Source organism: Chryseobacterium sp. JM1, assembly GCF_000737715.1.
Taxonomy (GTDB): Bacteria; Bacteroidota; Bacteroidia; order Flavobacteriales; family Weeksellaceae; genus Chryseobacterium.
The window spans coordinates 1-57671 of record NZ_JPRN01000020.1; the positions used below are offsets into that span (position 1 = coordinate 1).

A 57671-nucleotide genomic window follows, 5' to 3' on the forward strand; every position below is an offset into this window, starting at 1 on the left:
TCTTAGAGAATATTATTTAAGAAAGGTAGCTGAGGGAAAAAATAAAATGCTGGTACTGAATAATGTGAGAAATAAAATTATCCATAGGGCTTTTGCCGTTATCAATAAACAAAAGCCCTATGAAAAAAATTATATAAATAATTTGGTAACGTCATAGAAATCAGCCACCAATTGGAATACCAGTTATTCCTTGAAATATTCATTTGAAATACAGCATAATGGTGGCTGAGGAACTTGAAGCCACCATTTCCTTATATTCTATATCCTTTCAATAAAATTCAAAGCATTTTTATAGCTGATCTTTTCCATCAATTCTGTGGAGAAGTCTCTTTCAATTCTCGCGTTGATTGAATTCAAAACTGAAGCATCATCATATCCTTCAAAGAAAATCGGGAAACGGGACTTATCAGGATGGTTTTTACAAAAGAAAAAATCGGCACCGTAGGCAATGGCATCTTCTCCTCCCAGATCCAGTCCGTACTGAACGTGTTCATACAATACCTCAGGATTGGTTTCATCTACACAGTTTCGGATGAAATTCAGGCCAATCAGTCCTTTTCTTTTGATCACTTCTTTCGCCAGTTCATCAGGAAGGTTTCTGTTTTTGTCATGAACCACACGGTAATTGGAATGACTGGCCAGAATAGGAATATTGTAATTTTTCTGGTCTATATAATTAAGAATGCCATAAGCCAACTGATCACTTGTATGTGCAAGATCAATAGGAATTCTCTTGTCTGAAATATAATCGATCAGGACTTTTCCATCTTCTTTTAATCCGGCATCCGAATTGTTGCCGCCTCCAAAACGGTTTTCGGTGTGATGGGTAATTCCAAGATAAACAATTTTCTGTGTTTTTTCAATCATCGCATCCAGATTTTTAAACCCGAAATCCAGGGAATCATCTTCTCCACAAAACCCCGAAGCATTTTCAATAGAAGCGATCACTCCCACCCTGTTTTCATTCTCAGGATTTTTATAGTTTTCGCCTTCAAACAGGAAGAAATTTTCATTTTTCAACAGATCAGAAAAGAGTTCAGCCTGCCTCGCTCCAAAAGCCGTACTACCGGCTCCGGTTGCTGAATAAATAGCCATCACCTGGAGTTTTACATGGCCTTCTTTCAAATAAGGAAGCGAACATCCCAGCTCTTTATCATCAATTGTAGCGCCCGGGCTTAATAAATGGCATAACAGATCGCAGTGCAGATCAATATTAAAGTTTCTCATATCATCGTACATTTTATCATTTCTTTCTCTCAAATTCATATAGGATTTTAAATCGAATCAATCTCATTTCCAAAGCCTTATTGTTGCAAAATATTAAAAATTGCAGGGGTCTTTTTTTATGAAAAATTTAAATTGGGAAGGAATACATTTAAAATCATGAATCGAAATTTGGAGATTCAACCGTAATTCTTATTTCAAATATACTTTAAAAATAGCATATTATTTAAAAAATGCGTATTTTTGCAACTTAAAATTTCTTAGTAAACAATGATAAAAATTACACTTCCAGACAATAGTGTCAAAGAATTCGAAGGAGAAGTTACTCCTTTAGATGTGGCAAAATCTATCAGTGAGGGATTGGCTAGAAATACCATTTCCGCAGTTGTAAACGGCAAACAAGTAGAAACGACCACACCTATAACCACGGATTCAACGGTACAATTGTTAACATGGAATGATGATCTTGGAAAGAAAGCCTTCTGGCACTCTTCTGCCCACTTGCTGGCGCAGGCTATCCTTGAATTTTATCCTAATGCTAAGCTGACGATCGGACCTGCTATTGATAGTGGATTCTATTATGATGTAGATTTCGGGGACGAGAATTTATCGGAAAAGGATTTCGAGAAGATTGAAAAGAAAGTTCTGGAAAATGCCAAGAAAGGTTCAACATTCGCTCTATACCCTGTTTCTAAAGAAGAAGCATTAAAAACATATGCAGATAACCCTTACAAAGTAGAGCTTATCTCAAATCTTAATGATGGAGAAATCACTTTCGTAACTCACGATAACTTCACCGATTTATGTCGTGGAGGTCATATTCCTAACACAGGAATCGTGAAAGCGGTTAAGATTCTAAATGCAGCCGGAGCTTACTGGAGAGGAAATGAAAAAAATCCTCAGCTGACAAGAGTTTACGGTATTTCTTTCCCTAAACAGAAAGAACTTACTGAATATCTTGAAAGACTGGAAGAAGCTAAAAGAAGAGACCACAGAAAACTGGGTAAAGAACTTGGAATTTTTGCTTTCTCTGAAAAGGTAGGTGCTGGTCTTCCCTTATGGTTGCCAAAAGGGACTGCTTTAAGAAGAAAATTAGAGAATTTCCTTTCTGATGCTCAGAAAAAAGGAGGTTACGAATTTGTAATGTCTCCGCATATCGGGTCAAAAGAACTGTATGTAACTTCAGGACACTGGGATAAATACGGTGCAGACAGCTTCCAGCCGATTAAAACTCCAAATGAAGGAGAAGAATTCATGCTGAAGCCAATGAACTGCCCTCACCACTGTGAGATCTACAAAACTTCACAATGGAGCTACAGAGATCTTCCGAAGAGATATGCAGAATTCGGTACGGTTTACAGATATGAGCAAAGTGGAGAGCTTCACGGATTGACAAGAGTTCGTGGATTTACTCAGGATGATGCTCACCTTTTCTGTACTCCGGATCAGCTTTCAGAGGAATTTGAAAAAGTAATTGATTTAACGCTTTATGTGTTCAAATCATTAGGTTTTGAAGATTTTGTGACTCAGGTTTCATTGAGAGATCCTGATAACAGAGAAAAATATATCGGTTCTGATGAAAATTGGGAGAAAGCCGAAAACGCCATCATCAATGCGGCAGAGAAAAAAGGATTGAAGACTATCGTGGAATATGGCGAAGCTGCATTCTACGGTCCGAAACTGGATTTCATGGTAAAAGATGCTTTGGGAAGAAAATGGCAGCTGGGAACAATCCAGGTAGATTACAACTTACCGGAAAGATTTGATCTTCACTATATCGGAAGCGATAATGAGAAGCACAGACCGGTGATGATCCACAGAGCGCCATTCGGTTCTATGGAGCGTTTTATCGCGATCCTGCTTGAGAATACGGCCGGTGATTTCCCGTTATGGCTAAGCCCGGATCAGTTCACTATTCTACCAATCAGTGAAAAGTACGTAGATTATGCAAAAAAAGTTTCACAATTTTTGGAAAATCACGATATTAGCGGTCTGATTGACGACAGAAATGAGAAAACAGGAAAAAAAATCCGTGATGCGGAATTGAAGAAGATCCCATTCATGCTGGTTGTAGGTGAAAATGAAGAAAAGGAAGGCACAATTTCTGTAAGAAGACGTGGCGAAGGTGACCTTGGAACCATGAATATGGAAGATTTTGTAGCTTACTTTAAAAAAGAAGCAGCGATATAAAATTTAAATTATTAAAAGATTTAAGAATTTAAAAAATTTAAAGATTATTGAGTTTAGATTAATCTTTAAATGATTTGAATTTTTTAATCTTTAAATTTAGAAAGATAGATAAGTAATTAACCAATAAAATTATAATACAATAGCACAAAGATTTAACAACAGGGGCCCACAGAGACGTCCTGTACAGGAGGACTTACACTTGATCAACGATAAAATTCGTGTGAGAGAGCTTCGTTTAGTGGGCGATAACGTAGAGCCGGGAATTTTTCCAATCGACAAAGCAAGACAACTTGCTACGGAACAAGAATTGGATTTAGTAGTAATTTCGGATAAGGCTGAACCTTTCATTGCAAGGATATTAGACTATAAAAAGTTTTTATACGAGCAAAAGAAAAAGCAGAAGGAACTAAAAGCTAAGCAAATAAAAGTGGTTGTCAAGGAGATCCGTTTCGGACCTCAGACAGATGATCATGATTATGAATTTAAGAAGAAACATGCTGAGAAATTCCTTGAAGAAGGGTCAAAATTGAAAACCTACGTATTTTTTAAGGGACGTTCAATTATCTTTAAAGACCAGGGAGAAATTTTGCTTCTAAAACTTGCTCAGGAACTGGAGCACGTTGGAAAAGTAGATCAGCTGCCTAAGCTTGAAGGAAAGAGAATGATCATGATGATGAGTCCTAAAAAACCAGCTAAATAGTTTTAACAGATGTACTATCTGTTTCCTATATATAAAACCTCAAAGAGATTTGAGGTTTTTTATTTTTTATAGATTCCCACTTTCCTTTAATGATAAAAGAGCGGGCTTATTTAATGCAAAGTCTTATCTTGACAGTGAATATTTTGAAGGATGCAAAGAGTAGATCAATTGTATCAATTTATTCAGGTCCTTAACCGTGTGTCAAGGTTTTGAACCTTGACACACGGTTAAAAAATCGCAAAATTTGGGCCTTTGATGTAAACTATTTTTAGAAGTTCACGCATAGATCATTTGCATTGATTTAACTAAGCAACATTTCATTCACCAATAAAAATCAGCAACAAATTCTTTTTGGAATAAAAAATGATACATAAAGAATACAGCCTGCTGAATACCTGATTCTCATTTGCGAAGGTTTGATAAAAAACCAAAGCATTTTGAAAGCGTTCAGCTTCCCGTAAAAACTAAGTTCAGAATTTTAAATTATCATTAAATATTATCCTATATCAATATCCAGTGAAGGATATAAGTATACATTTGCATAGTAATTAACGAACAACATTATTTATTATACTATTAATAACTTAAACAGGAAAACAATGAGCACACTTACATTAAAAGACGGAACGGAAATCTATTACAAAGACTGGGGAAAAGGACAACCTGTATTTTTCCACCACGGATGGCCATTATCCAGTGATGACTGGGACACGCAGATGTTATTCTTTTTAGAAAAAGGATACAGAGTGATTGCCCATGACAGAAGAGGTCACGGAAGATCTGAACAGACTCCTGAAGGACACAATATGGATACTTATGCATCGGATGTTGACGAAATTGTAACCGCATTAAACCTTACCGATGTGATCCACGTAGGACATTCTACAGGAGGTGGTGAAGTGATCCGATATGTAGCACAACACGGAAAAGGAAGAGTGGCAAAAGCTGTTTTAATAAGTGCCGTAACTCCAATTATGGTTCAAAACGAAAACAACCCAAATGGTGTCCCTATTGCAGTTTTTGACGATATCCGTAACAATACTGCTAATCACAGACAACAATTCTATATCGATATCACCTTCCCTTTTTACGGATACAACAGAGAAGGCGCTAAAGTTTCCGAAGGCATCCAGAGAAACTGGTGGAGACAGGGAATGATGGGATCTATCAAAGCTCATTATGACTGTGTTAAAGCCTTTTCTGAAACCGATTTTACAGAAGATCTTAAAAATACCGAAGTTCCTGTTTTGGTATTGCACGGTGAAGATGACCAAATCGTTCCTTTTGAAACTACCGGCAAAGTGGCCGTTACCCTTCTTAAAAACGGTAAATTAATTTCTTATCCCGGATTTCCACACGGAATGCCAACGACAGAAGCAGAAACAATCAATAAAGATTTATTATCATTTTTTCAATCATAATAAATTTGTACTATAAAATTTTGAAACCGCCATTTAAAACAATGGCGGCTTTTTATTTAATTACACTTAAAAGTGTCTTAAATAAAATCTACAACTACCATTAATAAATAGTTTAATACAATTTATTTAATCTCATATTTGTGATTTAACATTCCATTTTCTATATTTGTAGTGTTAAATTATACTAATGAAAATTAAATTACTGACTTTATTAAGTCTTCCGGTGCTTCTTGCATCTTGTGCTCAGGATGATGTTCTTGATAGCACGAATATGAACGCACAAGCTGAAAAGCATACTACTCTTGATAAAAGCAATACATCCCGTGGTATTCTGGATCTCAACCGTTATAAGCTTTTAAAGGAAAGCACCAATCATCCTCAGGTATTAGAAGCGGGACAATCCATCAGCATGGAATATAACGGCAGTACTTACCGATTCATTATGCAGACGGATAATAATCTGGTATTATACAGAGAAAGACCAGGGCTTAATACTGTCATCTGGCATTCAAATACATACAGAAGCTCAGGTACTCCAAGGCTTATTGTACAAAACGATGGAAATATGGTTATTTACAGGGACGGAAATCCTCTTTGGAGCTCCAATACGGCAGTTAATTATCATGTTGCTAATCCGCATGTGAAGCTTCAGCTCTATTCAAGAACAGGAGCAGCAATTGAATCAGGATTCAGAATTAAAGTTATTTTAGGTGGAAATAATGAAGAAAGAAACGACATCATCGTTGAAGACTTCTTATAAAACCTAATTTTTCACTCACAGCCGTTTCTTACCAGAGGCGGCTTTTTCATATCTATGATAAAATCACAGATAATGAAAGTTTGGATTAATTTTTTTTGTATCTTTGCCAACTGTAATTCCTGAGTATTACAAAGGAATCAAGGACAAGATATTGATAACAAAACAATAAAAAAGCAGAACAATGCCAAAATTAAAAACGAAATCAGGTGCTAAAAAGCGTTTTAAACTTACCGGAACTGGGAAGATTAAAAGAAAAAATGCTTTCAAAAGCCACATCTTAACTAAGAAAGAAACTAAGCAGAAGAGAAATCTTACGCAGACTTCTTATGTTTCCGCTGTGGATACAAAAAGCGTTCTACGTCAATTAGCAATTAAGTAGTTTTTATAAATCTATATTCGGTTTATAAGAATTCAAAACAAATTCAACAATTTAACCCTGAAATGGAGCCACTAAGAGTAATGAAACAATTGCCGCACATTTCAAAAAAACAATTTAAATTATGCCAAGATCAGTAAATGCAGTAGCTTCAAGAGCTCGCAGAAAGAAAATTATTAAGCAAGCTAAAGGTTTTTTCGGTAGAAGAAAGAACGTTTGGACTGTAGCTAAAAACGCGGTAGAAAAAGCAATGCAATATGCTTACCGTGGAAGAAAAGAGAAAAAGAGAAACTTCAGATCACTTTGGATTACTCGTATCAACGCGGGTGCCAGAGAACATGGAATGTCTTACTCTCAATTTATGGGAGCTCTTAAAAAGAACAACGTTGAGCTTAACAGAAAAGTTTTAGCTGATTTAGCAATGAATCACCCTGAAGCTTTCAAAGCAGTTGTAGATCAAGTAAAATAATGTAGAATTTTTTGTTATCAATATAATCCCGGGCTTTGCTCGGGATTTTTTTTGTTTTCAGTAATGCTAATTATTATTTTTCACTAAAAATCATATATAATAGATTAAATTTCATTACTTTAAATCAATCGAAAAAAATAAAGTCATATAAGTGAATTTTCCTTTTTGCATAAAATAAAATTGGTTTTTATTATCTACATTTGTTGAATTATTAAATCTTTAAAACTTTAGTGAAAAGTGAAAAAAATAACGACTGTTTTACTCCTTTCTTTATCAGCTTATAGCCTTCAGGGCCAGAATTTTATACAGGCTTATCAAACCAGGGTTGATAAAGTATCTCAAGCCAATATTACATCCAACCTTCAGGGATTTGGAGATCTGGGTATCAAAACTACAGGTTCCACTCAGAACACCAATGCACTGAACTGGCTTAAAGCAAAATATCAAACCTATGGATACAGCGCGAGCCAGATCACCGAAGACAGTTTCACCTATAACGGTAATACTTCCAAAAATTTAATCATCACCAAAACAGGAACTGTCTACCCAAATACCTATGTGATTATTTGTGGTCATTACGATACGGTAAATGGTCCCGGAGTAAGTGACAATGGCAGCGGAACCTCTATTTTGCTGGAAGCGGCAAGGATTCTAAAAGATGTACCTACTGAATATTCCATCAAGTTTATTCACTTTTCCGGAGAGGAACAGGGCTACCTGGGAAGTTCTCACTATGTAAACAATGTTGTTTTTCAGAATAATGCACGCCAGCTCACTCTTAAAGTTGTTTTCAACATCGATCAGGTAGGCGGAAAAATAGGGAATGCAAATACGAATATCAACTGTGAAAGCGATCAGAACGGCCAGTCAGCAAACAATGCAGCTTCATTAGCCATGACCCAGCAGCTGGCTAACTGCACCACTCTATACTCCCCGCTTCAGCCTACGATGTCCTATGCATACAATTCAGATTATATGCCATTTGAAAATAAGGGAGACATTATTACCGGCTTTTATGAAACGACAAGAAGTAATAACGAGCACACTCCCAACGATACTTTTGCCAATGTAGATCCCGTATATGTTTTCAATGCAGGGAAAGCTGCTCTGGGAGCATTGCAACACTTTGCAGTGGCTTCTGCTACAACTTTGAATACAGATGATGTTCAGATTGAAAATTCATTGGAATCTGTCAAAATCTACCCTAATCCGGCACACGATGTACTTCACATTGAACTTCCCAAGAATCACAAAGACTTTAAGGTAGAAATCAGCGATATGAACGGACGATTGATTTTAAATACAGAAAACGAAAAGAAACTGAATACCTCCGGGCTCACCAACGGAACGTATATCGTGACTGTAAAATCTGATCAGAGCAGCGTATCCAGAAAGATCATTATTGAAAAATAAAGAAAACCACACCAAATCCAAAATATAATTTAATATGAAAAAACTAACACCATTTTTATGTACTGCATTAGCGGTGGGGAGCCTCGGTGCCCAAACCCTGATTCAGACTTACAAAAACAGGGCTGATCAGGTTTCCCAAACCAATATCACCACCAATCTTCAGGAATTCTCCAATTTAGGGATCAAAACCACAGGATCTGTGAATAATGCCAATACCCTGATCTGGATCAAAAACAAGTATACGTCTTTCGGATATTCTGCCAGCCAGATTGTGGAAAACCCTTTTACATTTGGAAGCACAAGCTCGAAGAATCTGGTCATTACCAAGACGGGAACACTTTATCCGGATAAATATGTCATTATTTGTGGGCATTATGATACCATCACAGGTCCGGGAACCAGTGACAACGGCAGCGGAACTTCGGTTATCCTGGAGGTGGCGAGAATTCTAAAAGATGTACCTACGGAATATTCTATCAAGTTTATTCATTTCTCCGGAGAAGAACAGGGCTTATATGGAAGTTCCCATTACGCCAATAACATCGCGTACCAAAACGGCGTGAAAAAGCTAGATATCAAGGTGGTATTCAATCTTGATCAGGTAGGTGGCAAGATTGGCAACGTGAATAATAAAATCATCTGTGAAAAAGATACCGGAGGACAGTCAGGAAACAACGCGGCTTCCAATACGATCACGCAGCAACTGGCAACGTGTACTACCCTATACTCTCCTCTTCAAACCAGTATTTCCAATGCCTATTCCTCAGATTATATGCCTTTTGAACAGAAAGGATATGTGATCACAGGTTTTTATGAATACACCAGAAGTTATAATGAACACACGGTCAATGATACATTTGCCAACGTAGATCCGGTATATGTATTTAAAGTTGGAAAAGCGGCTGTGGGCGCTATGCAGCATTTTGCAACGGCATCTACTGCTGCACCAGCTCCGATAGCTAAAGAAAAACTGGTAAAGTCATTAGAAGCTGTAAAAATTTATCCCAATCCAGCTAAAGATATTTTAACGGTTGAGCTGCCTGATTCAAACACAAAAAACTTCACGGTTGAAATTAGTGATCTGTCGGGACAGTCTTTTCTGAAAGAAGAAAACCAGGCTCAGCTTAATATTTCACGTTTAGCGAAAGGAATTTATTTGTGTACAGTGAATGCAGAAGGTTCCAGCGTTACCAGAAAAATTATTATTGAAAAATAACTACAACTTATAAGTCCTGGTTTTTTATCGGGACTTTTTAGTATGCACATTCATCACCAATCACCACACCATAAATTATTTGATATGAAAAAAACAATTACTATCCTGTCGGTTTGTTTAGCAACATTCGGCGGCAAGGCTCAGAGCTTTATTCAGGCTTATCAGGACAGGGCCAATCTGGTTTCACAGACGAATATTACTACGAACTTACAACAGTTTGCGAACTTAGGGATCAAAACCACGGGTTCCACTAATAATGCCAACGCATTAACCTGGCTGAAAAACAAATACACTGCTTTCGGATATTCTGCCAGCCAACTCGTGGAAGATCCTTTTACTTTCGGAAGTACGAGTTCAAAGAATCTTGTGATTACCAAAACGGGAACGCTTTACCCAAACAAATACGTCATTATTTGCGGGCATTTTGACAGTATCAACGGTCCTGGCGTCAATGACAACGGCAGCGGAACTTCTATTATCTTAGAAGCGGCAAGGATCTTAAGAAATATTCCAACTGAATATTCTATCAAATTCATCCATTTCTCCGGAGAGGAACAGGGATTGAGAGGCAGTACCCATTACGTGAACAATGTAGCGTACCAGAACGGTGTACGTGTATTGGATATCAAACTGGTATTCAATCTTGACCAGGTAGGCGGTGTTATGGGCAACAATAACAATACAGTATATTGCGACCAGGATCAGGCCGGACCTACCAGTAATAATGCAGCGGCGGCGGCAGTAACCCAGCAGCTTAGAAACTGTACCACGCTATACTCTCCTCTTCAAACGGCTGTAGACCCTGCAGAAGACACGGATTACATTCCTTTTGAAAGAAAGGGCGAAATCATTACCGGCTTTTTTGAAAGAATAAGAAGTACTTATCCTCATACCTCCAATGATACATTTGCTAATACAGATCCTGTTTATATTTTCAAAATAGGAAAAGCAACCGTTGGAGCGCTGCAGCATTTTGCCGTTGCCACATCCTCGAGCTCGCTTGTTATGAGCACCAAAGAGACCGCTTCCAACAATTCTCTTGAAGAGGTTTCCATTTATCCTAATCCTTCTAAAGACATCATTAATATTGAACTTCCCCGTACAATCAGTAAAGATTTCAGCTTTGAAATTACTGAACTGTCTGGAAAAGTCCTTTTAAAAAAGAACAATGAAACAACAGTCAATATTTCAGGACTGACTGCCGGAGCATACATCGGTGTGATAAAAGCTGATGGTCAGACAGCTGTGAGAAAAATTTTGATTGAAAGATAAAAAAGGAAGGAAGCTGGGAGCCGGAAGAAGGAAGTTATTGAAGCATGAAGGCATAAGACTTTATCATTAATTTAATACGGCTCAGCCTAATTATATAGCAGGAAGGATTTCTTCCTGCTTTTTTCATATAATCTTCTCAATTTATTTATCCCTACTCTGAAGAATCTCCTCAATATCCTCCATAGAAAACCCTTTTGCTTTAAGGAGAATCAGAAAGTGATACATCAAATCTGCGGCTTCGTTTTTAAAAAGATCATCATTATTGTCTTTAGCTTCAATAACGAGTTCTACCGCCTCTTCTCCTACTTTCTGAGCCATCTTGTTGATTCCTCTTTGAAACAGCGAATACGTGTACGAATCTTCAGCCTTACGGTCTATTCTGTCACTTATTTTAGCTTCAAGTTCATACAGAAACCCTTTCGATTCTTTTTCTCCGAAACAACTGAAGCTTCCGGTGTGACAAACCGTATTCTTCGGAACCGCCTGAATGAGTATCGTATCCTGATCACAATCTATACTTATACTTTTTACCGTAAGGAAATTTCCAGATTCTTCACCCTTTGTCCAAAGTCGATTTTTGGAGCGGCTAAAAAAAGTAACAATGCCTTCCTTTTCTGTTTTTTCAAAAGCCTCTTCATTCATATAGCCCAGCATCAATACCTGTTGGGTTCTGCTGTCCTGAATGATCACCGGAACCAGGCCGTTATCTTTATTAAAATCTATTTTCATCGTACAGGAATTTTTTGAATTTTTAATTGTTTTTTTAATTCTTGAACAGGTACTTCATTAAAGTGGAAAATACTGGCTGCCAATGCACCTGTAGCTTTTGTTTCATTAAATACTTTAACAAAGTCATCTGCATTTCCAGCTCCTCCGGAAGCAATTACAGGAATACTGACCGCCTCGGAAACCAGCTTTGTGATGCGAATATCGAAACCATTTTTTGTTCCATCGCCATCCATTGAGGTCAAAAGAATTTCACCGGCTCCTAAAGATACCGCTTCTTTCGCCCACTCTACAGTGTTTAAACTTGTGGCCAGTTTTCCTCCTCTGACATACACCAGATCTGATCCATTGGTAAGTCTCGTGTCAATAGCTACAACGATACACTGGCTTCCAAATTCTTTAGATAATTCTTCAATGAGTTTTGGGTTTTTAACCGCAGAAGAATTGATGCTGATCTTGTCTGCACCAGCTTCCAGAAGCGTTCTGACATCTTCAATAGAAGAAATCCCTCCTCCTACTGTAAACGGAATGCTCAGCTGTGCTGCAATATCTTTCACCAGTCCGGCAAATGTTTTCCGGTCTTCCACCGTTGCCGTAATATCCAGAAAAACCAATTCATCAGCACCTTCCTGCTCATATTTCACTGCGAGCTCAATAGGATCTCCTGCATTGCGTAAGCCTTCAAAATTGACCCCTTTTACCGTTGTTCCGTCTTTAATGTCGAGACATGGAATAATTCTTTTTTTAAGCATTTTCAATAAAATCCTGAAGTTGTTGTAATGTTATTTTTCCCTCGTAAATCGCTTTTCCGATAATCGTTCCCGAGCATCCGATTTCTTTCATTTTGTAGACGTCTTCGATGCACGAAATACCGCCGCTGGCTGTAAGTTTAATCGCTGTTTTCTCCAGAATTTCCTGATATAGATCTGTGGAAGGACCTTCCATCATTCCATCTTTTGAAATATCTGTACAAATGGTCTGAACCACTCCTTTTTCTTTGTAATCCAACAGAAAATCAATGATATCCAAATTACTTTCCTCTTCCCATCCGGACGTTTTTATCTTTCGGTTTTCACAGTCTGCGCCTAAAATAATCTTTTCACTGCCGTATTTTTGGATCATTTCAAAACAGAATTCACGATCCTGTACCGCAATACTTCCAAGGGTGATCTGTTTCGCTCCCGAATTAAAAGCTGTTTCTATATCATTCCAAGTTTTTAATCCGCCGCCAAAATCAATGCGAAGCGATGTTTCCCGGGCAATATTTTCCAATACCTTCTGATTGACAATGTGTTTGGACCTGGCTCCGTCAAGATCTACAAGATGCAGAAACTGAATTCCATAGCTTTCAAATTCTTTGGCCGTTTCTACCGGATCTTCGCTGTATATTTTTTTGGTCGAATAATCTCCTTTTGAAAGACGTACACATTTTCCGTCGATAATATCAATAGCTGGAATAATTTTCATCATTTACAGTTTTATAAAGTTATTTAATATGCTGCTGCCTGCCATTCCTGATTTCTCCGGATGAAACTGTACCGCAAAAAAATTATCCTTCTGCAGCGCTGCACTGAACGGGAGAATATAATCGCATACTGCAACGGTAGAGTCTCCAAGTCCACAATAATAGCTGTGTACAAAATAGACATCATTAGTTTCTTCAATTCCCGAAAACAAAGGGCTTTTAAGATCTGAAAGCGTGTTCCAGCCCATGTGGGGAACCAGATCTTCCGGTGGAAATCTTTTAACATCAACATCAAATATTCCCATTCCTCTTACATTGCCTTCTTCATTATTGCCACACATCAACTGCATCCCCAGACAGATCCCGAGAACAGGCTGTTTCAAAGAAGGAATAAGCGTATCAAGGCCTTTTTCTTTCAATACCTTCATGGTGGAAGAAGCTTCTCCTACGCCCGGAAAAATGACTTTATCTGCCTTCAGGATCAATTCAGGATCATCGGTCACTATCGATTCAATGTTCAGCCGGGACAGTGCGTTCTGGACTGAACTGACATTTCCTCCGTTGTATTTTATTAATGCTATCATCTATAAACTTCCTTTGGTTGATGGTAAATTATAACTGCTATCAGACTGATTCACCGCCATTTTAACAGCTTTTGCAAATGCTTTGAATATCGCTTCTATTTTGTGGTGCTCATTGCCGCCTTCTGCCTTGATATTCAGGTTGGACCGGGAAGAATCTGTAAATGATTTGAAAAAGTGAACAAACATTTCTGTAGGCACATCCCCAATTTTCTCTCTTTTGAAATCAACGTCCCAAACCAGCCAAGGTCTGCCTCCGAAATCTATAGCGGCCTGAGCCAGACAATCGTCCATCGGAAGCAGAAAACCATACCTCTCGATTCCTTTCTTGTTTCCCAGCGCTTTTAAAAAGGCTTCTCCCAAAGCAATTCCTGTATCTTCAATCGTGTGGTGCTCATCGACCTGAAGATCTCCGTTCACTTTAATTTTAATATCTAAATTTCCGTGTCTGGCTATTTGGTCCAGCATATGATCAAAAAAATGAAGCCCGGTTGAAATTTCAGAAACTCCTTTTCCATTGAGATCGATTTCAATATCAATCTCCGTCTCATTGGTTTTTCTGTAGACTTTTGCCTTTCTGGATTCCTGTTTTAAAAAAGAATAAATCCCGTTCCAGCTGTCTGTACTGAGCGTTGCTTCTTCATTAAAGTTTTCATTCAGATAAATAGATTTAGATCCCAAATTTACAGCAAGTTGTACGTCCGTACTTCGATCACCAATTACATATGAATTTTCAAGATCATAATTCCCGTAAATGTATTTTGAAAGCATACCGATTCCGGGTTTTCTGGTAGGTAGATTTTCATGTTCAAAACTTTTGTCAATCAGAATATCGCTGAAAATAATTCCTTCATTTTCGAAAGCTTTCAACATTTTTTCGTGAGGTTTTATAAAATCTTCAAAAGGAAAACTCTCAGTTCCCAAGCCATCCTGATTAGTCACCATCACCAGTTCGTAATCCATTTCTCTCACAATTCTGGCAAGGTTCTGAAAAACTCCCGGATAAAATTCCAGCTTCTCCAGAGCATCTACCTGAAAATCTTCCGGCGGCTCTACGATCAGGGTTCCGTCACGGTCTATGAACAGTACTTTTTTCATGATGCTATTTCTTTTAAAACGTTAATCAATTTTTCATTTTCTTCCCGGTTTCCTACGTTGATTCTGATACAATCCGGAATCGCAGGTGCTCTCTGGCTGGTCAAAACTTCTTCTTCAAGCATTTTCTCATATACTGTTTTCCCGTCTCTCATTTTGATCAGAAAGAAATTGGCGTCTGTCGGAAATACTTTTTCAATGCACGAAACGGTTTTAAACTGTTCTTCCAGCCATACTCTTTCCTGTAAGACATTTTCCACGTTTTCTTTAAGCTTATTTTCATCATCCAGAATACTCAAAATAAGCTCCTGACTCAAAGAATTGACGTTATAAGGCGCTTTTACCGTATTGATAAAACGGATGATCTCTTCGGAAGCGTAAGCTGTTCCTACCCTTGCTCCGGCCGTTCCCCATGCTTTTGAAAAAGTCTGAAGCACAATGACATTAGGATATTGATCCAGCAACTCAATCCCAGATCTGTTACCCGAAAATTCGATATACGCTTCATCAATGACCACGATACCATTAAAATTTTGGATGAAAAACTCGATGTCTTCTACGCTGTTTCCGGTTGGGTTATTCGGAGAACACAGGAAGAAAATTTTAATCTCCCTTTCCTGAGTAATCTTTAGAAAATCATCTTTTACAATTTCAAAATTTTCATCAAGATCAAGCTTAACCACTTCATTTTCATTCACCGTTGCATAGAAACCGTACATCGCAAAAGAAGGATTCATCATCAGAATGGCATCTTTTTTAGGCTCGCAGAAGATTTTAATGATCAGATCAATCAGTTCATCACTTCCGTTTCCTATGGCGATCTGCGTCGGTGAAAGACCTTTAAGATCTGCTAATTTAGCTTTAAGCTTTTTCTGAGACGAATCCGGGTATCTGTTGAACTCCCCAAACGGACATTCATTGGCATCCAGCAACACCGGAGCATTGAACTCATTGTGATCTCGGAAGCTGATATAAGGCTGTAATTTTAATATATTTTCTCTTACTAAACTGTTGGTATTGAATTCTTTCATTGTATTATTTTAATCTGATAGATACTGCATTTTTGTGGGCGATAAGACCTTCTGCCTCTGCCATAAGTTCGATGGTTTTTCCTATATTTTTAAGACCTTCTTTGGAAAGGTGCTGGAATGTAATTTTCTTAACAAAACTGTCCAAAGAAACTCCGCTGTAGTTCTTGGCATAAGCATTCGTAGGAAGCGTGTGATTGGTTCCGCTGGCATAATCACCAGCACTTTCACATGAATAATTTCCAAGGAAAACAGATCCTGCATTGCTGATCATCGGAGTATATTGTTCAAAATCCTCCAAAGCCAGAATAAGGTGTTCCGGAGCATACAGATTACTGAATTCCAAAGCTTCTTCAATAGACTGAGCCAGCATAAAAAGGCTGTGATCCAGTGCCTGTTGGGCCATTTCATTTCTAGGAAGCTTTTTGATCTGCTTTTCTACGGCCTCAATAGTTTTTTCAAAAATTTTGAAATCAGTCGTGATAAAAACGACCTGGCTGTCGCTTCCGTGTTCCGCCTGGGAAAGGAGATCTGCGGCACAGAACTCAGGAATCGCTTTGCTGTCTGCAATGACAAGAACTTCGCTGGGACCTGCCGGCATATCGATGGCCACACCAAAATGCTGTGCATATTCTTTAGCAGCAACCACAAACTGATTTCCCGGTCCGAAAATTTTATACACCTTCGGAATACTTTCTGTTCCTAATGTCATGGCAGCAATAGCCTGTGCGCCACCTGTTTTGAATATTTTAGTAATTCCACAGAGTTTCGCCGTGAAAAGAATAGCCGGATTAATATTCCCGTTGCTGTCAGGAGGAGTACAAAGAATAATCTCCTTACATCCCGCCAGGTTCGCAGGCACGGCAAGCATAAGTACGGTGGAAAATAAAGGGGCTGTTCCACCGGGAATATAAATCCCAACCTTTTCTACAGCACGGTTTTCTCTCCAGCAGGTTACGCCTTTTACCGTTTCTATTTTCTCTGTTTCCGTTATCTGAGCCGCGTGGAATTTGGAAATATTTTCCTTGGCCTGTCTGATGGCTTTCTTTAATTCTTCAGAAACTTCGTTTTCAGCATTCACAACTTCTGCTTCCGAAACCAGAATTTCCGGAGTCACTGCCTTATCAAATTTTTTATTAAACTCAATAAGTGCTTTATCACCGTCTTTTTCTACTGTTTCAAATATTTGCGCGATCAATTCTGAGATTTCTTCACGCTTCAATACCGGCCGTTTTACAAGGTCTGGCCAGATTTCTCTTTCCGGATATCTGTATATTTTCATCATTAAATAACCATTTTATCGATTGGAATAATAAGAATGTCCTGAGCTCCGTTTTCTTTCAGCTCATCAATGACGTCCCAGAATCTTTCTTCATCAATCACCGAATGAATACTGCTCCAGCCTTCTTCCGCCAAAGGAATAACCGTAGGACTCTTCAGAACGGGAAGGACGGAGGCGATATCACTGATCTTGTCATTGGGAACATTCATCAGGATGTATTTTGAATTTTTTGCTCTTAAAACGGATTGTATACGGAACAGAAATTTATTAAGAATCATCTCTTTCTCAGAATTGAGTACGGATGTTTTTGCTAAAACCGCTTCCGATTTCAGAAGGGTCACTGTTTCTCTCAAACCGTTTTTAAATAAGGTACTTCCGGAGCTTACGATATCACAAATTCCATCTGCCAAACCGATATTCGGGGCTATTTCAACGGAGCCGGAAATGATGTGAATGTCGGAAGTAATACCTTCTTGGTCAAGGAAATTTTTAAGGGTGTTGGGGTAAGAAGTAGCAATTTTTTTACCCTGGAAGAAGGAAAGATCATCCGTTTCCACTTCTTTGGGAACAGCCAGCGAAACCCTGCATTTTGAGAACCCTAGTTTCTCCACGATCTGGATGTTCTTTTGTTTTTCAGCTAAAAGATTTTCACCCACAATGGCAATATCTACCACTCCGTCTTCGAGGTATTGGGGAATGTCTGAATTTCTGAGATACATGATCTCCATGGGAAAGTTGTCTACAGAGACTTTCAGCTGGTCTTTTCCGTTGTTGACGAAGATCCCGCAGTCTTTCAGGAGCTGTAAAGATTCTTCGTAGAGCCGGCCGCTTTTCTGGATCGCAATTTTTAATTTACTCATTGTATTGTTTTGGGGTCTGAGTAAATGAAAACTGATCTGTTGGATATTTCCGGGAGAATCCGGGAAACAAAAAAACCGTCTGTTTACTCAGACGGTTTTAATTATTTTTGATTTTAACACATGTTTATATCAACCAATTCCGTCTTAGCAGAGATGATGATAATAATGATGAAGTGTTAAAAAATTCGGTTTCATTGTTTTGAATTGTGGTACAAATGTAGGACTTATTTTTAAACTGCAAAGTTTTTTTACAGAATTTTTTTGTAGAGATCCATCAACTGAGCTGCAATGGGTTCGTCATTAAATTTCTGAACAAACGTGAAACTCTTTTCTGCACGGCGTTTCCTCTCGGATTCATTTTCCCATAAAAATTTTATTTTGGCTCCGATATCTTCAAAACTTTTCGGATCTACGTAAACGGAGTCTTCCCCTCCCGCTTCCGGAAGACAGCTGACATTGCTGGTAATAACTGCCGTTTTTGAGAAAAGTGCTTCTATTACAGGAATTCCAAAGCCTTCAAAAAAGCTCGGATAGACAAAAATATCGGCCAGTTTATAGATCACAGCCAGTTCATCCATGGAAACTCCTTCCAGAAAAAGCACCTGCTTTTCCATTTTATTTTTTCTGATGAATGCCTGTACTTTTTTATAGTAATTCGTCTTTCTTCCAACGACAACCAACGGGATTTCCGTTCCATTGATTCCTTTGACAATGTTTAACAGATTCTTACGGTCTTCAATGGTTCCAACGTTTAAAATGAAGCGTTCAGGAAGATTGAATTTCTCTTTGGTCAACTGAATAAAAGCATCCGACTGCTGTTCTTTAAAAGCTTTGTGACAACCCTGATAAATGACTTCAATTTTGGTTTCGGGAACTTTTAAATAGGTGATGATATCTCTTTTGGTCTGTTCTGAAATGGCAATGATCTTATCTGCAGAAACAGCCGCTTTTTTAAATTTCCACAGGTGTATTTTCCTGTCAAAAAAGGAATAATACTGAGGATATCTCATAAAAATCAGATCATGAATCGTCACTATTTTTTTGATAGGTTCTTTGCCCCACTTCAAAGGCAGCTCACCGGACAAGCCATGAAATATCTGTGCGCCTTCCTTTTGGGCATCTTTACCCATTTTAAACTGTCGGGAAAGGTTTCCTTTTGAGGTTTCCACAAAACGGACATCAGGTCTTTCGAGCATGTCTTTTCCTCTTTCTGAACGGTTTTTGTTCAGCAGCAGGTATTCGTTTTCAGGATAGTACTGAGAAAGAATCCTGACCAGATCTCTTGAATAATTGCCCAATCCGGACGTATTATGAAAAAAACGTTTTGCGTCGAAGGCAATCTTCATATCCATGTTTTTAGTAAGATTTTTTAAGCGGTTTAAAGGTATAAATAAAATAAACCCTAAATGACTATTCAGGGTTTATTGTATAAATTTTAAAATCAATCTTTAAAATTTAGAGAAAACACAGCTTATACAGCTACATTGTTCTCTCTTAAAGCATCATTAAGAGATGTTTTTTTATCTGTTGATTCTTTTCTCTGACCGATGATCAATGCACAAGGAACCTGGTATTCTCCAGCAGGATACTGTTTGGTATAACTTCCCGGGATTACTACTGAACGTGCAGGAACTCTTCCTTTGATTTCAATAGGCTGGTCACCTGTAACATCAATGATTTTTGTAGAAGCTGTCAATACGACATTCGCACCCAATACGGCTTCTTTTTCTACGTGCACACCTTCTACCACGATACATCTTGAACCGATGAAACAGTCGTCCTCAATGATCACTGGAGCTGCCTGTAACGGTTCCAATACACCACCGATACCTACACCACCACTCAGGTGAACGTTTTTACCGATCTGTGCACAGCTTCCAACGGTAGCCCAGGTGTCTACCATTGTTCCTGAATCTACATACGCTCCGATATTCACGTAAGAAGGCATCAAAATAACGCCTGAAGCTACGAAAGATCCTTCTCTGGCGATCGCATGCGGTACAACTCTCACTCCTTTTTCAGCATAATTTCTCTTCAAAGGAATTTTGTCATGAAATTCAAACGGACCTACTTCAATAGTTTCCATCTTCTGGATCGGGAAATACATTACTACGGCTTTCTTCACCCACTCATTCACCTGCCATCCGTTTTCCGTAGGCTCAGCAACACGAAGTTCTCCGGAATCCAATAAAGAAATAACCTCTCTTATCGCCTTCTGGCTGTCTTCATTCTGTAATAAATCTCTATGATCCCAAATGTTTTCAATTGTTTGTTGTAACGACATGTTTCTTATTTGATTTTAGTATAAATTATCCCTGCAGCTTCCCGCAGTTCCGAAGGTCAAAAGTACAAAAGATTGTTCTAGTATACAAGTTTGGAAATAAGTCTTCAACGGGAATTATTTACGGTTATCTGCAGCTACATTACTCGCAAATAATGAACTCCATCGTCTTCTCAACGTGTTTTTGTTCAATAATACCTTTTGAATATCTGAGATTAGGGACTGTATTATATTTTGTTAAATAAGCCCTATTAATTTCAGATGTAAGTTCTTTGAGATCATCAGGAACAAGGGCCTTAATATTAAAAGTCTCTTCTCCACATCTGATCTGCCCTTCCGGATCTTCCAAAAAAGTATGGTACCAGCTTTTTTCTGCGAGACCCCATGATCTGGCGAAAATTCTGTCATTAACGGTTACCATCCAGATTTCAAGGAAAGTGGTTCTGTAGTTTCCTGCTTTTATTTCGGTAAGATTGTGACTGTTGATGTAGTCAAGTGCTCTGTCTTTATTCATTGTTATTTTTTAACGAATGTAAAATGAATGCGGCAGTTTAACCAATTTATTATTTGGTTTGAACGAAATATTATTCAGAATGGTGATTTTCTGATGTTTTCTGTTTTTCGAAGTCGTTAAATTCTAATCCTCGAACCATGTCAAGGTTCAAAACCTTGACATGGTTTTTAACGACAAATGATTTAAAATAGTAGTTTTTTACACTTATTTTTCAAAGCATCATTTTATTAAGTGCTGTAGTCAGACAGTCTTTATAGGTTTTCGCCACAGCAATTTTCTGATCCTGACACACAAGCTGGTTGTCTTCAAAATAGTCGATATTCGTTAAATTGACAATATAAGAATTGTGAACCCTCATGAATTCATCCGGAAGACTTTCAATTAAATCTTTAAGGGCTTTGTAGTAAATGTATTTTTTATTGGAAGTGGTATTGATTTCCACATAGTTTCCCAAACCTTTGATAATGGTAATGTCTTTAAAGAACAGTTTTACCAGTTTTTTATCTGTTTTAATAAAAGCAAAGGTCCGGTTCTCCATATTAATCATCAGTTTAGATAATACTCTATAAAACCCTCTGAGCGTGCAGATAAGCTTTGTTCCAGTATTTTTCGTTCAATGAAGAAATCATCACTCCTTTTGAGGTAGAAGCATGGATGAACTTAACCTCTCCATCAGCCCCGATATCATGAACGATTCCCACGTGAGAGACTCTGCTTCCTCCGGCTGTCGCAAAAAACAAAAGATCACCGGGCTTCACTTCTTTGATATCAATTTTTTGTCCGGCATCGGCTTGGTCTGTAGATCTTCGTGGCAAAGAGAAATCATTTTCCTCAAACACTTTTACGGTAAATCCAGAGCAGTCAAAACCTGAAGACGTATTTCCTCCAAATTTGTAAGGTGTTCCGATGTATTTTTCAGCATCTTTCAGAATATCGCTGACGGATCTGGAAATCTTTCCATCAAATCTGGAATCCAGTTTTCTTAGATTTTCGGCTTTCGCAACGGTTTTGGTTCCTGTATTTTTTTTGGAAGATACATTTTTGGAAGATCCGCAGGAAACGATCATCGCCGAGGCAATCAGCAGAACAGAAATCTGCTTTATTCTTAAGTTTTTTTCAAATAATCCCGGTTTCATATTCATCTGATTTTAAATGAAGTAACTAATTATGCACAAATATACATTTTATATTTAAATTATAAAATAAGTATACTACAACTATATGATAAATATATGTTAAAATTTTAATTTCTCTTATTTATTAGTATATTTGAATTCAATTTTGTGATATGGCGACGTACGAAAGTTTAATAAAAATCAACGGAAGCGTAGGCGATCTGGTTTTTTACAGCCTGAACGGGAAAAATGTGGTGCGGAAAAAAAGCGGATTCAATAAAACGGCGTTCAAAAAAAGTCCTTCTTATGAGAAAGTAAGGCAGAACAGCTCTGAATTCGGACACTGTTCCAAAACCGGGAAAATGATACGGAGCTGTATTGAAATTTACACTAAAGAAGCGGGTGATCCTGTACTCTATCAGAAGTTTGCTAAGTTGATGACCGTGATTAAAGATCTTGATACGGTTTCAGGACGGGGAAAAAGAACGGTACAGAATGGACTTTTGCACCCGGAAGGTTTAAAATTGCTGAAAGAATTCCGATTTGGAGAAAAAGAAAATATTCATCCGGAAGCTTATGTTTCGGCGGAAAAAGAGTACAGAATTTTAAATTTTGGAAATCAAATTTCAGGAGATGAAGTGATCATTATAACCATACAGCCTGATTTTGATGCTTATGCTGCGGAATATATTGAAGAGAAACTTCAGGTGGAAGCAGGTAAAGAGATTCGTTTTAAAAAACATTTTTCAGAGGCCACGCTCCTACTCTACTTTTTAGTGATAAGGAATAAAGAGGGAATTACCCAGATGGGATTTGTTGGGATGTAGAGGCTAAGACTGAGGTTAAGGTTAAGGCTAAGGAAGTTCATAATTTTAATTTAATTATCCCGAATTAATACAAATAAAAAAGCCTGCAGAGTGATCTGCAGGCTTTCTGTTTTATTTTTTGTCTCCTGTCCAGGTGCCGGATCTTGCCGGTGTAGGAACAGCGTTTGACCAACTTCCGTTTCCTTTTTTCTCTCTTGAAAGGGTTCCTTTGAATTCTCCATCAGAAGGAAGCCCGATTACAGCGGTAAGATCGCCGGTTTCAGTTAAGTGTCCGGAAATATTATAATTTTCATCATTTACTGTAGAATGCATGGTTCCGGTTACTTTTCCGTCGCTGGCTACCACAAGGTTCCAGGTTCCGTCATCGCTTCCTGTATACTTTCCTGCCCACGTTCCTATATAATCATAAATAGTATCGTCATCAGAACTGCATCCGACAAATAAAAAAGCTGTAAAAAGAAGTAAAAAAAGTTTCTTCATAGTTTCTAATAGTTTTATAACCTAATCAAATTTATTATTATCTGTTTATATTCTGCTCCTATACAAGAGAACTGAATACATATTCATTATTTTTTCCGCCTTGTTCCGTGCAAATCTACTAATTTTTTCATTCAGATTATCTGAATTTTAATCAGCTGTTTATATTTTTATGAATTCAGCCTATATTTTGGCTAAAATACAATTATTTCCCAAATGGAAACAATCAAACACACAGCGTTCTTTCAAAAAAATAAGACAATTAAGAGATTAGCAATATTTGAAAATAATACGTTTATTTTACTCTATTTTTTTAATATAAATTATTTTTATTCTAATATTTATAATTTAAATGAAATTTGTTTTCATAATAATAATTATTTCTTAATTTAGTGAAAAAATCTAAGAACTCATTAAAACCTAATAAATAACATGAAAACAAGAATTATCTTTTTTGTTGCAGTCGTTTTTTTCAGCAGTTTGAAGTCCCAGGTAGGGATTAATACCACCACCCCTTCCCATACTTTGGATGTCAACGGATTGGTTAGAGTAAGAGGCCTGGCTAATGCTGAGAACAAAATTGTGGCTGCCAATGCACAGGGTGTTTTAAACCTCCTGTCTCCGGATGAAATTTTTTCTCCAAAAGCATTACTGAACACCTCAACCTCAGCTACGGAACAAAGGCTGACGATCTATGAAGGACAATGCTTCCAACCTGCAGACAATGCTTCTTCCTGTACGGTAAGAGTGAATCACTTCAGTTCATGTGCAGGTTTTACCCGGGCGGTAGACACTCAGATTGTAGTAGGACAAAACATTAATACAGCTAACGGACAATTTCAGGGAATATGGGCTTCGCGGTTCATAGACAATAAAGGATATGTGGGCGGGGCAACTGCTGCTGAACAAGTCGCACCGGATTATCCAAGAATCTCCTATCCTACGGCTAATTCTGCCAATTATTTAGGAACCGGAAGTTTTTCCGGACAGTGTAACGCAGATATTGTAACGACGATTAACCAAACCACTGGGGATGTCAAGATAGAATCTGTGAAGAGAAGTATGTTCGCGCATCTGGTATATCTTTTATCTATATCGCGCTCAAGAAGTAACTAGAAACAAATCTTTTTCAAATATAAGAATAGCTGCATTGTCATGATGCGGCTATTTTTTATCAATAAACGAGCTTTCGATCATTTAAACACAAAATCCATCGTCTTTTTTTATATTTGGATAATGATTATCTGTCATTTTAAAAAAGTAATACCATGAAAACACTAAAGGCGGCTGAAGCATTTGACAAGTCAGCAAAAATCTATCAGGATAAATTCATGGATGTAAGTTTGTTTGCAGAAACCTTTAATCTTTTCTGCAACCATATAGAAGCGGATAATGCCGAGATTCTGGATATAGCTTGCGGTCCGGGAAACATCACGAAATATATACTGGACAGAAAACCAGATTATCAAGTTTTGGGTATTGATCTGTCGCCAAAGATGCTGGATCTCGCTCAGGCAAATAATCCTACTGCCATATTTCAACTTATGGGCTGCCGGGACATCGGACAGATTGAAAAACCGTTTGACGGAATCATTTGCGGCTTTTGTCTGCCCTATCTGGTGCGTGAAGAAGCTGTTGATCTGATCGCTCAGGCATCCCAACTGTTAAAACCAGGAGGTGTATTTTATCTGAGTACTATGGAAGATGATTATGCAAAGTCCAGATTTCAAAAATCCAGTACCGGTGATCAGGTGTATGTGAATTATCACCAGGAGGATTATTTAACAGAAGCTTTTAAGGCGAACAATTTTGAGATCATCCATATAGAACGCTTTACTTCTTATGATAAAGATAATGTTGTGATTACAGATCTTGTATTAACCGGAAAATTGATTTAAACTTAACGTATTGGAGTCAGTTCATTGCTTCCCGCTTTTTTGTGCAGCAGGAAAGAAACCTGAATATCTTCATCTGGAGTCCGGGCATGAATGGCAGAGAGATAGTCTTTATACATTTCATCCGTTGGCTGCAAGGCTACTATTTTTCCTCCGGCATAAAGAACCATTTTAAAACCTTTCAATGGGAGAATCTCCCTTTTTTCGAGAATAATACTGCTCATTTCGTTCCATCGTTCCTCAGAATCTGCAGCCATGTTCCAGTAAAAAGCTTTGGCAAGTTCTACTTCTTTGTCATACATCAGTGATGCATAGGCTTTCGTATCTTTCTTGATCAGGACATTTCTAAAACTGTTGTAAGCGGCTACTGCTTCTTTCAATAACTGATCCTGGTTTTCTTTGCTAAGATCTTTGGAATGACGCCAGCCTTCCAGCTGATAAGGAACCTTTGCATTAAAAACACCTTTAAATTCAAAAAACTTTTGTCCGCTAGCCTGAAACTTTTCTGTTCGCGTTTGATTGGAAGTATTGAATTCAAAAACTGATTGATCGTCTTCCAGTGGTCCATTATTTTGACGATGAATCACTTTAATTTTAAACCTGGATGCATCCACCAAAACCGGAGACCAGCTTCCATCCGAAAGCATCGGTGGAAACAAACGTATGGTAATTTCCTGTTTTCCACTGAGCAGAATATGATCATTAACCGGAATGCGCTGCTCATTCACAGAACCGGACAGCAGATAACGATGCACCGGTACATCATTGATCAAAATTTCATAACCACAGGCATCCTGACTGAATTCTATTTCATATCGCGGATGATCATCAGCTATTTTTACCTGCTGATAGATATCCAGCATTTTCCTGTTTACCTCTTTATCCTGATTTTTAATAACATCCACAACAGGCAACTTCTCCTGACCGACACTTAAGCCCGACAGGAGCAGTAAACCTGATAGTATTAGTTTTTTCATTATTCATTTTAATGATGATCAGGACATCGGCCGGATTCAGTTACTTGATCAGAAATCTGAACTTATTGATATTTTTAAGCGCAATCCCGGTTCCACGTACAACAGCTCTCAACGGATCTTCTGCTACGCAAACCGGTAATCCTGTTTTCAGGTGAATTCTGTCTGCCAGACCATTCAGCAATGCGCCTCCTCCCGCAAGGAAAATACCTGTTTTATAGATATCTGATGCCAGTTCGGGCGGTGTAATGGCAAGCGTTTCCATGATGGCATCTTCAATTCTCATGATAGATTTATCAATCGCTTTAAAGACTTCTTTGTAGCTGACCATAATTTCTTTTGGTTTTCCAGTGATCAGGTCTCTACCCTGTACCGGAATATCTTCAAGAGGAAAATCAAGTTCCTCCAGTGCTGAACCTATTTCAATTTTTATTCTTTCTGCCGTTCTCTCTCCAATATCCAGATTATACTGAGATCTGATAAAGTAGGCAATATCATTGGTGAAAACATCTCCAGCGATCTTCAACGATCTGTCGCAGACAATTCCGCCCAGTGCAATGACCGCAATCTCGGTAGTTCCTCCGCCTATATCAACGATCATGTTTCCTTCAGGGTTTTCAACATCAATACCTGCTCCGATAGCGGCTGCCATTGGTTCATAGATCAGTTTTACTTCTTTTGCATTGACTTTTAATGCTGAATCCTTCACCGCTCTTTTTTCTACTTCAGTAATTCCCGAAGGAATACAGATCACGATTCTAAGAGCCGGCTGCATAAACTTTCCTCCAATATCAGGAATCTGCTTAATAAATTCCTTAATCATATGCTCAGATGCATGAAAATCTGCAATCACTCCGTCTTTTAAGGGACGAACCGTTTTAATATTTTCGTGGGTTTTTCCCTGCATAAGCTTCGCCTGTGCCCCTACCGCAATAGGTTTTCCCGTAGTCCGATCAATAGCAACAATAGAGGGCTCGTCTATGACAATCTTATTGTTGTATATGATCAGGGTATTAGCTGTTCCAAGATCAATAGCAATCTCCCGTGTAAACATATCAAACAATCCCATATTCCATTATTTTATTCACCGCAAAAGTACGGTATTACTGAGGATATCGGTGGCCGCTGAAAATATAATTAGAGTTAAACTTAAGTTAAAGTATGTGCAAAGGGTGATGACTGCTGAATTTTTCTATCATAAGGGATACTGATTTTTTTTTTTACGTTTAATCAATTTTTAGGTTAAAAAACTACCTATATGAAGCTCATGTATTGTCTTACGAAAATCTTTAAATTAATTCTCCAAAAAATAAATAAGCCACTGCTTTTAGCAGTGGCTTATGATTGATGAATTAAAGCTTTACTTAAGCAACTCCAGCAGGTCTTTTTTCCGAACCACTTTGGTCTTTTCAACTTTAATTGTATGTAAACCGCAAAAGCCATTAGTATTATACATCATGTATTCGCTTTTGCTATCCCAGATTAAAATTTCATCCTGATACATGACTGCTTTAGGATCTTCCCACCAAATAGCATCTTTTCGAATGTTCATTTTTTTTCCGGCAATTATACTGTCTTTCGTTTTAAAGTACTCGCACTGATTTTTGGTCGAAATAAAAAAACCCTTTTTATCATTTTCCTTAAAATAAATCTTATAAAAAGAAGGGTATGTTTCAATTTTATCGATATAAATACTCCTTGCAGAACAAGATGTGACAATAAAGATAATGACAAAAATTTTTATAAACTTCTCCATGTTTTTCTATATATATAGTTGAATTGGATTGATTTTTCGTTGTTCCAATACTTGAATTGCAATTTATTTCCATCTACCGATTTTGTATCTCCACTTATTTTGCTTTTAAAATTGACATTATTCTTCCAAAGTTCAAGACTTCTGCTGTCTCCACCATCCGAATCCTTTTGGGCCTTATTGTGGATTTTAACATATGAAGTCTCATCATTTCTGGCAGCTTTTAGTGTACCTTTTTCTTCAGTAGCAAAATATCCTTCCAGTATTTCATGTAAGAAGGCAACACCTTCATATTTTTTACCATTGGCATCTTCATACATTGAAATAATATCAAAGTTAACAATATTCAGGGATTGTCTCTTTCCATCACTATTAAAAGTTCCGTAAAACCCGGCACCTGTTCCATGGAATAATTGCAGTGTTTCCTGTAAGACATCACTATCGGTTTTAATATTGATCACTTTTTTGTCATTTGTAATAGCATCGTATAGGGTTTTGTCATAACCTTTAAGTTTCTTTACATTGACAGCTCCCTCAATTCCTAATTTTTTAGATTCTTTATCGTAGGTTAGCTTTAAGGATGTCGCATTTTTTAATCTTTCGAATAGCTGTTGTGCTTCTTCCCCGTAAAGTATGACATCCATTCCGTTTGGATCTACGTAAATGATAGGGTTATTAGCTGCATAGGCATACGGTGATATATTAAAATATTTCTCTGCCAGCGGGTCTGTTACTCCCCATCTTCCCAATTCCGGCATATACATTCTTGCTCCGTAATCGTACATTTTAGTCTCGCTCTGAAACTCCTTGCCATTGTAACCATACGTATAATTCGGTGATAAAGATCCGTAGCTGTTTAATCCGTTATCTCCAAAAGTTAATCCAAATGGATAATAATCAGTCGTTCTGTCTATCGTTGCCGCATTGTTACTGTCTTTATAGAATGATAGTCTGATATTCCCTAAATGATCTTTGTACTGGTAAATATATTTATTTTGAACAAAGTCGTAATAACCTTCAGAAGTCGGAACAAACTGAAGCTGCATATTAGCCCCTACTGTTCCCCATGGATCCAGAATACCTCCGGAAATTTCTCCCGTATACTGAAAGCCATCCAGATAATCAACTGATGAAGTTACAGGATTATTATTTCTTCCTGTATAATAATTATAATCTTTATGCAGTTTGGCTCCATCGGCTCTGTAAATATACCTGGTACTTTCTTGCAGATTGCTACCAAAACCTCCGCTTATTAAAGTTTCTTTCTGAATTCTGTTAGGTAGATTAAGATGATTATAAACAATTCCAGAAATTCTTTTGTCTTTATGATCCGTCATATTACCATTGTCATCATAATGAATTAATGCCCCTGAAGTATCCGGATAGCCAAAATGGTTCTGACTGGAATCCGTAACGGTATCAAGTCTGTTTCCTGTGTATACATAGGTCAGATTATCTATGAGTTCCGCACCTATATTCGCTGCATTTCTGTTCCTTTGAAGCTCCGTGATATTGCCATTGAGATCATATCCTACACTTTCATTGAAGTAATTATTCTGAGGAATTGAAGTACCAGGCTCTGAATATATTCCTTTTTTAAGGCGGTTTAAAACATCATACTGATATGAATATCTTTTTAAAATACCATCTTTGGAGGTCTTCCAGTCAATTTCTGCAATATTACCATTATACTTCCCGGTAGTCTGTGAAACAGATAATGGATTATGGTATCTCATTTCATAGCCAAACAGTTTCCCGCCAAGGTTTGAAGGATCATTAACCTTAGTCATCCAACCCCGGATATTATACTGATAATCGATACTCTGGATAAAGCCCCCGCCTCCCAGCGACGGATACCCTCCTACTTTTTTATTGATCAACTGAGAAATATCGTTATAGGAATTTTGAGATAATACTTCCACAAAGTTATTATCTACCTGATGGGTGTGGGTCAATAATCTGTTTTTGACATCATACGTGAAATTCTCTGTAATTACCTTATCAACATCACTGTCAAGTCGTTTATGTCTGGTAACCGTTTGCTGAACTGCCCCTGCAAAATCCAATTTGGAGTCTGTTTTGGTGCGCCCTCCCATATGATTAATAGAGTAAGAGCCTATCGCTCTTCCTTTTTTATCATAAAAAGTATAATTTTTAGTCCATTGATCATCTTCTATATTTTTTATCAGGCTCATCACCGGAAGACTTTTCGTACTTCTTGATTCTAAAGACGAAGCATCCGTTAAAACAGGTTCTCCTAAAATATCTGTAAAAGAAGGATTAAAGGTATATGAAGCATAACTATCATAATAATTGATACTCAACAGCTTGGTGATAGAACTTGGAAAACTGCCGGGTCCATTATCATAATATACATCCATCCCATTCTGTGTAAAACCTACGGTACCGGACCTCAGCACATTGTTGCTGCCCTTGGAATCTACATTAATCTGTTCCGCTAGTCTTCCAGTACTTCCATAGTTTTGGGAACTTGTGTACATTCCCGTATATGCGATCCTTCCATATTGATCGTACTTGGTAAAGAGCCATTGTTTCAATATTCCCATATTGGCATCCTGAGTCAGCACAGGTCTGTCCTGTTTATCATACACCATATATTCCCATTCTTTGCCGGGAATCTTTTTTTCTACCAATCTCCTTCTGGCATCATAACGATACTGATAGCAAAGGTCTTTCAATATAGGATTATCTACCGTTTGTCCATCGGCAAGGCCGCTACCTTTTAAAAGCCCTACAGCCTTGGGAGGAATAACAAAAGCCAATAAATTATATTCATTATAAACATAATAAGTATCTGCACTTTCTGCAGCGCTGATGAATTTTCTTACCATTAAAACCTGACCTTCGCCATTTTTAAACTCTGTGGTTTTATTCCCGTCTTCGTCTATAACGATATTTTTATACAGCTTATTAGCCTTATAAAAACCTGAAGATGCATGAACTGAATTTCCTGAAGTCTTTAAAACAGAAGAAGTAGCTCCATTGGGAAAAGTTGTGGTGGTAACAAATTTATAGACTTCACCGTCATTATTAGCATCATACTGAAACTGAACTGCATGCCCCTGCCAATCTGACCCGGACTGCACCTGAGTAAGTACTCTGTCTAACGGAGAGCTTTCGAGATTTTTATGTCCGAAAGGGTTACTGTCACCATAAAATGCAGTTCCCGCTGTATTTACTCCTGACTGAATACCGCCATTAAGAGTTGCCATAGGAACCGGAAGCCAGGAATCTACGGGTCTGCCAAAGCCATCATAAGGAATGGTAGTTACCAGATCTTTTCCGCTTGGGGAAGCTTTTACATTCACGATCTGCTTAGGTCTGCCTAAGCCATCAACATATTGTATCGTTTCAAGTTGTTTAACTGTAGAATTGCTGCTGGTGACTGGTTCTAAATACGTTTTGCTTTGTACATAATTTTCAGTGTTACTCACCTGTGCGTGGACTAAACCGGATAGCAGTAAAGTACCTATTGGAATTATGAGTTTTTTCATCGTGTGTTAGTTTTTATAATTATAATTGAATTCTTTCATGATATTTCCGTTAACATCTATCACCTGTTTAAGCCTGTTGGCAGGATCATAAATATAAACCTCTCTGATCCCTGAAGGAGGCGTTATACTTGTTACTCCAATCAACGGATCATAAGTATAGGTGGTCATAATGAGACCCGCATTATTTTTACGGAAAGTATCCAAAGCTCCTATAAATATATTTTCTGTACTTCCATTCACATCTTCACCAGACCTGGTAATAATATCAGAAACTCCAGCAAGTGCCATAGCCTGAGTATAATTGACACCTTCTACCTTTGCAATGAGTTTCGTACTGTTATAGCCCCAGATAAGTGATACAGGAATACCATCCTTTTTCGTATACTGCAATAAATTCCCTTTCGCATCATACTTATCGTAAGTAACTTCAGTATCCATATTAACTACAGAAAGATTACTGCTTAAAACCGATGAAGGAAGGAAATTATCCTGCTGATCGAACTTAGTTTCTACACGACTGACCTGTGTGCTTGAACCAGCATCACCCGACCTGACTTCTATATTCAGAGGGACTCCCGTCATCCCCTTATTCACTAAGCGGGTGTTATTTACATCAGACGCATAATCATAACTGGTCGTTATTACTTTACCCTCACTGGTTGTTACAATACTGGTATCCAGATCACCTGAGGCTGTGTAGTTCAGATCTGTTTTTTCCACAAGAGTCTTATTTCCAAAATAGGAAGTATCAGATGTAACTTTTAATCTCCTTTTACCTGTAATTAAAGGATTAAAGATAAAACGGTATTTAGTGGTAGGCAGTGGATTCTGATAGGTATGACCGGTATAAGACAATCCTGTTATGCCACACCCGCTGACAGCATACGGATAGAAATTTTTATTAGGATCCAATGGCCCAGTAGATGAATTTATCATGCTAAAGGAAGGATAAACACTGGAGGTATTGGGTAAATCATCGTAGATAAACATCTTGGACGTGACTTTATTTTGATTCTGGTCATATTTTTCGATCAGTGTATTTTCCCCGTTGGAAGGAATATCAATCTTGGGAACTCCCTTTATTAGTGAACTCGTAAATTCATTATTGGTAAAATAGTACACGGTTGAACCTTTTGCTGTTCCGTCCAAAATATTGATGTCTTTTTCTGTAACCTCGCTGTAACCAAAAGGCTTGTTTCCGCTTATCCCAAAATCACTTGAATTCACTGACAGGTCGTTAAAAATGGAAACGGATTCCACATAGCAGCCACCCGTCTGAACAGTAGGCTGGCTTTTATAAGTTGCCCCAATAATCAGATTTAATGGTTCGAACTTGTAGATTAATTTTCCCAGCTTATAGCTGTACTGTTTATGAGATAATAAAGTGCTGTTTTCAAAATTTTTGATCGATTTCACTCTCACACCACTTCCATAAGAGATAGATTTGTCAACATCCGTATCATCATAATATCTGACCTGAGCGGATACTACAGCACGATGTGATCCGTCACTACTTCGGTATTGCAGAGGGTTTTCCACACGTACATAATACTCTGTGGTAGGATCGCTGTCATAAGCCACTGTCAATTCTTCATCCCATACACGTTGATGCGTCTGTTCAAAAGTAGGCCCTCCCACATCAATTGACCATTCCTTAATAATTGTATTAACAGGCTGCCCGTTGACCATTTTTCTTTTGAAAAATTTTATTTTACTGTCCCACATTCCATAAGGCTCATAATGGGACTCCGGATAATTGGGTCCAGAAAATCCGTCATAAATGGTATTATTGAATTTTATGATCTGAGTCTTTGAGAGCTTAAAAACAGGGCTTTCAAGAAAAGTATAACCTCCGGGTACGGTAGAAGCTCCCCTGTGGGTTACACTGAAATTTTTAAAGGCAGACCATGCCTGCTCCGGTGTAGGAATAAACTGATTGGAAAATGTATTGGATTCGTACTCAAACTCAGTACGTGCTCCGGTGGGATAGGCTACTTTTGTAAGAATATTGGTAGTAACGAAATTCTTGTCTGTAAATCGCATGGTTCCATAATAAGGGTAGCTGACAGTCATTCCATAATTCTTGTAGGGAACTTTATTCAGATAATCGAAAAACGACAGGTCAGGAAGAAGAGTCGTACTGTTCGAACCGTTATTATATCCGTAAAAATCTGAGCTGGACATCTTAGAGGGCATCGTTTTTGCCATGTCATACTCAAAAGTATAGGGAGGTATATTCTGAAGAGGAGTTCCTACTTCATTGTAATTCACTTCCTGAATTGAATTTAGCTTCAACCTTTTATTTTTATAGCCTTCTTCTGCATTCATGGTTACAGGATTAAAATAGGTAGTCCCGAATACAAAACTTTTAATTATCTTATTCGGATATTTTGATTTAATATCAATGGAGGCCAGTTTTTTAATGGGAACTGATGGCTGCTGCGGGCGGATATCTTCCCTGTTATCCAGATTGAAATCTATTTTGGTGTCCTCCGTTTCAATCCCGATTAATGTCTTTTTGTCATTCGTTGTAGAATTGTTATTGGTAATTACATTTGCACTTATCGGACCGTCAAAACTTGTAATACGCGCTGTTTGTGAAGGGTATAACTGATTGGTGCTTTCGTCCTGATACATGAAGTTGATGACTTTACCACTTACCAACTCAATTTTAGTAACTTTAAAAGTATAGCCTATATCCGTATAGCTTGTCAGATTAGTTTTGGATTTTTCTATGGCATAAAAATAAAATTTATCTCCTTTGTTTGTGGTCGCAATCCACCCCTGTCCGTTTTTGGAAAATTTAACATCCGCATTGCTTTCCATAAACAGGATTTCACTGTTGTTTTCAGGATTGAAGAAAAATTTCCCGGAATATCCATAAAAGTTATAGATAAAAATATCCGGCTGCCCCTTCTGTTCTTGCAAATCATTGATAATAAACGGAGAATCGTCTACGGCCGGATTGGTGATTACCATACCTCCACCATTATACCCGTTGTATCCTACCTGTAGTCTTGATATTTGACTATGCGCGTAAAGCGTTGGAAAATAGCTTTTAAAAATAGTGTAGCCTCCATTATTATTAAAACCATCGCCGCCAGACAGCCAATAATCTTCTTTTCCTCTGATCTCCTGAACAACAGTACCCTCCGGCATAAAATTCCAGCCCAGACCTACCCACGTAGCCTCATCTGCAACCTTAACCCCTGATGTATGGTAGCTTAATGCCAGCGGTATTTCTATATCATCCACCTTTAATGTATATAATGGGACAGATACCTCAGCAGTTCCCGTATAATGTCCTACAGGAATATCTCCAAACCTTCCTAATAAGGCTACTTCAGGAGACGTGGGAACATTTCTTACACTGGGATCATACTGGTTTTGATTTCCCTGTCCGAATATATTGTTTAACGAAGCCAGTAGTATGATGGCTATTGTAGTTTTCTTCATGGTTATTTTTTAATCAGTTTGGCGTTAGCCGTTTTGTTGTCATCCGTTTTAATGGTAATGAGATAGGCTCCCTGGATGAGGTTATGCGTATTGATCTTGGTGACCTTATTTTTAGTTTTCACAGTCTGAAGCTGCCTTCCACCCATGTCATACAGGATAATATCAGCTTCTTTAAAGTCAAAGCCTATTTCTACATAGGTATAATCTGCTACAGGATTAGGATAAATTTTGATGTCTTGTTTTTCAATCAGCTTATCTAATTGTTTATCTCCAAGTTTCACAATCTTCCAGTTTTCTTTACCCAGTTCCTCTGCACTGGTTCCCGCTAAAATTATTGAGCCATCTTTATTCAGTTTCAGATCAGAAAGTCTTTCCTCTTTTTTTCTGGATTCCCCTTTCACATGTTTTCTCCACTGCTCATTTCCGTCCATATTCAGATACAGCATCCAGAATGTCTCATCATCTTTTTCTATTTTTCCTTCTGCCTGGGTATAGCCGCCAAGCAGAATTCCTTTTGAACCTTTATCATCTGCATCATGCAGCACACTTATGCCCATTAAAATATCTCTGTTTTTAAAATTGTAGGATTTTTGCCAGATTTCTTCGCCTCTTTCATTTAATGAGATCAACCAAAGATCCGTTCCTTCTTCAATTCCGACGGTTTTATTCCCTGACCGCTCAGATCTGGATTCACCGCCAATTAAATATCCCGTTGATGTTAATACTAACGTTCTTACATGATCATCGGCTTTCCCGCCATAGTTTTTTTCCCATTCTACTTTCCCGGTTTTATCCAGCTTAACGATCCAATAGTCGCCCTCACCGAAATTATCAGTAGACTTAGCGATTCGGGATACAGGATACGAGGTTGCCGGAGACGGCTTATCTGAGGAACCTAAACCCCGCATCTCGGAACTTCTCGAATACATTCCCAACAGTGCTCCACCGTCTTTTGTAGGGATCATCTTTTCTACTTCATCCAGTCCTTTCCCCCCTAAGAGGATTTCTGAAAGTACCTTTCCATTTTTATCCAGCCTGGTGACCACTACATCTTTGGAACCATATCCACCTGCTCCCTGAGAAGAATTGGCAGAAGGAAGACTTTGTCTGTTTCCTGCAACAAAAAATCCAAAATCAGTCGTCTGAATAACTGATCTGGCTTCTTCATCTGAACTTGAACCTATAGTCTTTTGCCATAATTCATCTCCTGATTCGTTGATTCTGATCAGCCAAATATCTGAACCTCCTTTGGAATCATCTTTTTTATCCTGTCCTTTGCCGGAATAAGAGGTTCCTGCTAAAAGAAATCCTCCTTCCTGTGTCGCTACAGAAGTGGAAAGATAGTCGTGGTCCTGCCCGGAAAAATATTTTTCCCAGATCTGTTCCCCCTGTTGATTCAGTTTGATTAAATGAAAATCATAGCCGTTGTTGGGTTTTTTGTTGGTAGTTGCCTGCTGATTTTTTGTCTGAATACTGCTGCCTGTAATAAGATACTGCTGATCGATCGTTGTGATCACCTGGCTCAAAAAATCCTGTGTAGAGGATTTGATATCTTTTTGCCAGATAACTTCCTGACCAGAAACGCACAAGGCAGTGCATAGGAATAATGCACCTGTGTAGAGTTTTCGCATGGATTATTAGTTATTTATTTTTTGTTAAAATTTTGCTCGAATATAGTCTTTTCCACCCATCGGAGACCTACGAAAAAGAGCAGTTTTACGTGAAATTTATCATATTGTATCAATAAGGGACAAAAATGCAGTGATAAGCCCTCTGGTCATGAATGGTTCAAAACAAAATCTAAATGATGCTAAAATAAAATCAAAAGACGGCAAGGAAAGAATGATTACAATATGTCAATCGTTTTGACCATTTGAAAAGATAATATGTATGAAATTGTGGAAATTTCATTGCAAGATTGTTGATTTATCTCATGAACAAAAAGTAAAGGAGGTGATACATTCCGGATCTGTAGCTTCTTTCGCTGTATTGACAAGACAGAGCCACAACAAATAAAATCCTGCAATGTTCATTACAGGATTTAAAATTTTAAAAACAGGTATCAAGGTATCAGTGTATTTAAACCAAATAAAACTCCTGAAGTTTTTCTTCACAAAGTTCTTTTACTACTTCTATCCACCGGTCTTCATCATTCAGGCAGGGAATATAATGGAACTGCTCTCCTCCCGCATGCTGGAACTGCTCTTTTCCTTCTACTGAAATTTCTTCCAGCGTTTCAAGACAATCCGAAACAAAGGCAGGGCAAACGATCGCCAGGTTTTTTACTCCTTTTGCGGGAATGGTTTCTAAAGTTTCGTCTGTATACGGTTCCATCCATTTATCCTTGCCCAACCTCGACTGGAAAGAAACGATGGTCTTTTCTCTTGGCAGGCCTAGCTTCTCGATTACTTTTTTGGTAGTATCAAAGCATTGGTGGCGGTAACAGAACTGATGGCTTGGATTGGTCTCTCTTGAGCAGCAGTCATTGAGATTGCATGTTTTGGTAGGATCTGTTTTGAAAATATGTCTTTCGGGAACACCATGGTAGGAAAACTGCAATGCATCAAAATTTTCAGGAAGCTTTTCTTTAATACTTTCTGCCAGACAATTGATATAGATGTCTCTGTTGTAAAACGGCTGAATATAGTTGATTTTTATACCCGGAAATTTCTTCTTTCGTACTTCTTCCGCTTTTTCTATCACAGATTCCGTGGTACTCATCGCATATTGCGGATACAATGGGAAAAGTACAATTTCAGAAACACCCTGATCCACCAATTTCTGAATGCCGGATTCAATACTGGGCTGCGCATACCGCATTCCTATTTCTACCGGTACATCAACGATTTTCTGAAGTTTTTCCTGCACTTTTTCAGTGATCACAATGAGTGGGGAACCTTTATCCGTCCAAACTGTTTTATACGCTTCTGCAGATTTTGCAGGTCTGGTATTTAAAATAATCCCCTGAACAAGCAGAGCACGGAAAATCCACCGATAGTCTATTACTCTTTCATCCATCAGGAATTCATCGAGATATTCCCTTACATCCTTTACCGCTGTGGATCTTGGCGACCCAAGATTTACCAATAAAATTCCTTTTTTAGCCAATGTTCTATATTTTGGTTATACTCTTTTTCTAATCGTTGGTCAAAGACCTAATTCAATGCTTTCTTATACGTTTCCAATGCTCTTTCTCTGGCAAATTTGTGCTCGACCATCGGTTTTTGAACATAAGATTGCGGAAGCCATTTTCTGATGTATTTCAAATCTTTATCAAACTTTTTAGTCTGTTCTTCGGGATTAAATATTCTGAAATAAGGTGCTGCATCGCAACCACAACCTGCCGCCCACTGCCAGTTTCCGTTATTGGCGGAAAGGTCATAATCCAGCAGTTTTGTGGCAAAGTACGCTTCTCCCCACCTCCAGTCGATCAGAAGATGTTTGGTGAGGAAACTTGCTGTGATCATTCTTACCCTGTTGTGCATAAAACCGGTTTCGTTGAGTTCCCGCATTCCTGCATCTACAATGGGATAGCCTGTTTTACCCTCGCACCAGGACTTGAATTCCTCTTCATTATTTCTCCAGGGAATATCTTCGTATTTTTTCTTGAAACAATGGTTCACAACGTAAGGAAAATGAAACAGGATCTGCATGAAAAATTCTCTCCAGATCAGCTCATTAAGCCAGGTTTCGTTATGTTCAAGAGCAAATTTCACACACTTTCGTACTGAAATGGTCCCGAAACGAAGGGCAATTCCAAGGTGCGTAGTATGATCCATCGCCGGAAAATCTCTGTATTGGTGATAAGAGGCTACAATTTTCTTCTCAATTGCGGGTTTTGTGAATTCTATTTCTGTCTTTTTAAAACCGATGTCTTCAAGGGTCAGAATCTCTACATCTCCTTTTAATATGGCAAACTGACTGAAATCTGTATTATAAAATTCAATTTCTTCTAAGTTTTCCTTCCATTTTTTTGAATACGGCGTAAAGACTGTATAAGGAGACTGATCATTTTTAAGGATATCCTGTTTTTCAAATATCACCTGATCTTTGAAATCTGAAAACTTGATTCCGTTTTTTTCAAGAAAACCGGCTACCTCATCATCTCTTTTTATGGCTTGCGGCTCATAATCCCTGTTGCAGAAGACGGTATCAATTTCAAATTCATTCATCAGATTTTTGAAAATATCCAATGGTTTCCCATGATAGGTTTTCAATCCGCTGTTATGATTTTTCAGTTCTTGATTAATTGCATCTAAAGCCTGGTGAATATAGTCTACTCTTTTGTCTTCCCTGTCTTCAAGATGATTCAGAATGTCGGTATCCAATATAAAAACAGGAATGACTTTCAATCCGGAATTAAGAGCATGATACAGACCTGCATTGTCTTCCAGCCTTAAATCCCTTCTGAACCAGAAAATATTAATTTTGTCCATCTTCTCAATTTTTGAAAGCTGTGATCAGTTTTTCTCAAATGAATATTCGTCAAATACCGTTCTTATCAGGTCTTTAGTGTCGATATTCCTGCAGAAAATAGGATAATGAAAACGGTCCAGCTTATTAAGAATCCTGATAAGTTCCATTTTATCCTGATAAGTCAGGTTTCCTGCCACAATATCCGTAGCGTTCCGGATTTTATCCATCTGCTGATCCAAAGCTTCAAGCCCGGCCGGAGTAATGGTGATCACTTTATTCCTTTTATCTATATCGGAATCTGCCTGCTCTATCCACCCGTGTTTCAATAATCTTGCGATAATCAGCATTCCTACGGGTTTATCCTGAATATTCTTTTTAATAAGTTCCATTTTGGTCATTTGACCAAATGCTTTTAAATTGATCAGATAAATAAAATCTTCCTGTGTCGCAAAATGAGAGTCTGAAATAGCAGATTTGGAATAGGTTTTTGCATACCTGTTGAGGTGTACCAGCAAAGTGCTTATGGCACTTTCGGGCGTTCTTCCGTTTTCCTTCCCTTCCCAATAAGGTTCGTTGATTTCCGGAGGTGTATTTTTTGCGGATATCCAAGTTTTAAACCCTTCAATATCTGAAGGATAAGATCCTGAAATGTTTTCAATTTCAAATTCCTCGAGTAGAGTGAGTACGTCTTTTATGATGGGATAGTTCATTGCTGTTGTTAAATAGGATACAAATATATCACTTATTGAAATATTAAAATACAAATAAACTAAATAAGATTTGATTTATTTGTCAGATGATCGTCTGCCTGCCCTAAAAGCAAGCCCAATTTGACATGAAACCTGAGAGATTCACACTGATCACATCACACAGTAAAATTTTCACCTAAAAGGTTATTCATTGGGCTCATTTCTTTTAAATTTTTGAAACAGATAGATATTCCATAAAATCATTTCATACCCATATACCGTATCTTCAACCGGAATGGTAAGCATTCTTATCCCTATAAAATTCTCAGGATTGTAGTTCACCACAGGAGATTCCAGACCGGTTCCGGTAAGTATGCCGTTTACGATGAGGAATCCCGGCATCAGTAAAAGATAAATCAGAGATGCTTTCCCTATCCATCTTGCTTTCAGCACAAAATACAGGGTGAACATACTGATGGCTGTGGATAAAAAAGTAATCAACGTATAGATTTTATCATGAAAATAAACAGCCATTCCCAATGCAGAAATGATGGAAATGATCACAAATATTTTCTCAGGAAGCAGTTTCCAATCCAGGCGGAAAAATTTGTCAAGGCAGAAATAGGTGAACATACATGAAAACGGAATACAGAAAAAAAACAGTATTTCCTCAATTGGAAGGCCACCGATTCTGATACCCAAAAGATAGGCATCATTGAACCACCAAACTCCTCTGCTGGTAAACCATATATCCCAAAAAATAAAGACCAGAGCCACTATGAACGCTGCCTTGAAAAAAGCAGGAAAATGTCTGTTGAATTTTATTTTAGGATGAAATGAAAAAACAAAACAGATGATTACCGTAAAAAAATTAATCAAAAGATAGGTGTAGTGCAACATGGTCAGACTTTAGATTTATTGAAATACATTTTAAAATATTTGATGGGCACCCAAAGAAACCCAAAACACTCTCCTTTTTCTTTTCCGGTATGTTTATGATGCTGTTTATGGGCACGTCTTATAGCCAGCAAATATGGATTCTCTGTATTGCGAAGGATTTTAAGTCTTTGATGTATAAAGATGTCGTGGACAAAAAAATAAGCCATTCCGTATAATGCTATTCCAACCGCTATATAAAACCACACATTAAAATGCTGTGTTGTCCCGTAATACATTAAAAGTATTGTAGGTAAGGCAAAAATGAGAAAGAAATAATCGTTTTTCTCCATACTTCCTTCATTGCTGTGATCATGATGGTCTTTATGAAGCATCCAGAGAAATCCATGCATGATATATTTATGGATGAGCCAGGTCATCCCTTCCATGATCAAAAATGTACTTACTACAATCAGGAGATTCATTACTTTATTTTTTTATTGAAACGTTCTTCTAAAACGGTGTACCTATAGCTGAAGACATGTTCAAGCTTTTTTCTGACAAAGATTTTGTGGGCAATTTCGCCCAAAAACCCTAAAGGAAGTTCATAATGTACCGTATCTTTCATCAACACTCCTTTTTCATTGACTATAAATTCATGGTGGTGATTCCATAATGTATAAGGTCCTTTTTTCTGAAAATCCGTAAAACTTTTTTGAAAATCAACCTGAGTAATTTCCGTCTTCCATTTCATCTTTATTCCCAGTACAGGAGAAACATAATAATCAATAATCATCCCTTCAAAAATTTCATCATCCTCCATTTTCGTAAGCACTATAAAGTTCATATCCTTCGGAGTAATTTCAGAAAGATTATGGGCGGAAGAAAAAAACTTCCATGCTGTTTCTATATCACAATTGAGTTGCTGTTCCCTGTAAATTTTATGTATCATTTTCTATATGATTTAAATGTAAGTGAGTTTAAAGAAGCGACACTTTATACTGCAGATAGCTGCTCATCATTAAAGATAATTTTTTACCGTTGGATATTCTTATTCTCTGGTTAATCATATTAACGGCAGAAGTTCGTTTAATTTTCCGGAAAAGCGAGATGTAATACCGGTAAGCCAAATAAACCCCGAATCTGGCAGAGCCCGGCAGTTTTTTGATTCCTTCCAAAGCCATTTTAAATTCTTCTTCAATCTCTTTTTCAATATGGGCCTTTACGGTATTGTCAAAATATGAAATATCAACATTCGGGAAGTAGCAGCGTCCTAAAATCTGATAATCATCTTTCATATCCCGGAGAAAATTGACTTTCTGGAATGCAGATCCCAGTATCATGGCATACGGTTTCAGCCGTTCAAATTCTCTGGAGTTTCCTTCCGTAAAAATATGAAGACACATCAGTCCCACTACTTCAGCAGATCCTACGATATATTCTTTATATAAATCTGAATTATAATCTATTTTCTGAAGATCCATTTCCATACTTTTCAGAAACTGATGGATAAGACTATAGTCAATATTATATCGGTGTACCGTTTCCTGAAACGACTGCAAAATCGGATTCAGGGAGATTTTTTCTTCCAATGCCTCAAAAGTCTCGGCTTTGTACCTTAACAGAAGTTTATGCTTATCATAATCATGAAAGCTGTCCACGATTTCATCGGCCAGACGGACATACCCGTACACAGCATATATGGGATTTCTTATTTTCGGGGAAAGCGCCATTATTCCCAGAGAAAAACTTGTACTGTATTGCTTCGTTGTTTCTCGGCTTACTTTGTACGAAAGGTCGTCAAACAATTTTTTCATAATTAATTTATTTTACTGGCTTCGTTAGCTGCTATTTTACCTGAAATAATAGAAGGAGGAACTCCCGGACCAGGAACAGTAAGCTGTCCTGTATACAGGAGATTTTTTATTTTTTTATTCCGGATGGATGGTTTTAAGACAGCGGTTTGTGATAATGTATTGGCAAGACCATACGCGTTTCCTTTAAAGGCATTATAATCTTCTTTAAAATCGTTAATGCAATAACTTCTTTTATATTCAATTTTTGAAATAAGACCAGAAGTTCCGGTATGTTTTTCGAGTCTTCCCATCATTTCGTTAAAATACTTTTCCCTCATTTCCTCATCATCTTCTATTCCGGGAGCAACGGGCATTAGCAAAAATATATTTTCACAGTTTTCCGGAGCGGCAGCCTTATCCGTCTGAGATGGACAGCACACATAAAATAAAGGCTTTGTAGGCCATTTTTTATCTTCATAAATTTCATGGGTATGAAGCTGCAAATCGTTCTCAAAGAAAAGGGTGTGATGTCTCAGATTTGGCACTTTTCCTTTAATCCCCAAATAAAAAATAAGACATGACGGAGCCAATGTTTTCTTCTCCCAATAGGACGATTTATAATTTCTGTATTGCTCAGGAAGAAGGTCACTTTCTGTATGCTGATAGTCTGAAGAAGCAATGACCATATCAAATTTTATGCTTTTTCCATTGACTATCAAGCCATCAGCATGGCCATTTTCAACCGTAATTTTTTCAACATTTGAATTAAAATGAAAACCCGCTCCCTGCTCTACGGCGATCTTCATCATGGCTTCGGTCAGTTTTGAAAAACCTCCCATAGGATACCAGGTTCCCAACTTGTATCCTCCGTAATTCATCAGACTGTATAATGCCGGAATATCTTTTGGAGCTGCTCCGAGAAAAATAACCGGAAACTCCATTAAAGTAATCAGCTTAGGGTTTTTAAAATATTTTCTGACGAAGCGCTTAAAATTGGTAAAAAGATCTAAGTTCAACGCACTTTTAGCTATGGTAGGAGAAACAAATTCCAGCCACGAATGGCAAGGCTTATTGACAAAATCTTTCATTCCCACTTCATATTTGTACTGTGCATCATTCATGAATTCATCCAGCTTTTTGCCCGCACCTGATTCTAAACTTTCAAACAGGGTTTTCATTTCCTCAAAATCACTGGGAATTTTCATAATTCCATCGGAAAAAACCATTTCAAATTGCGGATCTAAAGCGACCAAGTCGTAAAAATCGGATGCTTTTTTCCCAAAATCCAAAAAGAATGCCTCTATAATATCCGGCATCCAATACCAGCTAGGTCCCATATCAAACGTATACCCGCTTTCGGTTTTGAACGCTCTTGCCCTTCCGCCCACGCTGCTGTTTTTTTCGAAAACATGAACTTCATGCCCGTCTTTCGAAGCATAAGCCGCTGCTGAAAGTCCTGAGAAACCCGATCCTATAACTGCAATTTTCTTTTTCATCTCCAGTTTTTTTTAAATGAGTATTGGTTATATAGGATCTTCATAGATTCTTCCGGTAACGTCAGTATATTTTTTATGATGCGATAGTTCATTATAATCATTATAATAGTATACAAATATACCAATTTATAATAAAATAAAATATTTATATACTAAATAATTTTAAAACAGATAACGACTATAGTTTCAAGGCGTTTAATTTTCTATTGCAAAAATTTTATTACACGTCAAGTTCTGTCGTTACCCCGATAGATATTTGTTTAATAAAATTAATCAAGATGGAAAGGAACATTAGAAATATGGGTGGACATCTTTTAGTCAGAGACCACCTTAAAAAATAAGACTGAAATGAAGAATACTCTATTAAAAAGAGCCTTCAATCCATATCAATTAAAACTTGCTAAATTTTTAAGTTATGTCAAACTACATCGAACTCAACGCAAACAAAGTATATCCAAAAGGAAATGCTAAGATTTCTAAAAAAGATTCAGGAGAAATCCTGGTCACAGAATTATCGAAAAGTACCGACGGGGTGACCATCGATACCAACGGGGAAAATAAATTTGAACTTTCATTACAGCCGGTTAATATTAACGCAGGGCTTGTATTTGGAGCTTCCATGAATATTCTTGACAAATATAAGCGTGTAAAAACAGTAGCTCAATGGGCTTATCACTATGAACCCGGAAAAGACTATTCTGTTTTGGCAGTCAACAGTTTGCTGGAAGGCAAAGAGATTTTAGTCCAGTTCTTCAAGAATGGGCAGGAAGTTCATCAATATACGGTAATCAACCAACCCAACTCACAACATACAAACTGGATCGGATTGGTTTTAAGCCTGGTAGCGTCTGTAGCAACAGCTGTCATTTCTGCCATTGATTATGAGAAAACAACAACCGTGACAACCGGACCTGATGGAAAAACAACCACAACGGTAACCACTAAAAAATCTTTTGGCGGCGGTGGTTCAGCTAAAAAATCATCATCTCCGAACGACCCGAGCGGGCATGTAGATTTTGATCATATCTATATCACATCAAGCAGAGTCTTCGATACGGAAGTGTATGAAGAACTGGATGGCCCAATTAAAGAGGTAGTCTTTACCGGTAATTTTGAAAAGTTGGAATTACAATCAATATCTAATATATGATTCTAAAAAAGTGAGAAAGAAGATTAACGATTAATCTTCTTTCTTTTTTTATGAGCAGACTCCAAGGTCGAAGAGTCATTTTCTATTAATATTAATGTGGATTAATCACTTGAGCTGCGATCTGCCATTAATTGTTCGGCCAAACCAATCAGCAGTCCGTCCTTTGCCCTAATATAGCATAAGCGGTAAGAATTTTCATACTGAACCAACTCGCCCACTAACGTCGCGCCGTGTTTCAGAAGTCTGGATACCAGTTCATCAATATCCTCCACCGTAAACATCACCCGAAGATAGCCAAGCGAATTCACAGGAGCAGTCCGATGATCTGAAACCGTGAGTGGATGTATAAATTTAGAAATCTCCAGTCTGCTGTGTCCGTCCGGAGTGACCATCATAGCAATCTCTACATTTTGTGATCCCAGTCCGGTAACCCGGCCTGCCCATTCTCCCTCAATGGTTGCGCGCCCTTCCAGTTTCAGTCCGATTTCTTCGAAAAAAGCAATGGCTTCATCCAGTGATTCTACGACAATACCTACATTGTCCATTCGCAGTAATTTATTCTTTTGCATAATTTAAAATGTATTAAAATTTACAACTTTTGTTTATGCCAACAACGCATTTTCACATGCATCACTTACCTGTTAAACGGATATTCATTGACCCAGTGAAAACCACGACTGTTTAGCTTATAATCTTCCTTTTTCTTTCTTATTGTTTTCATCTTTACAGAGTCTCTGCCAATATTTCCAGCAAAAATGATGCTGTCCTTCTGAACATCGTAATGCAGAAAGGCATATATGTTATCCCGTTCCGTTTTACGAAGGGTAAGCGTTTTTTTTCCTGTATCTACAAGACCATGAAACGCCCTAGTACTGTCATTATTAAGAATTATACTGGTCTTGCCAGCGTGACTGATTAGTATTTTTTTCCAGCCAACAGAATCGTTGCTACAGAGCGGTACTCTCTGATTGTTTATTATCAATTTTTCAACACTGTATGCACCCTCCATAGGTACAGCTGGAGGTGTATAAAACAGCATTGACGAAGAACTGAATATAAAGAAAGCTATTACGAGGCACTTTACGCTAATAAGGGCAATACGTTTCCATCTTTTGTCGGATGTCCGTTTTTGAAAGCGTAACTGCGATGGCTGATGCAGAATAAAAAAGCGATACAACGCAATGGCATCACCGCTTACCATAAATACACAAAACAAAACAATATGGCTGGAAAATATTTTTACCGGCACATCATAGAAAAAATTAAGCAGGGCCACATTGATCATCACTGTCATGGAAAAAAGTGCACCAAAAGTTTTGGTTCGCCTGAAAAGAAGCAAAAATCCACCCATCGCTTCCAGCAGTCCGGAAACAAATGTATATCCTGTGGAAGATCCCATCATGGTCCATACCATACCCATGGGCGACATATCGCCCACTTTTTCTTCGAGCCTTCCGATTGAATTAGCGGGAAACTGCCCGTTGTGCAGTTTTGCAAAACCATACGAAAGCATGATCATAGCTACATAATAACGCACTACCACTACCGTAAACCAATGAAGATCTTTAAATGTACGCTGTTTTTTATCTGTTAGAAGTACAACAACTCCAACCACTGCGGCTAGGCCAATATTGACAGCCACTACCCAATAATCTAATGTCGTATCCCCGCTGCCGGTCATCTTAATAAGCTCCACCTGCTGCTGAAAAACATTTTTACACAGCCACAACACGCCGTTTTTGTATATTCCCTGTAAAGGCGAAAACTGTGACGTGAAGATAAAAAGATACACATAAGAAATGACATACAGGTGCAGGAAACGTAATAAAGCATTGCGCTTTCTTTGATTGGGAAAATTGACAGTACTGTTATTGTCCATTGTAATAATATTTATTTTAAAAGTAACAAAATTGGGTTTGGCGGTTGTTTAGAGATGTAAACAAGAAAGGCTGCCAATGGCAGCTTTCCCTGTTGTTAATACTAAAAAATGAATTATTTTTTTATCGTTTTCAAAGTTTTGGAACTGCCATCATTCATTTTTAAGGTGATAAAATAAATTCCTTCTTTTAAATCGCCCAGATGAATAGATGCGGATGGTTTCTCAATAGTTTTAACCCATCTTCCTAAAGTATCGGTAACACTCACAGATTTTACTTTAGATATATCAGAGATCGTAAGCAGATCACTGAACGGATTGGGTGATACGGTGATCTTTTTTGAGTTTTCCGCTACTTCCTGGGTAGACAGTGATGTGCTGTCGTATGCTGACATCTGGAATTCTCCACTACTTTCACTCGAATCATATTTCCATACACTGATATACAATGTAGCTCCGGGAGTCTGTCCGGTTAATGAAATCAGAGAAAAAAGGCCATCGCCGCCATCATCATTACAGCCAACCTCTGTTAAAGAACCACAGGTTCCGCTATAGACAGAAATGGTTGAGTCTCCAAATGAGGACCCGGAAGCTTCTTTGGTTTCTATTGTAATGTTGCCACTCTGTGGAACCACTACACTAAACCAAATATTTTCAGCAGCATCAGAATTACATGAAGGTACTGCCCCTACAGTTGTAGCTCCGGAATTATCGGAAATGATGGTTCCTGAAGCGAAATCTGTTCCTACCGTTAATGGTGTAGCCCCAGAACAATTATCATTTGACGGCGGGATAGGATCATACGCTGAGATCTGAAACTCTCCGTTATCTGTACCGTCACTGTATTTCCATACACTTACGTAAAGTGTTGTTCCAGGGGTCTGTCCCGTCAGTGAAAGGAGTGAAAAATAACCGTCTCCTCCGTCATCATTACAGTCAATCTCAGTTAAGGATCCGCAGGTTCCAGTGTACACCGTAAGTACTGAATCATCAAATAAAGACCCGGAAGCTTCCTTGGTTTCTATCTTAAGGTTTCCACTTGCCGGGACAACTACGCTAAACCAGGTATTTTCCACTGCGTCTGAATTACAAGATGGGACAGAACCATCAGTAGTAGCACCTGTATTATTGGAAGTAATGGCACCCGCTGTAAAATTTGCACCTACAACTAAGGATGTTGCTGCTGAACAATCATCATTTTGGGCGTATGCCAATGTGGCTGCCAGTAAAGACATGCAAAATAATAGTTTTTTTTTCATAATATTTTTTTAAAAAAGTTTTTGGTGTATACCGTAACGATGATAGCATTGCTTTATTTTTTCAGTTTGACAGATGAACTCTCAGTCTGTCTAAATGATAACAATATTATTATTCTATTAACGGTGATCTCTTATCACAAATATATAAAATTAATCAAAAACACTCCTTTTTAATATATTACATTCTTAAATGATCTAATTTTTAAATTTTTAATAAGGAAAAATTAGAAACGGTAAAGTCTCCCAGCAACGTCTTTTACAGCAACTGCATTCCGGATGAATTCTAGAATCCCAGAAGTTTAAGCTTAAACTGAATGGCGAAATTATCTTTAAATTTTGGAGTATTGTAATACCCTACCCTGTAGAAAAAACCTAAATTAAATTGAGAGGATAAGAAATTATTCCACTCCAGTCCCAGTTCATTGTACAAATGATCTAATTTTTTAAATTCAAACTGGTGAAATTCCTGATTTTTCATATCACCGATGGTTCCCCTGTAGATCACGTCAAAACTTGACACATTCTTCCCAAAGCTTTTAAAATACCACGGCAGTCTGTGTGTCAGATACGCACCTACAAACTTGTCATTATAATATTTTCCGCCTTCCATGGTGGCAAATCCCAGATAAGAGGTAAGGTTGAAATTCAATCCGCCATTTCCATTACCCAGCCCGTTCAGCGTGAAATTCTTCCAGATGGGCGCATCACCGGTAACCAAACCTCCATACAGCCTCACTCCGGTTAAACCAAGCTTAGTCTTAAAATTTTGAACAAATAGCGCGTCGAATCTACTGAACTGCACATCACCTCCCAACGCCTTATATGCCTGTTCATAATTCAGATAGAGTTCCGGAAGATTCTGCTCATAGGTATATTTCCCGGTAGGTGTCATTATATTTTTAGAATTAGGGGAATATTTTAATGTGATAGTTGATGATGCAATATCGAAGCGGCTTCCCAATTCTTTAAAATTATAATTAAATTTCGATTCTTCCTGAGTTCTTTTACCAGCAATATTGATCGTTAGTGCATTGGTGAGGTCATTTTCATAACTCACTTTAAAACCTTTATATCCAAAAAACATGTTATTATTCAGAGCAACTCCGGAGTTCATTATTTTCATTCTGAAATTCCATAAATTTTCTGAAAAGCGGCCAGCTGCCATCACATCATCAAAATATTCAGCCCTGAAAAATGAATTTTTCTGCAATGTAGTCCGTACATCTACGCCTACTCCGTATTTAAAATCCTGATCATAAATACCATACGCAAAATAAGCATCCGGAGAAATAAACTTATTGAACTTTTCATTCAGTTTAGCGCCGGCACCCAAACGGATGTGCTCATATTTATTGTAACCGATTACCCGAGCCAGGTCAAAATCCAGCATTCCCAGTCTTACCTTTCCTTTGAGCAAACCGGTTAATGCTTTTGCCTTTTGGTTGAGTTTATATTTGGCGCTTAAACTGTCGATTTTGGTATAAGTAGCTGCTTCCCGGCCGGTCAGATTTTCGGTACGGTACTGATCAATGCTGTTTCCGTCTGAATTTTTCACGCTCATCGTATAGCCTTTAAAATCTTCAGGTATTTCTTCAATAGAGGTTTTGAAATCAAAATAATCAGCAGTGACAAAAGCATAACTGCCAAACTTTTTGATATGCGTTTTAGCGGATTCTTTTTCTTCTTTGGTTTTATTTTTATCCTTGGCATCATCATTATCAAAAGAGGCAGAACCCATTTTCATTTTATAGTTTTCTTTGACAAGGAACCATTTGTTTTCAACAGGTTTCCAAATACTTGTAATACTTCCTTCGCTTTTAATTTTACTGTTGCTTTCTATTTTTTTCAGCGCATAGGTTGCTTTATCCACATAGAGGTAACCATTGAATTTTCTTTGTTTTGCAGACTGTCTGTCATCAACCTGACGGAAGCGGATGACATAATTCTCCCGTCCTTCTATTTCGATAGAATCTGTTAAAAAGAAACGGTAAAGATTCCTGTTTTCCTCACGAACTTCCTTTGGGATCTGGTTTCTGTTGGAGCGAAAAGCCATCAGCTCATAGATAGGATCTTTCAGACCTGCCACTTTGTTATCTAAAATATTGATTTTCTCCCCATACTTTTTTGAATACATATTTTGAGAGGCTCTTTCCCATAAAAACATTTTACTTCCCCCAACCAGCTTCATCAGATTGACAGATTCCAGAGAGTCTTTCTTCTCTGCTGCTTTCATGGAACGTTGCGGCAGCTTCTTAAGCGAATCGATACGGTTGGTAATATAGGCATTATAAGCATTAATACTGTCTTCGTCAAAATCCAGAGAAATTTTCTCATAAGAATTGAATGAGTAAGAATCTAAGCTCTTCGGAGAATTCTGCTGATAATTTTCATTGACTTTCCTGAGAATTTCCAATGCTCTGGGATCACTTTTGTTTTCCAAAACAATGGTCTGAATATTTTTAACGTTGGGATCTGTCTTGACTAAAAAGACTTCCATCACTTTATCAACTACGATATCATCATTCTGGAATCCGTTTGCAGAAATTTCTACTTTTTTACATTTCGTGGTAAAGACAGACATCCCTGATGCATCTGTTCTGCCTATTATCCTGTTGTTACAGGAAACTACTGCATTAGAAACAGGTGACTGATCTCCTGAATTTCTGACTAAGACTTTTGACTGTGAAAAAATGCTGAAGTATCCAAATGACAACAGCAGGATAAGAAGTTTTTTCATATATGTTTTTTTCGCTAGGTGATTTAATAGTTTATGAGCATTTGACTCCGTTTTTACACTATATAAGCAATAAAATAATACAAGCCTTAGTAATTCAAGCAAAAATTGGGCTACTTGTATCCCATTCTATCATTTAGAGGAAATCTATTGCTGAAAATACTGATGATAATATTCTTTGTGACCTCCGTAATACATCCTTTTGAGCTCCAGGGATTAAAAATCCGCTTTAATACCCAGCACAAAATTTCTTTTCGGAGCAGGATTAAAATACCGGTTTCCAAAAGCATTAATGTCAAAACCCGAGACGTAGTCTTCATTATAAAGATTCTGAAGCTGCAGGAATAGATTTAACGTTGTTTTATCAAAACGGACCGGAAACCTTAATTGTATATTTCCGATTAAGCTCGGCTCTGACCAAACAGAATTAGCATCATTCAAAGGTATTTTTGAAGTGTAAAAGTGGGAATAATCGATAGACAATTTTTTGAAAAAAGTAAAATTTAGCAAGCTGTTAAGCGTCGTTCCGGCAACTCCTGTCAGATCATTCCCGGAAAAATCATTTTCATTTTGGCGGTAATTTTGAAATTTAAAGCGGTAAAATGCCCCTGAAAACCGGAATTTTATTTTATTGAAAAAATCATTTTTCAGATCAAAATCTTTAGTTTCCAAAAGGATTTCCCAACCTTTCTGAACTGTTTCTCCTGCATTGACAAAATATTCCTGGCCCGCTTCATTTTGCCTTCTCACAATCGCATCTTTCATACGGAAGTCAAAATAGCTTCCTTCTATAAAAATATAATTTCCCAGCTGCTTTCTGATACCAGCCTCTTTATTCCATCCGAATTCAGGACTTAGGGTAACATTAAACTCCTGAGTGGATGACCGTATTTCTTCATTGGTGGGAGCAGAATTTCCTTTACCAATCTTTCCTCTGACTGAAAAACCTTTTGCCAGCATATAAGTCAGTCCAAAGTTGGGAAGCCATTGGTCCTTAAAATGTACGCTGTGGTTCTGTGACTGAGGATAAAGTCTCTCTCCTTTATAGGAATTTGAATTGAGACTCACAGAAATGTCAGTAAAAAGTTGAGCATTAAAATTCAGTTTCTGGGACAGAAAATAAAAACCTGAAGTATTTCTGATCCGGTCGAAATTTTGAGGATTGCCTATATATCCTTTATTATTATCATAGTTTTTCACCAGGATATCGTTGAGGCCTCCTTCGAAGCCAAACCGCCAGGCTAATGAAATTTTTGTCCAGTTTTTCTCATAATTTAAATGGGTTCGTAAAGCAAAGTTCTTTTCAAAACGGTTCTCAAAATTGGTAATGAACGGGTTTTTAAAATCAACATATGATCCCTGAACTAAAATAAAATGGGAAAAGGCGGGGGTAAAATTATATTCGTTTGAAAGACCTGCCAAAACCATTTTATTACGGATTCCTGCATTTTGTTCCAAAGCACCGGGCAGCGCAGGAGTCGCAGGCCTTGCCATTTTTCTATCAACCTGCATTTGTCCAAACGTTAATCCCCCGGGAGTCTGATAATCCAGATCAGTATACATGAGCATAGCCCTGAGCCATCCTTTTTCTGAATACTGAAAATGATCTTTGATGAAAATCTGCTTCCTGAGCATTTCAGACTGCTGTCTGTACCCATCTGTCTGGTAGTGATTCTGAAAAATTTCAAAAAAATGTTTCCCAAGCTGTTTTGACACATTAAAACTCTCATTAAAAGTTCCATAACTTCCAATGGAAAGACCGGCAGAAAGGTTTTCTGAATTTTGGGTTTTAAGAAGAACTGTACCTCCCGTAACGGCTCCATAGTCTCCGCTTTCAGGTCCTTTGTAAATTTCCATTCTGTCGATCAGCTCAGGAGAAATCACATTCAAATACGTATTTCCGGAAGCATCAGATAAAATAAAATCATCCAGATACACTTTTACATTACGAACACCAAAAGGAGATCTCAAAGTGCTACCGCGAACAGAAAGCCTGTAACTTCCCGCAGAGCGTTCTTCCATCCTAACACCAGCAGTCTGATTGATGGATTCCAGCAGTCTTTCGGGGGTATTCTGACGGAGAATATTTTCAGAAACCACAGAAACTGATTTTGTGGAAGACATAAAGCCTGACGGTTTCTTGTAACCATCAATTTTAACTTCTGACACAAGGGTTGCCGAATCTTCCTTTTGAGAAAATAAAGCCGTAGCATAGAATACAGAAAAAAAGAGAGAGATTTTTTTCATAAATCAGGAATACGTAAAACTATACTTTTTCTTTCTATTGAACAACGGAAAAACAGGGTCATTACGCAATGATTGGCTGAAAATTACCAATGACAGTGCTAAAGAATTTCTAAAAGCAGAAAACGAAGCGTGGGACATCTATCCTCTTTACCAGATTTTAAAGGCGAGTCTGTACTTGAAAATGTTGTATTAGGTAAAAACGCTACTACATTCTTTAAAAGATTTTAAAGCTTCATTTTTTTAAAACTGCTCTATTTTACAGACACTTTCCTAAAAAGCCTTTTATTCTAGAGAAAAAAACCAATAAAAAATTTGCATATACCATTTAAATACTTACTTTTGTAGCGCTTTAAAATTAAAGAAAGAATGGGGGATTGGCGCAGTTGGCTAGCGCGTTTGACTGGCAGTCAAAAGGTCACGGGTTCGAATCCCGTATTCTCCACTTTTAAAATCAAAGAGAATTTGCAAATTATTGAAATTTAAATAATTACATTTTCTCTTTTTTGTTTTTGTACCCGAATTTTTGAAATGTACTTTTTTAAATCTGCTTGAATCTAATTAAACCTATTTGAATTTTAAAGTATACAAAAGGTTATTATAATAACACAAATATACTAAGATTTAAAATAATGTCCGTTACTCTCAAAATAATCATACATTAGATTTCTTGCCGTATTTTCCCAATCAATACAGATATATGAGAGTAAGTTTTCTGGGATATCCCCACGTTCTTCCAAAAGAGACTGTACGAAAGTTTCATCATCTAAATACTCACCCATATAGAAACCTACCACACCTTCATAAACGCTCTGAAAATCTACTTTCCCAAAACAATTAATTAAGCCTTGAAAACCTCGAGATTATAGCCAGAATCATTTATATGGCCTGCTATTTCATATATATCTTTTGAGATATGACTTTCTCCAATTAATCCAAGCTTTTCAAACAATTCACAATGTTCATAATCTTGAAACATAAATTCAAGATCTTTTTCATCGCTATGAAGCTTTTTCATTACTTCTAATAGTTCGTCATAATCTGAATAATCAGAAAGGTTAAGCCACTCACCAAATAATGAGCCTTCATTGTACTTTCTGTACGTTCCTACATAGATACTGCAAGAATCAAGACAATTTTGTAGATTTGCCATGTCGATAATTTTTTACTGATTTTAAAATTTATTGATTTGCCTATTGTGTTCGTAGTACTTTAGGCATTTTTTATATATTACTGTGAAAATCTATGAAGAAAAAAGAACTTGAAACAGTTCTTTGATATAGTTAGAAAGTCAATATTCATGCCAATTGACAGGGATTTTAACTTTAAAATTAAAGTTTTTAAAATATTTTTAAACATAAACCGCACATACAAAAAACTCTCACAAAAGCTAACAATAAAACATGCAGTTTGAAGAGTATCACCAGTGCAAAAGAGTAAGTAGAAAATAAAAACAGATCTACAAAAACCGTCCACAACAAAACAACTGTATGAAAAAAGTTTTGGCAATCGGCGGGGGTAGGTAAAAAAGTTAATCTGACACCGTACATCTTCTTCTTAGTCACTCCTGTCCCTGCACTCATAATATATTTTTTGATGTTGAATTGTCGTAAAGTCTACTTAAAGTAAATTTGATTTTTTGAGAATAAGTTGGTGAGGGTACTTTTGTGAGTGGGGGTTAACAATTGTGTTTTTTCACACCATATAATATACTGTATAGTTTTTTACAGTTATTTCATTTCCTCATTACTCTGAAGTGAAGATACGCTTGGGAACTTTAAGAAAAACCCAGAACAAAATACTTTGCCTGCCTATCAGCAGGGATTCGATAATTTTTGTCTTATGAGTTTAGCCGATAACATTAAAGATATAAGAGAACAGAAGAACCTTAAACAAATTGAGGTTGCTAATTATATTGGTGTAGATAAATCTGCTTATTCTAAAATTGAAAAGGGAACCAGAAGTCTAGTGGTAGAAGAACTGCAGAAGATGGCGCAGCTTTTTGATATGAATACCGATCAGATCATTAATCATGAAGGTTCTATTCCCAAAGAAGTTATTCTGGAGGATAAAACGGAACTCGAACAAATAAGGCTTATTCAACAGCTCGAAGATGAAGACAAGCAAACCATCTTCCGACTCGTGGAAAAGATGCTTACCAATAAAAAGTTTAAAGATTTTTTTGCTAAAAATTCTGCAGCGCTATAGAAATAATAAAAGAAAAGCCACCGTGAGGTGGCTTTCTTATTGTAATTAATTTTATTTGAATTTCAATGAGTTAGTGTTTGAAATTGTTCTCATCACTAACTTTGGAACATTACCGAACATTACCAAGTCACAGGCTTTGCGTAGCGGATTCAATCTAGCTGATTTACTGAACAGATTTTAATACAAGAAGAAACACTAGTAAAAAAATGTGTTGGAACAAATTTCTCAAGTCCTAGTATAAATACATCATTAAAGCCAAGATGATTAATAGGAAACCAAAAGGAAACTACCTTTTTATTTACAAATAGATTATTAAATTTTAATTCTTCATTATGATTTACATTTTCTTGAATTGCATTGTCAATCCGTATTGAATCTGTATCCGTATCAATGTTAAATACAATAGTTTTACCGTCTATTAGCAATGATACTGAAGTTATATTATTATTATAATCTTCATCTCTTGATAACTGTATTGATTGAATTGTTTTTCCTATAATCCAATTTAATTCACTTTTCATACTTAATATTTTTGAGCTTTAGAGGATGCTTGTTTAATTATTTTTAATGCCGTCATTGCTTTTTCATCTCCCTGTGCAGCTTTATTTGCTATCTCACCAACTTTCATACTCTTATAAACATCATCAATAACACTTAGGTTTCCTAATTTTCCTCCTCTTGCAATTACTGCTTCTGCAACAGTTATATCTTTTAAATGAGTTAAGTTTCCCATTGCTCTTATTCCTCCCTTGGTAAGTTTAAGGATTGCTTCTCCTTCTCCTTGAGAAGAGATTGGCATTAACTCCATAGATAATATTATCTGTGCAGAAATTTTACCCCAATCAGGACCTGAATCAAGCCAATATCTCCAATTTTGTACAGCAAAGGTACCATACTTAATTCTAAAATAAAAATCTTTGTAACTACTTGCTACTTGATCACCCGCACTAAAATCTGGTATGTTTTTCGAATAAAATTTTGCCCTAGCAAAATCCAATTCTCCCACATAAAAAACATCATCTAATCCATCATTTACAATTACAGTTTTTCCATTTCTCTCATTTACAAAAGCAGTCGAAATTTTATTATTTCCTCTTGTATTTAAAAACTCATTTTTATTATCTTGCTTTTTACCAAAATTTAAATCAACCTCTTCAGGTGATCTTCCATCAGGATCAATAAATAATATAGGATTATTGAAAGCATAGCCATAAGGATCTAATGTATAATCACTTAATGGGTCATGAGTTCCAAATCTTCCAATATCGGGCATATAGAATCTTGCTCCATAATCATACATACCAGTTTCTTGCAGCTCCTTTCCGTTATACTTATATTGATACGCATTCTGGGTAGTTGCAGTATAGTTATGCAATAGTCCAAAAGGATAATAGTTGTTAACTTCTATAATTTCACCAGGTCTCCAGTCATCGAAACAAAACTTACCTGAACAGTTGGAAGCATTGTACATCCTCGGCTGGATAATTCCGTCTCCACTTATATCTGTATAACTTAATCTTAGATTTCCTAAATGATCCGTAAAATTATATACATATCGATTTAACAGTGCATCATAATAACCTTCTGATGTAGGAATAATTCTCAACTGTATAACCGGGATTTCAGTTGGGTCTGGATGATAGGTTCCTTCTCCATCCCATGATTCAATATCGAATGTAGATTTGTATTGAAATCCATCCAGATAATTAGTTTCTAAATCTCTAAAGAGCTTCTTTACTTTTGCTCCGTCTGCTCTGTAAGTATAATTGGTAACTTTAGCATTCTGAGTAATCTGTTTGGGTAAATTTAGATAATTATATTGGATCTCGGAAATTCCTTTGTCTGGATGACTGATCATGTTTCCATTTCCGTTACCATTGTCATTATCGTACCCGATAGTCCCGGGGTTAGCCAGATAAGGATAACCTGAAGGATTCTGCTGTTCGTCGGTAACCTTGGTCAGCTTATTTCCCGTATAATCATACCTTAAATTATCAATAGCCACCGCTGTTGTGTTTCCTGCCAGCAGTCCTGCTGATCTT

The 57671-nt window shown here is 37.4% G+C and carries 51 protein-coding genes and 1 tRNA gene (1 of these 52 running past the window's edge); 15 read left to right on the plus strand and 37 right to left on the minus strand.

Features of this window, described 5'->3' with window-relative positions; all coding sequences use genetic code 11:
• Nucleotides 1-258: 258 nt before the first annotated feature.
• Nucleotides 259-1266: a dipeptidase gene (locus IW22_RS21675; protein WP_228384087.1), complete on the minus strand. Its 1008-nt coding sequence runs from the start codon at nucleotides 1264-1266 to the stop codon at nucleotides 259-261.
• 228 nt (nucleotides 1267-1494) lie between these two features.
• Between IW22_RS21675 and thrS the strand changes: the two genes are divergently transcribed.
• From thrS to IW22_RS21720, 9 genes are all read left to right on the plus strand, one after another.
• The gene (gene thrS, locus IW22_RS21680) at nucleotides 1495-3414 is read left to right on the plus strand and encodes a threonine--tRNA ligase (RefSeq protein ID WP_034731213.1); all 1920 of its coding nucleotides are present in this window, start codon (nucleotides 1495-1497) and stop codon (nucleotides 3412-3414) included.
• Nucleotides 3415-3613: 199 nt separating this feature from the next.
• Complete coding sequence (gene infC, locus IW22_RS21685) at nucleotides 3614-4114, plus strand: translation initiation factor IF-3 (RefSeq protein ID WP_175548907.1); 501 nt, start codon at nucleotides 3614-3616, stop codon at nucleotides 4112-4114.
• A gap of 599 nt (nucleotides 4115-4713) precedes the next feature.
• Nucleotides 4714-5535 (plus strand): alpha/beta fold hydrolase, encoded by an 822-nt coding sequence (locus tag IW22_RS21690; RefSeq protein WP_034731215.1) that lies wholly within the window; start codon nucleotides 4714-4716, stop codon nucleotides 5533-5535.
• A 187-nt stretch (nucleotides 5536-5722) separates the two neighbouring features.
• Nucleotides 5723-6295: a hypothetical protein gene (locus IW22_RS21695; RefSeq protein WP_034731218.1), complete on the plus strand. Its 573-nt coding sequence runs from the start codon at nucleotides 5723-5725 to the stop codon at nucleotides 6293-6295.
• A 181-nt stretch (nucleotides 6296-6476) separates the two neighbouring features.
• Nucleotides 6477-6674: a 50S ribosomal protein L35 gene (gene rpmI, locus IW22_RS21700; protein WP_034705991.1), complete on the plus strand. Its 198-nt coding sequence runs from the start codon at nucleotides 6477-6479 to the stop codon at nucleotides 6672-6674.
• Between the two features lie 121 nt (nucleotides 6675-6795).
• Nucleotides 6796-7140: a 50S ribosomal protein L20 gene (gene rplT / locus IW22_RS21705; protein ID WP_034705993.1), complete on the plus strand. Its 345-nt coding sequence runs from the start codon at nucleotides 6796-6798 to the stop codon at nucleotides 7138-7140.
• A 237-nt stretch (nucleotides 7141-7377) separates the two neighbouring features.
• Complete coding sequence (locus tag IW22_RS21710; RefSeq protein WP_034731221.1) at nucleotides 7378-8553, plus strand: M28 family peptidase; 1176 nt, start codon at nucleotides 7378-7380, stop codon at nucleotides 8551-8553.
• Nucleotides 8554-8587: 34 nt separating this feature from the next.
• Nucleotides 8588-9769 (plus strand): M28 family peptidase, encoded by a 1182-nt coding sequence (locus tag IW22_RS21715; RefSeq protein ID WP_034731224.1) that lies wholly within the window; start codon nucleotides 8588-8590, stop codon nucleotides 9767-9769.
• A gap of 84 nt (nucleotides 9770-9853) precedes the next feature.
• Nucleotides 9854-11041, plus strand: a complete 1188-nt coding sequence (locus tag IW22_RS21720) for a M28 family peptidase (protein WP_034731227.1) — start codon at nucleotides 9854-9856, stop codon at nucleotides 11039-11041.
• Nucleotides 11042-11182: 141 nt separating this feature from the next.
• Here the strand turns inward: IW22_RS21720 and hisIE are convergent, their stop codons facing one another.
• From hisIE to IW22_RS21785, 13 genes are all read right to left on the minus strand, one after another.
• The gene (gene hisIE / locus IW22_RS21725) at nucleotides 11183-11770 is read right to left on the minus strand and encodes a bifunctional phosphoribosyl-AMP cyclohydrolase/phosphoribosyl-ATP diphosphatase HisIE (RefSeq protein ID WP_034731231.1); all 588 of its coding nucleotides are present in this window, start codon (nucleotides 11768-11770) and stop codon (nucleotides 11183-11185) included.
• Entirely contained in the window at nucleotides 11767-12519 is a 753-nt protein-coding gene (gene hisF, locus IW22_RS21730) for an imidazole glycerol phosphate synthase subunit HisF (RefSeq protein ID WP_034731234.1), read from the minus strand. Before hisF ends, hisIE begins: the two co-directional genes overlap by 4 nt.
• Nucleotides 12512-13234, minus strand: coding sequence for a 1-(5-phosphoribosyl)-5-[(5-phosphoribosylamino)methylideneamino]imidazole-4-carboxamide isomerase (gene hisA / locus IW22_RS21735; RefSeq protein WP_034731319.1), 723 nt, complete (start codon nucleotides 13232-13234; stop codon nucleotides 12512-12514). Before hisA ends, hisF begins: the two co-directional genes overlap by 8 nt.
• A gap of 3 nt (nucleotides 13235-13237) precedes the next feature.
• Complete coding sequence (gene hisH, locus IW22_RS21740; RefSeq protein WP_034731240.1) at nucleotides 13238-13816, minus strand: imidazole glycerol phosphate synthase subunit HisH; 579 nt, start codon at nucleotides 13814-13816, stop codon at nucleotides 13238-13240.
• Nucleotides 13817-14911, minus strand: coding sequence for a bifunctional histidinol-phosphatase/imidazoleglycerol-phosphate dehydratase HisB (gene hisB, locus IW22_RS21745; RefSeq protein WP_034731243.1), 1095 nt, complete (start codon nucleotides 14909-14911; stop codon nucleotides 13817-13819).
• The gene (hisC, locus tag IW22_RS21750; protein WP_034731245.1) at nucleotides 14908-15939 is read right to left on the minus strand and encodes a histidinol-phosphate transaminase; all 1032 of its coding nucleotides are present in this window, start codon (nucleotides 15937-15939) and stop codon (nucleotides 14908-14910) included. The genes hisB and hisC overlap by 4 nt, the downstream gene beginning before the upstream one ends.
• 4 nt (nucleotides 15940-15943) lie before the next feature.
• Nucleotides 15944-17221 (minus strand): histidinol dehydrogenase, encoded by a 1278-nt coding sequence (hisD, locus tag IW22_RS21755; protein ID WP_228384088.1) that lies wholly within the window; start codon nucleotides 17219-17221, stop codon nucleotides 15944-15946.
• The gene (hisG, locus tag IW22_RS21760; protein ID WP_034731250.1) at nucleotides 17221-18078 is read right to left on the minus strand and encodes an ATP phosphoribosyltransferase; all 858 of its coding nucleotides are present in this window, start codon (nucleotides 18076-18078) and stop codon (nucleotides 17221-17223) included. Before hisG ends, hisD begins: the two co-directional genes overlap by 1 nt.
• 248 nt (nucleotides 18079-18326) lie before the next feature.
• Nucleotides 18327-19424 (minus strand): glycosyltransferase family 4 protein, encoded by a 1098-nt coding sequence (locus tag IW22_RS21765; RefSeq protein ID WP_034731322.1) that lies wholly within the window; start codon nucleotides 19422-19424, stop codon nucleotides 18327-18329.
• A 125-nt stretch (nucleotides 19425-19549) separates the two neighbouring features.
• The gene (locus tag IW22_RS21770) at nucleotides 19550-20362 is read right to left on the minus strand and encodes a 2,3,4,5-tetrahydropyridine-2,6-dicarboxylate N-succinyltransferase (RefSeq protein ID WP_034731252.1); all 813 of its coding nucleotides are present in this window, start codon (nucleotides 20360-20362) and stop codon (nucleotides 19550-19552) included.
• A gap of 139 nt (nucleotides 20363-20501) precedes the next feature.
• Nucleotides 20502-20873: a DUF2255 family protein gene (locus IW22_RS21775; protein ID WP_034731255.1), complete on the minus strand. Its 372-nt coding sequence runs from the start codon at nucleotides 20871-20873 to the stop codon at nucleotides 20502-20504.
• A gap of 211 nt (nucleotides 20874-21084) precedes the next feature.
• Nucleotides 21085-21411: a LytR/AlgR family response regulator transcription factor gene (locus IW22_RS21780; RefSeq protein ID WP_034731325.1), complete on the minus strand. Its 327-nt coding sequence runs from the start codon at nucleotides 21409-21411 to the stop codon at nucleotides 21085-21087.
• A 25-nt stretch (nucleotides 21412-21436) separates the two neighbouring features.
• Nucleotides 21437-22009, minus strand: coding sequence for a C40 family peptidase (locus IW22_RS21785; protein WP_117616601.1), 573 nt, complete (start codon nucleotides 22007-22009; stop codon nucleotides 21437-21439).
• A gap of 152 nt (nucleotides 22010-22161) precedes the next feature.
• Between IW22_RS21785 and IW22_RS21790 the strand changes: the two genes are divergently transcribed.
• Nucleotides 22162-22815 (plus strand): hypothetical protein, encoded by a 654-nt coding sequence (locus IW22_RS21790; RefSeq protein WP_034731256.1) that lies wholly within the window; start codon nucleotides 22162-22164, stop codon nucleotides 22813-22815.
• A gap of 111 nt (nucleotides 22816-22926) precedes the next feature.
• Here the strand turns inward: IW22_RS21790 and IW22_RS21795 are convergent, their stop codons facing one another.
• Nucleotides 22927-23295, minus strand: a complete 369-nt coding sequence (locus IW22_RS21795) for a hypothetical protein (protein ID WP_034731259.1) — start codon at nucleotides 23293-23295, stop codon at nucleotides 22927-22929.
• A gap of 429 nt (nucleotides 23296-23724) precedes the next feature.
• Between IW22_RS21795 and IW22_RS21800 the strand changes: the two genes are divergently transcribed.
• Entirely contained in the window at nucleotides 23725-24408 is a 684-nt protein-coding gene (locus IW22_RS21800; RefSeq protein ID WP_034731261.1) for a hypothetical protein, read from the plus strand.
• Between the two features lie 152 nt (nucleotides 24409-24560).
• Nucleotides 24561-25190, plus strand: coding sequence for a class I SAM-dependent methyltransferase (locus IW22_RS21805; protein ID WP_034731263.1), 630 nt, complete (start codon nucleotides 24561-24563; stop codon nucleotides 25188-25190).
• A gap of 2 nt (nucleotides 25191-25192) precedes the next feature.
• Here the strand turns inward: IW22_RS21805 and IW22_RS21810 are convergent, their stop codons facing one another.
• The 14 genes from IW22_RS21810 to IW22_RS21875 form a co-directional block, all read right to left on the minus strand.
• Nucleotides 25193-26164 carry a hypothetical protein gene (locus tag IW22_RS21810; RefSeq protein ID WP_131401778.1) on the minus strand — a complete coding sequence of 324 codons (972 nt, stop codon included), beginning with the start codon at nucleotides 26162-26164 and terminating at the stop codon, nucleotides 25193-25195.
• Between the two features lie 40 nt (nucleotides 26165-26204).
• The gene (locus IW22_RS21815; RefSeq protein WP_034731267.1) at nucleotides 26205-27230 is read right to left on the minus strand and encodes a rod shape-determining protein; all 1026 of its coding nucleotides are present in this window, start codon (nucleotides 27228-27230) and stop codon (nucleotides 26205-26207) included.
• A gap of 291 nt (nucleotides 27231-27521) precedes the next feature.
• Nucleotides 27522-27917 (minus strand): hypothetical protein, encoded by a 396-nt coding sequence (locus IW22_RS21820; RefSeq protein WP_034731269.1) that lies wholly within the window; start codon nucleotides 27915-27917, stop codon nucleotides 27522-27524.
• The gene (locus IW22_RS21825) at nucleotides 27902-31429 is read right to left on the minus strand and encodes a DUF6443 domain-containing protein (protein ID WP_051891349.1); all 3528 of its coding nucleotides are present in this window, start codon (nucleotides 31427-31429) and stop codon (nucleotides 27902-27904) included. Before IW22_RS21825 ends, IW22_RS21820 begins: the two co-directional genes overlap by 16 nt.
• A 6-nt stretch (nucleotides 31430-31435) precedes the next feature.
• Nucleotides 31436-34885: a hypothetical protein gene (locus IW22_RS21830; RefSeq protein ID WP_034731273.1), complete on the minus strand. Its 3450-nt coding sequence runs from the start codon at nucleotides 34883-34885 to the stop codon at nucleotides 31436-31438.
• A gap of 2 nt (nucleotides 34886-34887) precedes the next feature.
• Nucleotides 34888-36516: a T9SS type A sorting domain-containing protein gene (locus tag IW22_RS21835; RefSeq protein ID WP_034731275.1), complete on the minus strand. Its 1629-nt coding sequence runs from the start codon at nucleotides 36514-36516 to the stop codon at nucleotides 34888-34890.
• A gap of 448 nt (nucleotides 36517-36964) precedes the next feature.
• Entirely contained in the window at nucleotides 36965-37993 is a 1029-nt protein-coding gene (gene hemH, locus IW22_RS21840; RefSeq protein ID WP_034731277.1) for a ferrochelatase, read from the minus strand.
• Between the two features lie 47 nt (nucleotides 37994-38040).
• Nucleotides 38041-39321, minus strand: a complete 1281-nt coding sequence (locus IW22_RS21845; protein WP_034731279.1) for a cryptochrome/photolyase family protein — start codon at nucleotides 39319-39321, stop codon at nucleotides 38041-38043.
• Nucleotides 39322-39345: 24 nt separating this feature from the next.
• Nucleotides 39346-40011 (minus strand): MarR family winged helix-turn-helix transcriptional regulator, encoded by a 666-nt coding sequence (locus tag IW22_RS21850; protein ID WP_034731281.1) that lies wholly within the window; start codon nucleotides 40009-40011, stop codon nucleotides 39346-39348.
• Nucleotides 40012-40194: 183 nt separating this feature from the next.
• On the minus strand, nucleotides 40195-40890 hold the full coding sequence (locus tag IW22_RS21855) for a lycopene cyclase domain-containing protein (RefSeq protein WP_034731283.1): 696 nt from the start codon (nucleotides 40888-40890) through the stop codon (nucleotides 40195-40197).
• Between the two features lie 2 nt (nucleotides 40891-40892).
• A complete protein-coding gene (locus tag IW22_RS21860) occupies nucleotides 40893-41351 on the minus strand; it encodes a sterol desaturase family protein (RefSeq protein WP_034731286.1) in 459 nt (152 codons plus the stop codon).
• A complete protein-coding gene (locus IW22_RS21865) occupies nucleotides 41351-41818 on the minus strand; it encodes an SRPBCC family protein (protein ID WP_034731287.1) in 468 nt (155 codons plus the stop codon). The genes IW22_RS21860 and IW22_RS21865 overlap by 1 nt, the downstream gene beginning before the upstream one ends.
• A gap of 28 nt (nucleotides 41819-41846) precedes the next feature.
• Nucleotides 41847-42683, minus strand: coding sequence for a phytoene/squalene synthase family protein (locus tag IW22_RS21870; RefSeq protein WP_034731288.1), 837 nt, complete (start codon nucleotides 42681-42683; stop codon nucleotides 41847-41849).
• 2 nt (nucleotides 42684-42685) lie between these two features.
• Nucleotides 42686-44158: a phytoene desaturase family protein gene (locus tag IW22_RS21875; protein ID WP_034731289.1), complete on the minus strand. Its 1473-nt coding sequence runs from the start codon at nucleotides 44156-44158 to the stop codon at nucleotides 42686-42688.
• Between the two features lie 415 nt (nucleotides 44159-44573).
• Here IW22_RS21875 and IW22_RS21880 point away from each other — a divergent pair, with 415 nt between their 5' ends.
• Nucleotides 44574-45308, plus strand: coding sequence for a hypothetical protein (locus tag IW22_RS21880; RefSeq protein ID WP_034731291.1), 735 nt, complete (start codon nucleotides 44574-44576; stop codon nucleotides 45306-45308).
• A 101-nt stretch (nucleotides 45309-45409) separates the two neighbouring features.
• Here the strand turns inward: IW22_RS21880 and IW22_RS21885 are convergent, their stop codons facing one another.
• The 5 genes from IW22_RS21885 to IW22_RS21905 all read right to left on the minus strand — a co-directional run bounded on the left by IW22_RS21885 (nucleotide 45410) and on the right by IW22_RS21905 (nucleotide 53424).
• Nucleotides 45410-45877 carry a VOC family protein gene (locus IW22_RS21885; RefSeq protein ID WP_034731293.1) on the minus strand — a complete coding sequence of 156 codons (468 nt, stop codon included), beginning with the start codon at nucleotides 45875-45877 and terminating at the stop codon, nucleotides 45410-45412.
• A gap of 65 nt (nucleotides 45878-45942) precedes the next feature.
• Nucleotides 45943-47187: a hypothetical protein gene (locus tag IW22_RS21890; protein WP_034731295.1), complete on the minus strand. Its 1245-nt coding sequence runs from the start codon at nucleotides 47185-47187 to the stop codon at nucleotides 45943-45945.
• A gap of 113 nt (nucleotides 47188-47300) precedes the next feature.
• Complete coding sequence (locus IW22_RS21895) at nucleotides 47301-48443, minus strand: T9SS type A sorting domain-containing protein (protein ID WP_081874005.1); 1143 nt, start codon at nucleotides 48441-48443, stop codon at nucleotides 47301-47303.
• Between the two features lie 283 nt (nucleotides 48444-48726).
• Nucleotides 48727-51180: a hypothetical protein gene (locus IW22_RS21900; protein ID WP_034731299.1), complete on the minus strand. Its 2454-nt coding sequence runs from the start codon at nucleotides 51178-51180 to the stop codon at nucleotides 48727-48729.
• 213 nt (nucleotides 51181-51393) lie between these two features.
• On the minus strand, nucleotides 51394-53424 hold the full coding sequence (locus IW22_RS21905) for a TonB-dependent receptor (RefSeq protein ID WP_034731301.1): 2031 nt from the start codon (nucleotides 53422-53424) through the stop codon (nucleotides 51394-51396).
• A gap of 368 nt (nucleotides 53425-53792) precedes the next feature.
• Here IW22_RS21905 and IW22_RS21910 point away from each other — a divergent pair.
• Nucleotides 53793-53866, plus strand: a tRNA-Ala gene (locus IW22_RS21910).
• A 396-nt stretch (nucleotides 53867-54262) separates the two neighbouring features.
• Here IW22_RS21910 and IW22_RS24675 read toward each other — a convergent pair.
• On the minus strand, nucleotides 54263-54574 hold the full coding sequence (locus IW22_RS24675) for an antirestriction protein ArdA (protein WP_228384089.1): 312 nt from the start codon (nucleotides 54572-54574) through the stop codon (nucleotides 54263-54265).
• Between the two features lie 689 nt (nucleotides 54575-55263).
• On the opposite strand from IW22_RS24675, the gene IW22_RS21920 reads away from it, so the two are divergent.
• On the plus strand, nucleotides 55264-55629 hold the full coding sequence (locus IW22_RS21920) for a helix-turn-helix domain-containing protein (protein ID WP_034731304.1): 366 nt from the start codon (nucleotides 55264-55266) through the stop codon (nucleotides 55627-55629).
• A 149-nt stretch (nucleotides 55630-55778) separates the two neighbouring features.
• Here IW22_RS21920 and IW22_RS21925 read toward each other — a convergent pair whose 3' ends face one another.
• Together IW22_RS21925 and IW22_RS21930 are read right to left on the minus strand one after the other, a co-directional pair.
• Nucleotides 55779-56150 carry a DUF6334 family protein gene (locus tag IW22_RS21925; RefSeq protein ID WP_034731306.1) on the minus strand — a complete coding sequence of 124 codons (372 nt, stop codon included), beginning with the start codon at nucleotides 56148-56150 and terminating at the stop codon, nucleotides 55779-55781.
• Nucleotides 56151-56152: 2 nt separating this feature from the next.
• A protein-coding gene (locus IW22_RS21930) for a DUF6443 domain-containing protein (RefSeq protein ID WP_081874006.1) crosses the window boundary here: on the minus strand, nucleotides 56153-57671 show its final stretch. Its footprint extends 2348 nt past the window's final position; 1519 of the gene's 3867 nt are visible here — the last part of the coding sequence; its start codon lies beyond the right edge, outside the window; the stop codon is at nucleotides 56153-56155.

What these genes read in the sequence shown, in the direction of transcription:
- IW22_RS21675 (WP_228384087.1), bottom strand. Translation starts at nt 1,266, where the DNA reads ATGAATTTGAGAGAAAGAAATGATAAAATGTACGATGATATGAGAAAC.
- thrS (WP_034731213.1), top strand. Translation starts at nt 1,495, where the DNA reads ATGATAAAAATTACACTTCCAGACAATAGTGTCAAAGAATTCGAAGGA.
- IW22_RS21690 (WP_034731215.1), top strand. Translation starts at nt 4,714, where the DNA reads ATGAGCACACTTACATTAAAAGACGGAACGGAAATCTATTACAAAGAC.
- IW22_RS21695 (WP_034731218.1), top strand. Translation starts at nt 5,723, where the DNA reads ATGAAAATTAAATTACTGACTTTATTAAGTCTTCCGGTGCTTCTTGCA.
- rpmI (WP_034705991.1), top strand. Translation starts at nt 6,477, where the DNA reads ATGCCAAAATTAAAAACGAAATCAGGTGCTAAAAAGCGTTTTAAACTT.
- rplT (WP_034705993.1), top strand. Translation starts at nt 6,796, where the DNA reads ATGCCAAGATCAGTAAATGCAGTAGCTTCAAGAGCTCGCAGAAAGAAA.
- IW22_RS21715 (WP_034731224.1), top strand. Translation starts at nt 8,588, where the DNA reads ATGAAAAAACTAACACCATTTTTATGTACTGCATTAGCGGTGGGGAGC.
- IW22_RS21720 (WP_034731227.1), top strand. Translation starts at nt 9,854, where the DNA reads ATGAAAAAAACAATTACTATCCTGTCGGTTTGTTTAGCAACATTCGGC.
- hisIE (WP_034731231.1), bottom strand. Translation starts at nt 11,770, where the DNA reads ATGAAAATAGATTTTAATAAAGATAACGGCCTGGTTCCGGTGATCATT.
- hisF (WP_034731234.1), bottom strand. Translation starts at nt 12,519, where the DNA reads ATGCTTAAAAAAAGAATTATTCCATGTCTCGACATTAAAGACGGAACA.
- hisA (WP_034731319.1), bottom strand. Translation starts at nt 13,234, where the DNA reads ATGAAAATTATTCCAGCTATTGATATTATCGACGGAAAATGTGTACGT.
- hisH (WP_034731240.1), bottom strand. Translation starts at nt 13,816, where the DNA reads ATGATAGCATTAATAAAATACAACGGAGGAAATGTCAGTTCAGTCCAG.
- hisB (WP_034731243.1), bottom strand. Translation starts at nt 14,911, where the DNA reads ATGAAAAAAGTACTGTTCATAGACCGTGACGGAACCCTGATCGTAGAG.
- hisC (WP_034731245.1), bottom strand. Translation starts at nt 15,939, where the DNA reads ATGAAAGAATTCAATACCAACAGTTTAGTAAGAGAAAATATATTAAAA.
- hisD (WP_228384088.1), bottom strand. Translation starts at nt 17,221, where the DNA reads ATGATGAAAATATACAGATATCCGGAAAGAGAAATCTGGCCAGACCTT.
- hisG (WP_034731250.1), bottom strand. Translation starts at nt 18,078, where the DNA reads ATGAGTAAATTAAAAATTGCGATCCAGAAAAGCGGCCGGCTCTACGAA.
- IW22_RS21765 (WP_034731322.1), bottom strand. Translation starts at nt 19,424, where the DNA reads ATGAAGATTGCCTTCGACGCAAAACGTTTTTTTCATAATACGTCCGGA.
- IW22_RS21770 (WP_034731252.1), bottom strand. Translation starts at nt 20,362, where the DNA reads ATGTCGTTACAACAAACAATTGAAAACATTTGGGATCATAGAGATTTA.
- IW22_RS21775 (WP_034731255.1), bottom strand. Translation starts at nt 20,873, where the DNA reads ATGAATAAAGACAGAGCACTTGACTACATCAACAGTCACAATCTTACC.
- IW22_RS21780 (WP_034731325.1), bottom strand. Translation starts at nt 21,411, where the DNA reads ATGGAGAACCGGACCTTTGCTTTTATTAAAACAGATAAAAAACTGGTA.
- IW22_RS21785 (WP_117616601.1), bottom strand. Translation starts at nt 22,009, where the DNA reads ATGAAACCGGGATTATTTGAAAAAAACTTAAGAATAAAGCAGATTTCT.
- IW22_RS21790 (WP_034731256.1), top strand. Translation starts at nt 22,162, where the DNA reads ATGGCGACGTACGAAAGTTTAATAAAAATCAACGGAAGCGTAGGCGAT.
- IW22_RS21795 (WP_034731259.1), bottom strand. Translation starts at nt 23,295, where the DNA reads ATGAAGAAACTTTTTTTACTTCTTTTTACAGCTTTTTTATTTGTCGGA.
- IW22_RS21800 (WP_034731261.1), top strand. Translation starts at nt 23,725, where the DNA reads ATGAAAACAAGAATTATCTTTTTTGTTGCAGTCGTTTTTTTCAGCAGT.
- IW22_RS21805 (WP_034731263.1), top strand. Translation starts at nt 24,561, where the DNA reads ATGAAAACACTAAAGGCGGCTGAAGCATTTGACAAGTCAGCAAAAATC.
- IW22_RS21810 (WP_131401778.1), bottom strand. Translation starts at nt 26,164, where the DNA reads ATGAAAAAACTAATACTATCAGGTTTACTGCTCCTGTCGGGCTTAAGT.
- IW22_RS21815 (WP_034731267.1), bottom strand. Translation starts at nt 27,230, where the DNA reads ATGGGATTGTTTGATATGTTTACACGGGAGATTGCTATTGATCTTGGA.
- IW22_RS21820 (WP_034731269.1), bottom strand. Translation starts at nt 27,917, where the DNA reads ATGGAGAAGTTTATAAAAATTTTTGTCATTATCTTTATTGTCACATCT.
- IW22_RS21825 (WP_051891349.1), bottom strand. Translation starts at nt 31,429, where the DNA reads ATGAAAAAACTCATAATTCCAATAGGTACTTTACTGCTATCCGGTTTA.
- IW22_RS21830 (WP_034731273.1), bottom strand. Translation starts at nt 34,885, where the DNA reads ATGAAGAAAACTACAATAGCCATCATACTACTGGCTTCGTTAAACAAT.
- IW22_RS21835 (WP_034731275.1), bottom strand. Translation starts at nt 36,516, where the DNA reads ATGCGAAAACTCTACACAGGTGCATTATTCCTATGCACTGCCTTGTGC.
- IW22_RS21845 (WP_034731279.1), bottom strand. Translation starts at nt 39,321, where the DNA reads ATGGACAAAATTAATATTTTCTGGTTCAGAAGGGATTTAAGGCTGGAA.
- IW22_RS21850 (WP_034731281.1), bottom strand. Translation starts at nt 40,011, where the DNA reads ATGAACTATCCCATCATAAAAGACGTACTCACTCTACTCGAGGAATTT.
- IW22_RS21855 (WP_034731283.1), bottom strand. Translation starts at nt 40,890, where the DNA reads ATGTTGCACTACACCTATCTTTTGATTAATTTTTTTACGGTAATCATC.
- IW22_RS21860 (WP_034731286.1), bottom strand. Translation starts at nt 41,351, where the DNA reads ATGAATCTCCTGATTGTAGTAAGTACATTTTTGATCATGGAAGGGATG.
- IW22_RS21865 (WP_034731287.1), bottom strand. Translation starts at nt 41,818, where the DNA reads ATGATACATAAAATTTACAGGGAACAGCAACTCAATTGTGATATAGAA.
- IW22_RS21870 (WP_034731288.1), bottom strand. Translation starts at nt 42,683, where the DNA reads ATGAAAAAATTGTTTGACGACCTTTCGTACAAAGTAAGCCGAGAAACA.
- IW22_RS21875 (WP_034731289.1), bottom strand. Translation starts at nt 44,158, where the DNA reads ATGAAAAAGAAAATTGCAGTTATAGGATCGGGTTTCTCAGGACTTTCA.
- IW22_RS21880 (WP_034731291.1), top strand. Translation starts at nt 44,574, where the DNA reads ATGTCAAACTACATCGAACTCAACGCAAACAAAGTATATCCAAAAGGA.
- IW22_RS21885 (WP_034731293.1), bottom strand. Translation starts at nt 45,877, where the DNA reads ATGCAAAAGAATAAATTACTGCGAATGGACAATGTAGGTATTGTCGTA.
- IW22_RS21890 (WP_034731295.1), bottom strand. Translation starts at nt 47,187, where the DNA reads ATGGACAATAACAGTACTGTCAATTTTCCCAATCAAAGAAAGCGCAAT.
- IW22_RS21895 (WP_081874005.1), bottom strand. Translation starts at nt 48,443, where the DNA reads ATGAAAAAAAAACTATTATTTTGCATGTCTTTACTGGCAGCCACATTG.
- IW22_RS21900 (WP_034731299.1), bottom strand. Translation starts at nt 51,180, where the DNA reads ATGAAAAAACTTCTTATCCTGCTGTTGTCATTTGGATACTTCAGCATT.
- IW22_RS21905 (WP_034731301.1), bottom strand. Translation starts at nt 53,424, where the DNA reads ATGAAAAAAATCTCTCTCTTTTTTTCTGTATTCTATGCTACGGCTTTA.
- IW22_RS24675 (WP_228384089.1), bottom strand. Translation starts at nt 54,574, where the DNA reads ATGGCAAATCTACAAAATTGTCTTGATTCTTGCAGTATCTATGTAGGA.
- IW22_RS21920 (WP_034731304.1), top strand. Translation starts at nt 55,264, where the DNA reads ATGAGTTTAGCCGATAACATTAAAGATATAAGAGAACAGAAGAACCTT.
- IW22_RS21925 (WP_034731306.1), bottom strand. Translation starts at nt 56,150, where the DNA reads ATGAAAAGTGAATTAAATTGGATTATAGGAAAAACAATTCAATCAATA.